Genomic DNA, 56,619 nt, shown 5'->3' with positions numbered 1-56,619 from the left:
GATGGGGGCGTCGCAGGCACTGCTGTTGGAGGTGAGTCACTGCGATACCACGGAAGCTGCAATGGAACTGATTGCAGAACACGGCTTGCAAGCGGTTTATGACCGTATTGCTGAACGCATTTGTGAACGAATGAGTGAAATGTTGCGTTTTGCGGTTAACCCGCCGCGCTGTGATGCCATCATGTTCTCCTTTGATAATCAAATACTTGGCACCAGTCGCCCATTAAATGACATTTTGGAGGCAATGCGATGATCACCGTAGTGGGAATTGGTCCCGGCGATACTGCGTATCTGATACCGCAGGCACAGCACTCTATCACTGAGGCGGAGGTATTGGTTGGTGGTAGACGCCATCTGGAAATATTTAGCGGCGTCACCCATGAAACCCGCGTACTGGATGCGGATCTTGCTGGTTTGCTTGCTTGGCTACAGAACAACAGTACACGTCGGATTGTGGTATTAGCGTCTGGTGACCCGCTGTTATATGGCATTGGCAAATTATTGTCTGAATATTTTACCGCAGATGATCTGCGTATCATTCCGGGTATCAGTTCAATTCAGTATCTGTGTGCCAAAGCTGCGCTGGATATGAACGATATCTATCTGACTAGCAGTCACGGGCGTACCCCGGATTTTGACTGGCTTCTGCAACACGACAAAGTAGGCATGGTAACGGATGGGCGCGTCGGCCCGCGGGCAATTGCGCAGGCCATTATTGAGCGTGGCCTGAGCCGTACATTGATTATTGGTGAAAACCTCTCTTTGCCTAATGAGCGTATTCACCGTCTGCGGCCGGAAGCGGTGGCGATTGACTATGACATGAATGTGGTGGTGATCCTAAATGAGAGATGATGAATTTTTACGCGGACAGAAAGTGCCGATGACTAAAGAACCTGTACGTGCATTGGCGCTGGAGCGGCTGGAACTCAATGGTGCTAGCCAATTGATTGATGTGGGAGCGGGTACGGGCAGTGTGGCATTGGAGGCGGCGTTATGTTTCCCGGCGCTGACCGTTACTGCCATTGAACGCAACCCGGCGGCACTGGCCTTGATTGAGGAGAATCGTCAACGACTCGGTTGTCATAATGTGGAGATTATTGCAGGAGAAGCTCCGTTAGCGTTGGATGTGATGGCGGATGCCGTATTTATTGGTGGCAGTGGTGGGCAATTGACTGCCTTGATCGATTGGGCACTGGATCACATGTACCCCGGTGGCCGTTTGGTACTGACTTTCATTTTGCTGAATAACCTGAATGATGCACTGGAACATTTGCGGACCTGCCAGATCAGTCAATTGGAGTGCATACAGCTACAAGCATCTACTCTGGCGACCTTGGGTACGGGTCACTATTTTAAACCGAATAATCCGACTTATCTGATTTCCTGTTACAAGGAGAAGATCGATGTCTGAATATTTTGATCCTCGAAAAGTGTGGTTTGTCGGGGCCGGACCGGGTGACAAAGAGCTAATCACCCTGAAAGGTTACCGTTTGCTGCAACAGGCGCAGGTGGTGATTTATGCCGGTTCACTGATTAATACCGAACTGCTGGATTATTGCCCGCCGGAGGCTGAGTGTCATGACAGCGCCGGCCTGACGTTGGAACAGATTGTTGCACTGATGGTTGATGGTGTACGTGCGGGTAAATTGGTGGTGCGGCTGCAAACCGGCGATCTCTCGTTGTACGGTTCCATACGCGAACAAGGCGAAGTTTTGACCGAAGCGGGTATCAGTTTTGTCTCGATACCGGGTGTCAGTGCTTTCCTTGGGGCGGCAGCGCAATTAGGGGTGGAGTACACCGTACCGGAAGTGGCGCAAAGCTTGATCATTACCCGGATTGAAGGGCGTACACCGGTGCCGCCACTCGAACAACTGGAATCCTTCGCTGCTCATCAAACGTCAATGGCGATTTATCTTTCTGTACAGAAAATGAGACATGTGGCTGCGCGTCTTCAAGCTGGTGGCTATCCGGCAACGACGCCGGTCGCGGTGATCTACAAAGCGACTTGGGATGAAAGCTTAACCGTGCGCGGTACTTTGGCGGATATCGCTGAAAAAGTACAGGCAGCGGGTATTCGTAAAACCGCTTTGATTCTGGTTGGTGCTTTTTTGGGAGAGGAGTACCACTATTCCAAGCTTTATGATGCGGGGTTTAGCCATGAATATCGCCGGGCATGAATCGATTGCGGTGTTCTGTCTGACGCCGGGAGGGGTCAGACTGGTACATCGATTGAAAACTCATCTTCCTCTGACCTGTTTTACCAGCGAAAAGTTACTGGAGCCGGGGTTTACGCCTTTTAATGGCAGCTTTGGCGACACGTTGCGTGAGGCATTTAAACACTATTCGGCGTTGGTGGTGGTGGCGGCGCTGGGCATCACGGTACGCCTGCTTGCGCCACTTATAAATGACAAGATGCATGATCCCGCTGTGGTGGTGATTGATGAAGGGGGTCAGCATGTTATTAGCCTGTTATCCGGTCATGTGGGTGGCGCTAATGCATTGACTCACCATTTGGCGGCGTTATTGGGGGCTGATCCGGTGATCACAACCGCCACCGATGTTAATGGCATGGCGGCGCTGGACACCCTTGCCACGCAATTAGATGCCGATATGCAGGATTTTCGCCACGTGGTGAAGGTGATAAATCAAATGCTGGTCAGTGGTCAAAAAGTGGGGTTGTGGTGGGATGAACCACTGCTTAGTGAACGTGAGCAGTGTGATATCCGGGGTTTTGTCTCGGTAGCGTGTCTGGAAGAATTGCCAGAACTGGATGCGCTGGTGTGTATCACATTGCGAGATGCATTGCCGGAATTGCCTCTACCGGTTTACAAACTGGTGCCGAAGCGTGTGGTGGCCGGGATCGGTTGTCGCCGGGATACGCCATTGCAAACAGTGATTGAGCTATTGCAGCAGCAGATGGCGGAAAACCATTTCGATCTGATGGCGTTACGTGCCATCGGCAGTGTTGTGATTAAAAAGGATGAACCGGCGCTAAATCAGCTAGCACAACGTTGGCGTGTACCGTTTCAGTTGTTCAGTGTTAATGAATTAAGTCTTCATGAGCAACGTTTTCCTGCATCCGATTTTGTCCGCCAGACGGTGGGGGTTGGCAGTGTTTCGCAGCCTGTCGCTTGGTTGATGAGTGAAGGAAAATTGGTTGGTCGGACCTTGCGTCAGCAGGGCGTCACTATCACTTTGGGGGTATCACAATCATGTTAACAGTAATCGGTATTGGACCAGGCAATGAATCCATGATGACGCAGGACGCGATTGCAGCGATCCAAGAAGCGGAAATTATTGTCGGCTATAAAACCTACACCCATTTAGTTAAACATCTAACGATGGATAAAGAAGTGATTAAGACCGGTATGTGCAAAGAGATTGAACGCTGCCAGAAAGCGATCGATCTGGCATTGTCCGGCCGTAAAGTCGCGTTGATCAGCAGCGGTGATGCGGGAATTTATGGCATGGCCGGCTTAGTACTGGAATTGGTTTGCCAGCAACAGTGTGATCTTGAAGTTAAATTGGTCGCCGGGATCACCGCCAGTATTGCTGCGGCGTCGTTATTAGGCGCGCCGTTGATGCACGATTTTTGTCATATCAGTTTAAGTGATCTGCTAACGCCGTGGCCGATGATTGAGAAACGTATTATTGCCGCCGCACAAGCCGATTTTGTTATCTGTTTTTATAACCCACGTAGCCGTGGCCGGGAAGGGCATCTTGCCAAAGCATTTGACCTTATGCGGCCGTGGAAAGCGGCACAGACGCCGGTTGGCGTAGTAAAAGCCGCGGGACGTAAAAAACAGGATAAATGGATTACTACGTTTGGCGAGATGGATTTCTCCCCGGTGGATATGACCAGTCTGGTGATTGTTGGCAATCAAACAACTTATTGCCGTGATGGATTGATGATCACGCCACGGGGGTATGAATTATGAGTCATCCGGCTATCCATGTTTTCGGTGGTACCAGCGATGCCCGGTTGCTCTGTCAGGCACTAGATGCAGCAGGAGCAGGTTATCGTCTCTCTGTTGCGACTGATGCAGGGAGACAACTGGCCGGTGATATTCAGGGAGAAGTGGTGGTGGGGCGAATGGATGCTGAGGCGATGGTGGATTACTTTGATCAGCATAAAGTACGTTGGGTGATTGATGCTTCTCATCCTTATGCAGATGCACTAAGCCAAAATGTGCTCACAGCATGTCGTCGTTTGTCACTGCGGCTTACTCGTTATCAGCGTCCCAGTGAGATTGACTTACTGAGCCATCCACTGTTGCACAAAGTAAATAGTATCGAGGCGGCTTGCGACGTTGCCCGGACACTAGGACAACGGATCTTGCTCACCACCGGCAGTAAACAACTGGAGCTATATCAGCGTTTACTACCGGGAAAAACATTGTTGGTACGGGTATTGCCGACCGCCGAGGTATTGATTCAGTGTGAAGCGTTAGGATTGGGGGTCGATCATATTATCGCGTTGCGTGGGCCATTTACGGCTGAATTCAATCATGCAGTGTATGAGTTTTGTCACCCTGACGTGGTGATTACAAAAGAGTCCGGGGCCGAGGGGGGATATCAACAGAAAGTGGCGCCCTGTCTGGCGCTTAATATTCCCTGTATTGTGGTGTGCCGTCCTACACAGACTTTACAGGGAGATGAAGGAGAGCAGATTAGTTCGCTGGATGAGTTTGTCCAACACCTAGCCAGTTGGCAGGAATAATGAGGGCAATAAAATGAAAAAAGCACTATTAATCATCAGCTTTGGTACCAGCTATCATCAAACCCGACAAAAGAATATTGATGTCTGTGAACAACAATTGGCCGCAGCTTACCGTGATCGCGATCTGTATCGTGCATTCACCTCAGAGATGATCATCCGTAAATTAAAAAAACGTGATGGTTTACAGGTGGATAACCCACGTCAGGCGTTGGAGCGTTTGGTCAATGAGGGGTATCAGGATGTGGCTATTCAATCCCTGCATGTCATCAACGGTGACGAATATGAAAAGATTGTCAGCGAAGTGCGTACCTTTAGTGATCATTTCCAACGTTTAGTGGTGGGTACGCCGCTGCTTAACAGTTTTGCCGATTATCAACAACTGCTTATTGCCCTGAAAAGTCAGATGCCGCCGTTAGCCGAGGATGAGCGGGTGGTGTTTATGGGACACGGTGCCAGTCATCATGCCTTTTCTGCCTACGCGTGTCTTGATCACCTGATGAATTCACATAATTTCCCGGCATTGGTTGGCGCGGTGGAGAGCTACCCGGAAATCGACCATATCATCATCCGCTTGCGGCGGCAGGCGATACGTAAAGTGCATTTAATGCCGCTAATGCTGGTGGCCGGTGATCATGCGATTAACGATATGGCATCGGACGAGCCGGATTCGTGGCGTTCTCAACTGGAAGCTGTTGGGATAAAAACCCAATCTTGGTTACAGGGGCTAGGTGAAAATCCGCTGATCCGCGAAATGTTCGTTCAACATCTGGCGGACGCATTACAGGCAGAACAACAGGAGGTGGTGTGATGAATGGAAAACTTTATGCGATAGGTGTCGGTCCGGGAGCCAGTGATTTAGTTACCGTACGTGCAGCGCGAATACTTGCTCGCCTTGATGTGCTTTATGCACCTGCTGGGCGTAAAGGGGGGGATAGTCTGGCGCTTTCCATTGTGCGTGAATACCTGTTACCCCACACGGAAATTCGTACCTGCCATTTTCCGATGAACAGTAATGGCGACGAGAAACAGGTGGTATGGGATGAAGTGGCGCAACAACTGCAAGATGAAGTAGCCAAAGGGCGGCAAGTGGGTTTTATCACCCTTGGTGATGCCATGTTATTCAGTACTTGGGTCTTTTTGCTGGCGCGAATTGGTCGGCAAGAGTGGCTGGAAATTGTCCCGGGTATCACCTCTTTTGCCGCGATTGCCGCGCGTAGCGTATTACCTCTGGCGATGGAACAGCAATCAATGGCGATAATGTCTTGTACTGCACCAGAAGCTGAGCTGGAACAGGCATTGCAAACGCATGATTGCGTGGTGCTGATGAAAGTCTATAGCCGTTTTGCCGCCGTGAGTACATTGTTGGCACGCCTGAATCTGTTTGAACATGCTTTATTGATGGCGGATGCGACATTGCCAAGTGAGCAGTGCTGGTGCCGTTTGGATCAGGTGGACGCTGATCAAAAATTACCTTATTTCTCCACCATTTTAGTGAATAAACAATGGCATACTGAGAAATAAGTGCTGGTATGGTAGCAAAAATATTCATTGGGTTGGCAATGGTGGCGAATATTGACAAATTGGATACATTGATCGCCGGGTCAACCCTTTCCATCAGGTAAGGCGTGATTGCGAACTAAGATCGCTGCTCTATAAAACTGAGGAGCAGCTTTTTGCTCTGCTACACCAATAATTGAAGGAGATAGCATGATGGGCTTGTCTTTAATGTTGCAGGGTACGGCATCTGATGTTGGAAAAAGTGTACTGGTTGCGGGATTGTGCCGTATCTTTGTTCAAGATGGTTATCGCTGCGCACCGTTTAAATCACAGAATATGGCGCTGAATTCTGGTATCACTATTAACGGTGAAGAGATGGGAAGGGCGCAGATTTTTCAAGCAGAAGCAGCGGGTATTGAACCGGATGTACGGATGAATCCAGTATTGCTTAAACCCACCAGCGAGCGTAAAGCGCAAGTGGTGTTAATGGGAAAAGTGGCTTGTAGCATGAATGCGGTGGAGTATCACCAGTATAAGCCCAGTTTACAGCAGCAAATTTGCGAAGTTTTTCACAGTCTGGCGAGTGAATATGACGTCATTGTGCTGGAAGGGGCTGGCAGTCCGGCGGAGATCAATCTGCGAGATCGAGATATTGTCAATATGGGGATGGCGGAGATGGTTGATGCCCCTGTGCTGTTGGTCGCGGATATTGATCGCGGCGGCGTATTTGCGGCCATTTATGGCACATTAGCACTGCTACGCCCGGCGGAGAAAGCGCGGGTAAAAGGGGTGATCATCAATAAATTCCGAGGTGATATCAGCCTGCTCCAGCCGGGTATTGAACAGATTGAAGCTTTAACTGGCGTGCCGGTATTGGGCGTCATGCCTTGGTTGGATATTGATCTGGAAGATGAAGACGGCGTAGCGCTACAAACGGGCAAATATGATGGCGCGACAGAAAAGGCGCTGGATATTGCCGTGATTCGTTTGCCTCATATTGCTAATTTTACTGACTTTAATGCGCTGGCGGTGCAACCGGATGTTCGCTTGCGTTATGTGACTCAACCATCCGCGTTGCAGCCGTCGGATTTGATCATCTTGCCCGGTAGCAAAAACACATTGGGAGATTTGCAATGGCTGAGACAGAACGGGTTAGCGGATGCCTTGTTAACGGCACATCAGGCTGGTGTTCCTGTTATCGGTATCTGCGGTGGTTATCAAATGCTGGGGAAACGGATCATTGATGGGGTGGAGTCGGGTATTGAACAGATGGATGGTCTCGGATTGTTGGATATGGAAACCCGCTTTGCTCATGAAAAAGTAACGACTAGGGTAAACGGTAACTGCTTGTTAGCATTACCCGGTTTGCTGTCAGAGTGCGTTGAGCAGCCTATTCGTGGTTATGAAATTCATATGGGCAGCTCATTACTGGGAGCGGATGCAACTCCGTTTATCGATATTACCGAGCGTAACGGCCAATCGGGTGGTTGGTGTGATGGCGCGGTTAATCGAGAAGGCAGTGTGATGGGCAGTTATATTCATGGCTTATTTGATAGCGCTAATTTTACCCGAGCTCTGCTTAACGCTTTGCGTCAGCGCAAAGGATTGGCGGCTTATCAAGGGGAAATACTGGATTATACCCACTACAAACAGACTCAGTTTGATCTCCTGGCGAAAGCCATGCGCGAACATCTGGATATAGAACGGATTTATCAATGTATGAAAACTCATCGACAAGGTTCGGTTCCGTGATCTTAATCACTGGCGGGGTTCGAAGTGGTAAAAGTGTGCTGGCAGAGAGACTGGTGGCACAAGCGAGTGAACAGGTGTTATATATTGCGACTGCTGTCGTGACAGACAGTGAAATGGCCGAACGTATACAACTGCACCGCGAAAATCGGCCGGCTCATTGGCGTACATGGGAAGGTTATCGCGATCTCGGTGCAGTTATCACGACGCAAACCCGACCGGGAGAAGCGATTATCTTGGAATGTATCACCACCTTAATTACCAACCTATTATTTGAGCAAGCGGGAGAGACGCCACCTGAACAAATGGACTTTGCTGTATTAGAGGTGGGGATTCAGCAACAAATTAGCGATCTGTTAGCGGCTTGTGCCCGCATGACTTCCCCGATATATCTGGTTACTAACGAATTGGGAATGGGTATTGTGCCGGAGAACCGTCTGGCTCGCCATTTCCGCGACATTGCCGGCAGGGTCAACCAGCGGCTGGCGGCGGCTGCCAGTGAAGTATTTTTGATGGTATCGGGAATTGAGGTAAAAATTAAATGAGCCTGCGTTTGTTTCTTGCCACCTTACAATTTATGACCCGCATTCCGGTACCATCGCGCTGGACACAGGGAGTGGAAATCGATCAGTACGTGCGAGGTATAGCGAGTTTCCCACTGGTTGGATTAATCGTCGGTGTGCTGGCGTCGGCGGTTTTTACTTTGCTGGCTCCCTGGAGTGGCGCGCCCTTGGCGGCACTGGGTTACGTATTAGCGCTGGCGCTGTTAACTGGGGCTCTTCATCTTGATGGTTTAGCGGATACCTGTGATGGTGTATTTTCTGCCCGTAAGCGGGAAAGAATGCTAGAGATTATGCGTGATAGCCGTTTGGGAACAAATGGTGGGTTGGCGTTGATCTTGCTTATTTTGGCGAAAGTGCTGGTGGTGAGCGAATTATCTCTGCGTGGCGCTTCTATGCTAATGGCTTTGACTGCGGCATCTGTTGCCGGCAGGAGTGCGATTATCTTATTAATGTACCGCCAGCGTTGTGCTCGTGAAGGGAGTGGCTTGGGGAATCTCTATATCGGTCGGGTTAACGGTTATCAGGCACTGTTGACATTGTTAGGTGGGGCAATATTGATTGCTCTACTGATGCGCTGGTCTGGTGTGTTGGCATTGGCGATTACGCTGTTGGTTATCGGGTTGCTGGCAATGTATCTGCACCGCCGTTTAGGCGGTCAGACCGGTGATACCCTTGGTGCATCAGTGGAAGTCGGGGAGTTGGTATTTTTACTGGCGCTATTGTGAGTCATTTCCTGGCAAAATACCCAACCCCTATTCTCGCTAAGTGCTGGCTGAAAGAATAACTGTAATAGGTGCATATTGCTTACGGGCGGAAATCTGGCGACTTTCCCAGCGATCATGCGCTGCTTGAAGGTTAATCCAAAAATCCTCATCCGTTTCAAATAAACCGGCTAATTGCGTGGCTTCTGCAACGGATAGGCGCCGGGAATTATTCACAATTTGGCCGATAACCTTGCGAGAAACACCCATCGCATTCGCCAACTGTTGTTGAGTTATTTTCAAGGGTTTCAAAAACTCTTCAGCCAACATTTCACCTACAGTGGTAGGTTCTGCTGTTCTGGTATCCATAAAGTTTCCTGTGAAATCCAAGAGGAATAATAAAACCATATTTACTTCACGTTCTCTGCCTTTCTTCTTTTTTCTTCTTTTTTGTCAGTATCAATCTTTGCTCATTGGCTTGTTGTTGGAGGTTCTGACCGTTTGATCTGTAAACTCCGCATATGCTGAAAGCGTTAGCGTTGGGTGGTATGGCAGGCAGAAAACAACAGGGCAATCGGGCATTTTTATAACAATAGGTTTAGGTCTTTTAGCTGGCATAGTTTATTCTTCCCAAGTCCTTATCTGGATTTCGTCGTACTTTAAGGTCTCCAGGTGGAGGTTTCAACATGAGGATGATCTCCTGTGGGAGTCTTGTCAAACGGTTATGCGGAAAAACTTATACCCTATGGATTTCAAGATGTATTGCGGCGGCAAGGGAGTGAGTTCCCCTTTGTTTATAAGTTAAGAAACCCATTAAACGAAAACATTTATAATAGTGATTAAATGAAAGACAAAAACAAACTTATTAAGAAGTTGGAAACAATAAATGCTGATACTTTCTTCAAGTTCTTGGACGCGAAGAAAGTAACTCGAATATGCCCGATGTGCCACAGTGTTGGTGAGCAAGTTATTGCTGAGACAAGCAAAGCTGCGGTTGCTGACTTGCTTCATGGGCAATCGGTTAGCAAAACATTTGTTACTTTTTTCAGACACGCACCAGAACAACCTACCGACAGTGATGCTAATTATTATTATAAACTCAGCTGTGATAATTGTGGCTATATTACCACTCATGAAGTCAGATCTGTGCTTCATTGGTTGAGTCAGCAAGAGAAGGGATCTCATGATGAGTAATATATCTTATATGAATAGTACTAAACGTAAAGGGGGTGATGATATGGATACTACCCGTAATGATGGCGGTGATGGCGGCAGTTTAGAGCCAAGAGTGGCGCGTCTTGAATCAGATGTCATGCAAATAAAGATAGAGTTAACCAAGCTAACAACTCGATCTGAAGAGTTTGCGACAAAAGGCGATCTACATAAAGAAATCAGTGCACGGACGAAGTGGTTAGCTGCAACCATAATTGGTACCGCTGGGTTGGCATTAGCTGTGGCTCGTTATTTGTTTGGGTGAAATTTCTGGTAGACATTTTGTGAGTGTATCCAAACTGGATAGCGGGCAGTACCTTGCTGATGTTCGCCCGTAAGGGCAAGCATATTCGTAAGTGCTTCGGCACAAAGTCCGAAGCGCAACAGTATGAACGTTGGGTAATCGCTACCCAAAACGGTATTAAATCAATGATTCCCAATCTAGCAAAAAGGCTGGCGAGACATGTACTACGACACACATTCGCAAGTCATTTTATGATGAATGGGGGTAACATGCTAAAAAACGAGTCTGAATCTACGTGTTTCTGAATTAACTGCTCTAAAAAACATCTGAGGTAGAGTAACGATAATGCGACTATTTCTGGTTCGGCACGGTCAAACAGAAGCGAATCTGAGCGGTGTTTTCTGTGGGATGACGGATGTGGAGCTGACTGAAACGGGGATAAATCAGGCTCGGCAAGTTGCCCGTTATCTATCGGCAGTGACATTTTCGCAAGCGATAAGCAGCGTGTTACGGCGGGCGCGTCATACTGCGGAGATTATTCTGGCCGGTCATTCGTTATCAGCTAATATTGATACACAACTCAATGAGATGCATTTCGGCGCATGGGAAATGCGCCATCACCGCGATTTGCAACATGAAGACGCAGAAGCTTGGGCTGCTTGGTTAGCCGATTGGCAACAGGCATCCCCGACTGGCGGTGAAACTTTCTCAGCATTTGCGGCCCGGATAGAGAACGTGGTTCAGCAACTGTTGACACCAGAAAGTCAGGATAATCTGTTGCTGGTTGCTCATCAGGGAGTATTGGGCTTGTTACTGGCGCGTCTGTTGGCTATGCCGCCTGCTGCTATGTGGCACTTTCATTTTGAACAAGGAACATACAGTGTCGTGGAAATCCAACATGGATTTACTACCTTGCGAACATTTAATAACCGGACTGACTGGCAGCTTGAGACACGGAAATAACATCATGCAAACACTTTCATCGATCATTAATGCGATTGTGCCGTTGGATAACGTTGCGATGGCGCGTACTGCTACTCGATTGAATGGGCTGGTTAAACCAACAGGTAGCTTCGGACGTCTGGAACATCTGGCGATTCAGCTAGCTGGCATGCGGGGATTATCGGGTCATCATATTGATCGTAAGCAGATTATTGTGATGGTCGCTGATCATGGGGTTTATGACGAAGGCGTGACTATATCGCCCAAATCAGCAACGGCTATTCATGCACAGAATATGATGAAAGGGATTACCGGTGTTTGCGTGTTGGCGGAAAATGCGGGTGCTGATGTAAAAGTTGTGGATGTGGGCATTGACAGTGATCCTGTGCCGGGATTAGTGAACATGAAGGTGGAGCGTGGCAGTGGCAACATTGCTCAAGGGCCGGCAATGAGCCGCCAGCAAGCCGAAGATTTGTTATTGGCAAGCGCATGTTTAACGCTGGAACAGATTACAAATGGCGTGCAACTGTTTGGTGTGGGCGAATTGGGTATGGCGAATACCACACCGGCGGCGGCTGTGGTCAGCGTCTTTACGGACAACGATCCACAGCAGATTGTCGGCATTGGGGCTAACTTCCCAAGTGAACGCCTGCATCATAAAGTGGCGGTTGTGCGACAAGCGATTGAAATCAATCGGCCTGATGCCAGAGATAGCATCGATGTATTGGCAAAGGTTGGTGGTTATGATTTGGTGGGTATGGCGGGCGTAATGCTTGGTGCTGCCTCTGTCGGGCTGCCAGTGATTCTGGATGGTTTTCCTTCTTATGCGGCGGCGCTGGCCGCTTGTCGAATTGCACCCGATGTGCGTCATTACCTGATCCCTTCGCATTTATCGGCAGAGAAAGGCTCAATTATTGCGTTGCAACACCTGCAATTAGCGCCTTATTTGCATTTGGACATGCGTTTAGGGGAGGGGAGTGGCGCTGCGTTGGCTATGCATCTGGTGGATGCGGCTTGTGCGATGTATAACAATATGGGGCTACTTGCTGAAAGTAATATTGTGTTGCCATTTTAGTTGTCAGGATAATTTGATAACCCATATTGATTGCTGGCAAATATGAAACTCTCCCGTTCTGTTGAGTGAAATCTCGTATACGGTGAATTCGTATATACCCTATGGATTTCAAGATGCATCGCGGCGGCAAGGGAGCGAATGCAGCCAACAAAGAGGCAACTTGAAGGATAACGGGTATATCGTATTTCCTTTCCTTTACTTCACTGATAAATTTCAATATTTAACTGTTCATGGAAAGTGTTAAGTTAAATTTCATAGGTAAAATCACCTGATTATATATGCCAACAAATAACAGCTATAATAAGGAAAAAATAAAATGTCATCGAAAATTATATATATAAACCCTAATCAATCTTTTGAAATCTTTAAGCACGGAAATATAATATTTCCCAATAGCTATCCTGAGGCAATTATAAAAAACAATGGCCCGGCACCCATTAGGGTGATAAATTACTGGGCTCCTCCGATTGGAGATTATAATCAATATAACTATATTGATGTTTACCCCGGTGAGACGAAAACGCTTCTCGCACCTGTTAACGCTGTTTATTTCTATAAAATTATAGTCACCAATCTTAGTCCTATTTACAACACGGAAATTGAAGTGACATCGCAGTTTTGGAATTGGTAGTTGAACTTTCATGGAGCATATTTTAAGAGTTTCACTATTTACCAAACTAAGCAGGAGGCAGGTTTTAACCTGCCATCCTCTATTTTAGTTGATACTGAATTTCGCTCTTTTTGATTTTTTATTCTTGAATAATAACTTTAAGTATTTCAGGTAAATATATCTCGTAATATTTTCTTGCCAATGACTTCCATCATACGTAGTTGTTTTGGGTTTCAAGGTTGATTTAAGTAGAATATTTACAGTGTTTAAATGTTATTTCTAACACTAAAGGATTAACGAAATTTTCCTTGTCATGAGTTTTATCACATTCTTTGGAAATGAAGCCAATGTTTATATTATATTTCTTATCAATATAATATATATTCATGCTTTGAATATTACTGAAAAATGGCTTTCTATGGCGAATATAATCTATTTGGAAATTAAGGGTGATAAGCAAGGTTTGATATCACAAGGATGTTCAACGGTTGATTCTATTGGTAACACATGTCAGCTTGGTCATGAAGACCATATATTTGTTTATGAATTGACTTCCAATATAACCAGAGGTCAACATGTTAACCATCAGCCGGTTGAGATAAGAAAGCCAATAGATAAATCTTCTCCTCTGCTGGGATTGGCTATAACGAATAAAGAATCGCTACAATGTATTTTTTATTTTTATAGAACATCCACTAAAGGTGGTTTAGAGCTCTATTATAAAATAAAACTCACTGGTGCATATATCTGTGCATTGAATGGATTTTATCCAAATTCATCTACGCATAATGAATGTCAGCCACAGGAGAGTTTATCTTTGATGTATAAATCAATAACGTGGGAACATATTATGTCCGGCACCAGTGCATATAGCATATGGGAAGACAACATTTACTGAGGATTTTATGAAAGGGATATCTCATCTTTCTTATGATTTAAATAATTACGCTTCGTCATTGAAGCGTAAAGCACACTTGGCTGCTAGCTTTTTTATAGAAGATAGCCAATTGAGAATGTCATATTTAAAAGAAGTTGATGACTTTGTTAATATAAAAACACGTGAATTTAAAAATACATTTGATGTAAATGAAAAAAAGAGATTGATTTATGCAGTAAAAGATGAATATGAAATAACGGAAAAAGAATATCAGGCTTTAAGGCGTAAGGATTATACCAAATATATTGTAACCGATATATTTGAAGATCAGGGCGTAGTTAAATACGCAAAAATAGGCGGTGGGGTTGTTGCTGGTATTGCTCAAACAGCTGCTGGTATTGCTGTAATTAATTCAGGGAGAATTGTAAGATCTAAAAGGGTTCAATTAATGGGTGCTGTGCTAGTTGCTCATGGAGGTAGTAATTTTTATGAGGCTATTAGTCCGATCCTTTATGAGAATCAAAAAATAGGTTTGGTTAGGAAAGGTTATCGATATGCCTCTCATGCTTTAGGTTATGGTGATGATGTAGCTGATGTTGCTTATAGTTCAGTTGATCTCGTAGCAAGTTTATATGGGACTTATGGAGTGCTCAAGCTTAAACCGGTTAAATCCAAGAATAATATATCAGGAGGCTATTCTGTCAAGCCGGGGACAGGGAAATTGTTCAGATATATTAATTCGGATCTTGCCAGAAAATGGCAGCTAACACCAAAGCCTATGTTAACCATTCAAGTATTAAGTAGTGGATATAAAGTCAAACTTTTGATAGATGACATAAATAAACTTCATGACGATTGAAATTTATTTTTTATTTTAAAACGAATATAGAAAATTAACAATTTTGAACCTGTAATTAAATTACAGCTAACGGAGAAGCTGTAATAAATAAAAGCAGAGATCGCAAAGAATAAGTAAATTGAAAACATTAATGGCACTCCATATGCCATATCACTGAAAAACATACCTAATATCATAAATAAATAAATTGTGGTTAAATATATTAAAGGTATGGCTATTTCGTCAGCTATAAGTAATAGATACTGACAAAAACAATCTGTTTTGCTCTGGTATTTATCATAAATATCAGGTTCGTCTTTATATAAGATAATAAAGTTTCGCTTTATCTTAAGTAATTCTTTTAAGCTGAATCCACTATTTAATATTAATTTTCTTAAGTCAATTAGGTTCATTTATTCATGCTCGATTTTATTTGGTTTTATAATTAGTTGTTTTTATCATGTTTTATTGGTTAACTCAAGGATTTAATTTGTTTTTTTATTTTAAAACGAATATAGAAAATTAACAATTTTGAACCTGTGATTAAATTACAGCTAACGGAGAAGCTATAGTAAATAAAAGCAGAAATGGCAAAGAATAAGTAAATTGAAAACATTAATGGCACTCCATATGCCATATCACTGAAAAACATACCTAATATCATAAATAAATTGTGGTTAAATATAGTAATGGTATGGCGATTTCTTCAGCTATAAATAGTAGATAATGACAAAAACAATCTGTTTTGCTTTGATATTTATTATAAATGTGTGGGGCATCTTTATGCAGGACAAGAAAGCTTCTCTTTATCTTAAGTAATTCTTTTAAGGTGAATCCACTATTTAATATTAGCTTTCTTAAGTCAATTAGGTTCATTTATTCATACTCGATTTTATTTGATTTTATAATTAGTTATTTTTATCATGTTTTATTGGTTAATTCAACGATTTAATTTGTTTTTTATTTTAAAACGAATATAGAATATTGCTAATTTTAATCCTGTGACAGGATTACAGCTAACGGAAAGACTATAATAAATCGAGAACGAGCTAAAAAAGAGTAAGTAAATAAATGACATTAATGGAATGCTATATTCCTTTTCACTGAAAAGCATACCTGATATTATAAATAAACAAACTGAGGTTAACATTATTAATGGTGCAGCAACTTCTTCAGCTATAAATAGTAGATAATGACAAAAACAATCTGTTTTGCTTTGATATTTATCATAAATATCAGGGTCATCCTTGTGTAGAATAATAAAGTTTCTCTTTATCCTAAGCAATTCTTTTAAGGTAAATCCGCTATTTAATATTAATTTTCTTAAGTCAATTAAATCCATTTTTTTAAACTCGTTTTTCTAACTCTATAAATTGCTTACTGTAAAATACTTATTCTTTATAACTGTTTGAAGTTTTCTTTTATTTTGAGACGAATATAGAAAATAACTAATTTTATGCATGTGAAAAAATTATAACGATAGCGGTGATAAAAAGATTTATAGCATATGCATATTATTGTTAAAATGATATAAATGATCGATATTAATGATAAATAGGATATTGAATTTTCGTCATAGAGGAAAATCTCCATTATTATGCAACCTACATACATGAGAGAAAAAAACAACACGGGATCGCCGGCATCTTCAGCAAGCACTATTATAACGTTGTAAATGTTATCGCTTTTTGTATAATACTTTATTACATATCTTCTTTCATCATCGTCAAGATTTTTAAAGGTTCTTTGCAGCATAAGAAGTTCTTTAAATGTGAATCCACTACTGAGGGTTAATTTTCTTAATTTTTCCAAATCCATCTATTCAATCTCATAATATTTTGTTGATATAATGAATTAGTATAACATAATTATTATCTTATTATACCCGTCATCTTTCAAGTTGCCTCTTTGTTGGCTGCACTCACTCACCCCGGTCACATAGTTCTCTATGCTCCCGGGGATTCGTTCCCTTGCCGTCGCGATGCATCTTGAAATCCATAGGGTATATACCTAATAAATGCTTTCTTTAGATCTGTTTTTAGAAAATTTGTTGTACTCAGTAGTATGGTACTGCCATTGTAATAGAAATGAGAGAAAAAAATGTTATCAGAATAGATAATAAGGAAAAAACAGTATCTGATTTTGGCTATTACATGATTGAATGAAAAATTATATACGATAAATTTGTTTATCGTATTCCTTTTACTTCACTGACAAATTTCAATATTTAACTGTTCGTGGGAAGTGTTAAGTTAAATTTTACAGGTAAAACTACCTATTATATATATTACTAAACAACAGAAATAATAAGGAAAAAAATAATGTCATTGAAAAAAACTATCTCTATAGCTCCTCTTGGAACCGTTGAGATTTATAGTAATAGCGATATTGTAATACCAAGTGTTGCCCCAACGGCAATTATAAAAAACAAGAGTATGGTACCAATTAGGGCTATCAATTACTGGGCTGGTTTGATTGGAGATTATCAGCAGTATAGTCATGTTGATATTTATCCTAGCGAACTTAAAATATTCGTAGGACCAAGTGACCTTTTTTACCGCTATAAAGTTGTAGTCTCCAATCTTAGCAATACCGAAAATGCAGAAATTGAATTTGTAATGGACTCTTTGTGGAAAAAATATGGAATGCCAACAAAAATGGTATATATGAATTCTAACGAGCCATTTGAATTTTATAGTAAGGGTAATGCAATATTCCCCACTGATTTCTCTGACGCAATTATAAAAAACAATAGCGTGGCATATATTAGGGCTGTAAATTTTTGGGCTGGTCCACTAGGGAATTATAATATGTATAGCTATGTTGATATTTCCCCCGGTAAGACTGAAATACTTGCATCACCTCCTAATATTGTTAATTACTATAAAATTGTATTCACCAACATGAGTAACTATGTTCAAAATGTAGAACTTGAAGTTATATCGCATTTATTGTCGGGCTATGATTAATAAATCAGGGGGCAGGTTCTGGCCTGCCATCCTATTTTTTATCTTTATATTGATGATTTTCTTAACGAGGTAAAAGGGGTATATACCCTTCCATCAACGACTAAGAGCAATGCCGGAAGCTTGCTGTTCCAGCATATTTTTAGCTAAATCGACAATAATTGCCGCGGCTTCGATTGGGGGCGTGCCGCCACGATGAATATTAGAAATACAAGTGCGGTCAGCTTCAACCGTTTTTTCTACAGTTGGTTGGTAAACAGCATAGCAGGAAAGACTTTCCGATTGCCCTAATCCGGGGCGTTCTCCAATCAATAAGACAACTACCTTAGCTTTGAGTAACTCGCCAATTTGATCTTCGATTTTAACGCGACCATAGCGTACAAAAAACGGCGTACCGATGCACATTCCTGCTTGTTCCAACCCTTTTAACAGAGGTGGCACAAGATCTTCGTAGTTGGTGGTAATGGCATCAGTAGACAGGCCATCGGAGATAACAACTTGTACATCGGGCGCTGTTTTACACTGTGTCAGTAAAGTTTCTACCGCATTCGCACTGAGTTTTCGCCCTAAATCCGGGCGAGTCAGATAGAGGTTTTTGTCGCTGACTTGAGATTGCACTTCTAGCAATCCTTGTTTCTCTATCCATTCAGTCGGGACCTCTTTTAACACCGTATCTTTAGAACGGGAGTGATCAGCCTGAAAACGCAGTAATGCCTGAGTACGTGGGCGTGGACCGCTGCGGCCGGTACCGACTCTCGCCACCGTGCTGCGGCGTAATTCCTGTAAGACTTCTATCCGGTTCGGGTTTTGGACACCGATCCACTGTTTGGCTTCTAAGGAGCCTAAATCCGGCATACAGCTTTCAATTTCGTTAGTGATTTCAGGGGATGCATGGGGTTTCAGATTAGATACCCGCTCGCTTACATTCTTTTCAATTGTTTTTTGGTTCATGATGATTTATCTCAGCAAAGAATCAGAAAAAGAACGATGCATCGCCCGCCCGTGATGTTAAGCGGCCATTTGCCATCAGCCCCATCTGTTCCAGCCAGCGTTCAAACTCGGGTGATGGGCGCAGATTGAGCAGATGGCGGATAGTGGCGGTATCATGGAAAGCCGATGTCTGGTAGTTGAGCATAATGTCATCACCGAGCGGCATGCCCATGATGAAATTACATCCTGCGGTTGCCAGCAGGATCATCAGGTTTTCATTCTGGTTTTGATCGGAATCTGCGTGGTTGGTATAGCAGCAGTCACATCCCATTGAGACACCGCTGAGTTTTCCCATAAAGTGATCTTCTAATCCGGCACGGATAATCTGGCGATCATTGTAGAGGTATTCCGGCCCGATGAAACCGACAACGGTATTGACCAGAAATGGGTCATAGTGGCGTGCTAAACCGTAGTTTCGTGCCTCCATTGTCACTTGATCAGCGCCAAAGTGAGCACCGGCGGAGAGAGCAGAGCCTTGTCCGGTTTCAAGATAGAGGCAGTTATCGCCAGCAAGACGGCAATATTCCGCGCCAACGGCACGTGCTTCATCTAACATAGCCAATTCTACGCCAAACTCTTTTAGCCCTTTTTCACTACCGCAAATACTTTGGAAAATCAAACCGCCCGGTGCACCACGCTTAATGGCTTCTATCTGGGTCGTGACATGAGCTAAGACACAGCCCTGTGTTGGGATGGAAAATTTGTCGATTACCTCATAGAGGGTATCTAGTACACGGGTGAGGTTTTCTACATCGTCGGTTACCGGGTTGACGCCGATGACTGCATCACCCACGCCAAACGATAGTCCTTCGTAAATTTGGGCCAAAATGCTTTGTACATCGTCGCGGGTATCGTTAGGTTGCAGCCGGGCACTGAATGTTCCCGGCGTCCCAATGGTGGTGTTGGCTTTTTTGATCACCGGCATTTTTTTCGCGCCATAGATCAGATCCGCATTGGAGCTGATTTTTGCCACGGCGGCAACGACTTCGGAACTGATTCCTTTACGCAGAAAGGCGATATCATCCACGAGGGTATCATCGCTGAGTATGTATTCGCGTAGTTCACCAATGCTCCAGTTTTTTATACCGGCGTAGGCAATTTCGTTAATGTCATCCTGAATAATGCGAGTCACGCAATCCTCTTCATAAGGAATGATCGGATTCATGCGAATATCCGCAATCGTCATTTCCGAGAGGACATGTTTAGCCGCTACGCGTTGTTGGGAACTTTCGGCCGCTACCCCGGCTAGCACATCCCCGGAACGCAATTCGTTCGCCATTGCCAGCACCTGTTTGACATCTTTAAACTGATAGGTCTTACCAAAAAGCTGCGTTTTCAATTTCATGTTTACGCTCTCTCAGGAAGGAAAGGCCAGTGATTTGATAGTGACGGGAACCACAGTGCCATTAAATAGTGGCGTGCCAATGTCGATATAATCCCCGGTGCGGGTGATCACTTCATCAATAACCGCCAGCGGCCGTTCTCCCATCAGAGGATGTAACAGCATACCCAATGCCTTACCAAAGTCTTGGCCTGCAACGATGAGCAGCGGGTGAGAAGAGGGATAGCGTGCGGCAAAGTTCTGTAAAGCGGTAATGCATGTCTGCACGGCGGCATAATTCACTGGCAGGGCATCGGGCAGGGCCAATGCATATAGATCCTGCTCAGCATGCAGGTCCATTTGTGTCAGTGCTTGTTGCCAGGCTTCTGCCAGTGATTCAGTGGCTTCTGTGTCGGGATGGACGACGGGAATATTGCGCAGGGGTAGCGATAGTGCATCAAGCCAGATAGTGCTGCCGGATAACGATAATGTATGAGCGCCGGCACCAATGACGGTAGCGCGCACGGTTTGTTTTGGCATTTGCAGCGGCAGTTTGGCGAAATCATTATCACGATGGATAGCTTGTGCCAGCAATGGCCCTAAATCGTGAAAACGGAATAGGTCATGCTCCGATGCTTCACGATAACATTCTCCTACCCCGCCGGAGAGGGTGACTGCGTAGAGTTCATCACAATTTAGTTCATCACAGCTTGGCAGCGGCTCGGTCATCAATAATTGTTGCGCCAGTGGCGTAAGTTGTCCGGTAACGACTTCCCAGAGCAATTGCGACATCCGCATAGCAATTTGCTGTAATTGCGTGGCTGTCAGATGTTGAATATCGGTATTTTCGCCAAACAGTGAATCAACGATGCGTACTCCGGGCGGATGTGCGCGTAAAACGTTCCCTTGAGGATCGGTTTGCAATAAGCGGCCGCCGACATTTAAGCAAGCAGAGGCGATAAGTCGCCCGGCATCGAATAGCGCGTAGTTGGCTGTGCCGCCGCCGATGTCAATGTTGAGCACTCTGGCCATTTTCTGCTGTGAAAGAGCTTGAGCGCCGGAGCCTAAACCAGCAATCATTGATTCCAGATGTGGCCCTGCTGTTGCGACAACAAAATCCCCTAATTTTTGTGCCAGCGTCATAATCGCAGGGCGTGCATTGCATGTTTTCGCGGTTTCGCCGGTAATGATAACCGCGCCGGAATCGACACTTTCCGGCGCGATGTTTGCGGCCTGATATTGTGCCTGGATCAGACTGAACAGTTCGTCTTCACGCAATTGTCCGGCGAAGTCTACGGGGGTAAATAACACTGGGCTTTGCCAGATGATCTCGCGGCGAACAAACTCGTAGCGTGGCACTTGTGATACCGCTGCACGGTTCACCAGTGACAGACGCGAAAAGATCACTTGTGTGGTGGTGGTGCCGATGTCAATACCGACACTGAATAACTCCTTGGCTTCCATCGCTACGCCTCTTGTCTGCAATAAGGCGTATGTTGGCATTTTTTTTTATCAATCAGTATTAAATATCGGCAATTTGGTTGGAAAATCAACTGTGGTCACAAAAATATTAGGGGTCATAATAAAAATGGCGTATATACCCGTTATCCTTCAAGTTGCCTCTTTGTTGGCTGCACTCCCTTGCCGCCGCGATGTATCTTGAAATCCATAGGGTGTAGATACAAGATGCAGGGCGAAGTTGCTAAGAGAAACAAGCAGATAAAGTAACAATGCGTCAGAACCGAGGGTTATCGTCAATACATTAATAAAAATGAAGAATTATTGATCTTACACCAGATCGTGTTGCTGGCTATCGGTTATATATCTTCCAACAGACTTTCGTTACAGGGTGAAAAATATGATGAATAGCGGAAAAGTTTGGTTGGTCGGTGCCGGTCCCGGCGATGCGGCGCTAATTACTGTCAGAGGATTACACTGTATCCGTCAGGCTGAGGCGCTGGTGTATGATCGATTAGTCAGCCCGGACCTGTTATCCGAAGCACCTGATGATTGCAAAATGATTAATGTCGGCAAAACGCCGAACTATCACCCAGTGCCGCAACAGCAAATTAATCAGATCTTGGTAGAGTGTGCGCAACAAGGGTTAAATGTCGTCCGGCTAAAAGGAGGCGATCCTTATGTGTTTGGGCGTGGTGGTGAAGAAGCGGAAGCTTTGGCACTGGCGAAGATCCCTTTTGAAGTGGTGCCGGGCATCAGTTCATCCATTGGTGGTCTGGCTTGTGCCGGGATCCCGGTCACCCATCGTGATTATGCCTCAGGTTTTCATGTTGTTACCGGCCATCTGCGTCAGGAAAATGAATCGCAGGATTGGGCGACGCTGGCAAAGTTGGAAGGTACGTTAGTGATCTTGATGGGAATGACTCAACTGGCGAGCATCTGTGAGCAACTGATCGCAGGCGGTAAAGCGCCGACAACGCCGGCGGCGGTTGTGATGTATGCTAGCCATCAGCAACAGCAGGTTGCCAGCGCAACCCTGCTAACGTTGGCTCAGCAGGTAGCCGCTCAGGGATTGAGTGCACCAGCATTGATTGTGATTGGTGATGTGGTGCGTTTGCGGGAAACACTGGCTTTTAGTCGGGATCATCTATTGTTGTCTTCTGTTCCATCACTGATGGCACTCTGATTCTTTGTTTAACATTTGGGGATGATATTTGATGAGCGAACATGGCGGTAATGTGCTGGAAATGGCGCTGAAAATCGGTGTTACAGTCGAAGAGATGATTGATTTCAGCGCAAATATCAATCCGTTAGGAATGCCGGAATCCTTGAAAACGGCCATTATCGACCAATTGCAATGTGCCGAGTATTATCCTGATACAGAATATCGCCGGTTACATGCAGCGTTAGCGCAGGCTCATCATTGCCCTGTCGAAAACCTGATGGCGGGTAATGGTGCGACTGAATTGATTTATGCGGTGGTGAATTATCTTAAGCCGCGCCGAGCCATGTTGTTGATACCGGGATTTGCTGAATATCGGCGCGCCTTGCAGCGCGTGGATTGCCAGATTGATGAGTATGTGATGAGTGAAGCGGATAGCTATCAACCTGATGAACGCTTGTTGATGGCATTAGAACGCCATCGGCCTGACTGTTTGTTTCTTGCGACACCGAACAATCCGACGGGGTTGATGCCAGATGCTGTGCTATTGCAGGCAATATTTGAACGTTGCCGTCAGCATAATATTGCGTTGATTGTTGATGAGGCGTTTATCGATTTTCTCCCGGATATTGCTGGATTTATTCCTCAGATAGCGCATTTTCCTCGTCTTTATATTCTACGTTCACTGACGAAATTTTTTGCTATTCCGGGGTTGCGCCTTGGTTATCTGGTCAGCAGTGATGTAATGGGGATTCGGGCGATGAAGCGCTGGCGGGAGCCGTGGACCATTAACGCTTTCGCGGCGTTGGCGGGTGAAATGGTGCTTAATGATAACGTTTATATTCAAGCAACACACCGCTGGTTAGCTGAGCAACAACGTTGGCTTTATCAGGCATTGGCTGCATTACCGGCATTACGTGTTTGGCCTCCCTCGGCAAATTATATCTTCCTGCGTTGCCTGCGCCCAGAAATCGATCTTCAACACGCATTGCTGAAACAGAGAATATTGATTCGCCATTGTGCTAATTATCCGGGCTTGGATACGGCTCATTATCGGGTCGCCATTAAAGGCGAGCATGATAATCGCCGTCTGGTATCGGCGTTACGTCAGGTATTCGGTTATGGCTGAAGCGCGTTGTCCTGCATCGTGTGGTGAACTTATCCAAGGGTGGATTCTTGGTGGTGAAAAATTGATCTCTTGTCCGGTGAATTGGTTCAGTGAAGTGTCTGTTACAGATGGCGTGCCGGGAAAAGATGAACGTCCCCGTATGCGCCAAGTGATGAAAACTGTTCTGGCGTATTTTGGTTTGTCGGTGGAGATGGCGCGAGGTTTACGGATCGCCTTGACTTCTACGATCCCGATGGCAAAAGGGCTGGCAAGTAGTACCGCTGATATTGCCGCTACAGCGCTGGCGACGGCGCGTTATTTGGGGAAAACACTTGATGAAACGACACTGGCTAGCTTTTGCGTACAGCTTGAGCCTACGGATAGCACGTTGTTCAGTCGGCTTACCTTGTTCGATCATCAAACAGGTACCACGCAAATTGCTTGTGACTGGCAGCCATCTATAGACATTTTGTTATTGGAAAGCCCGGAAATCGTGATCACGGCTGATTATCACCGTTTAGATCGCCATCCAGCATTACTGGAAAATGCCTCCGTGCTAGAGCGTGCTTGGAAACTATTTTGTCAGGCTGTGACTACTCGGAATTACTGGCGGTTGGGCGAAGCCACGACGCTCAGTGCGCAGGCCAGCCAAAAGTTGTTGGTCAAACCGGCGTTTGACAGTTTGTTGGAATTGGTAGAACGGAGTGGGATCTACGGGTTGAATGTTGCTCATAGTGGCAGTGTCGTCGGATTATTGTGCGATCGTCACCATCATGATGTTGAGTACCTATGCTGGTGGCTGAAACAGAGGGGCATAGTTCGTTTTTATCCCCGTCAGCACTTGCTGACCATGATTCCGGGTGGTGTGCGTTAACGGTAGGAGGAGATTTATGTTGGATTATTTGCCGATGTTTTGTCAGATCCGGGATAAAACCTGTCTGCTAGTTGGAGGAGGTCAGGTAGCCGAGCGTAAAGCGCGTCTGTTATTAGATGCTGGCGCACATCTATTAGTTAACGCACGGGAATTTACCCCGCAATTTAAACTATGGGGGGATAACGGCCAAGTGACCCTCATTCGCGGTGAGTTTGAGCCTCACTGGCTTGAGCATTGTTGGCTGGTGATTGCTGCTACTAATGATGCGGCGGTGAATAGCTATGTGTGTGATTGTGCGACGGAGCGCCGCATTTTTTGTAATGTGGTAGATGAGCCACAGCAAGCCAGTTTTATCACACCGTCAGTGATTGATCGCTCACCCTTGGTGATTGCTATCTCCTCCGGGGGAAACGCGCCGGTATTGGTTAGATTATGGCGTGAAAAACTCGAACGGCTGCTGCCGATGCATCTTGGTCGTCTGGCCGCTTACGGTGGGACACTTCGCCAGCGGGTAAAACGACATTTTCATCATTTGGCGGCACGTCGTCACTTTTGGGAGCGGTTTTTCACTAATGAGCGATTAATGCAATCGTTGGTCAGTCAAGATCATCAACAAGTTGATCGGGTGGTAGAAACATTATTCTCTGAGTCATCTCAAGCGAATACAAACAAAACAAACAGTTGACTAATATATTGGAGCTGGACAAATGAGTGAGGAGCGATATAAACAGAGAAAACAGCGGCAAAAAGAGAGATTTATGGCACAAGTTGCAGCCGCTCAAGAAAACCGGGGGATTATCATTATCTATACCGGTAATGGCAGAGGGAAAACCCCCGCGGCAATGGGAACGGTTACACGAGCGTTGGGTCATGGATTAAAGGCTGGCGTTATCCAATTTATTCGCGATGAATGGTCAGCCGGTGAGCGTGTTTTGTTACAGCAGCATGGAGTAGAATTTCAGCTAATATCAATGAACTTGACTGGAGAAATGCAAAATCGTGCTAAGGATATTGCTGCTTGCTCTGAGGTTTGGCACCACGCGCTGCGCATGATGCGTGATCCTGAATTATCATTGGTCGTGCTGAGTGAATTGGTTTGCGTGATAAATAACGGTTATCTATTGCTAGACGAAATTATCAAGGCATTAAGCGAACGGCCAATTAATCAGACGGTAATCATTACCGGACAAGATTACCCTACTGAATTAATTGAACTGGCTGATACGGTTAGTGAAATGCGTCCGGTAAAATATGTTTTCACTTAATTATGCGTTTTCCGGTCACCACATCAGATGAAGAGTGATTCATGTTTTTATCTTGTTTAACCAATGCATTAATTTCTCTCATGGTGATATTTGATACTGTGCCAGATTGATGAAAACGCTCAGCCATTTTCTGCATTTTGATGAGTCGATTATTATTCATTACATGTTACCTCGATTAATAAATCAGATGATATACCTGTTATCTTTCAAGTTGCCTCTTTGTTGGCTGCACTCTCTCATCCCGGTCACATAGTTATCTATGCTCCCGGGGATTCGCTCCCTTGCCGTCGCGATCCATCTTGAAATCCATTGGGTATAAGTTGTCTTCAAGATTACTATTATTGATATTAACAAATTTTTTGGCTAATAGATTATAAACTTTCAACAGTTTATTGGGAATGTCTTGAGTTAGTGAATTGTTGTCCATGAAATCTGCGAAATCATCAGTGGTAAAAATTTTCATTGAGAGTATTTATTATTAAAATTATAATTAGCCAAATGTGATTATATTTTTTGGGTGTTAAAAGTATACTGGATAATTATTTTTCAAATAATTTAAGGTTAATAATAAAGTTTTCTCCTATGTTTACTTGGATTAAGTATATAAAAACCAATTAATATTGAGGTGATTAATTAATTGGTTATGATGAACTTTATTGGATATATATTCCATAAAGCTTGATAATACATGAAATAAATTCCATACAATATATTCCACTATCCAATAATTTTAATTTATTTACAAGTTGGGATTTATATCTAATATTGTCGACGGAATAGATATAACGTTAATTTAAGTTTTGATATGTGAAACGAGTTCACGTAATCCATATCATATTTTGTCGCACACTGTATTAAGTTTCAAACAACGCATGGTTATTTAATTTATAAATTAAGAGGTTTAATATGTCTATTGAAAATACCGATATAGCTGAACAAACAACTGGTAAAGATTCAGTTGTACTTGGACATGCAGAAGCGCCGGCAATACATTCTATCGCAATTGGTGCTTCACCCCGAAATTCTAAAACCATCAGTGAAGCGGCTATTGCGATTGGGCAAAATCAAATTGCGGGTAAACAAGGTGATACGAAAGTCATTTGGCCTATTGCGATTGGGGCTGATTCTGTATCCAATGGCTTGGCTTCTATCGCTTTGGGACAAAAGGTGACGGCGAGTGCGGCTCAGGCCGTGGCGATTGGTCAACACGCTTCTGCAACAGAAAAAGGGAGCATTGCATTAGGTGCAGATTCTATTGCTAATAAACCGAATGTTGTTTCTGTAGGAAAAACCGGCCATGAACGTAAGATTATACATGTTGCGGCTGGGGAGATTTCAAATCACAGTACTGAGGCGGTTAATGGTCAGCAGTTACATGCTGAATCGGCAAGGATTGATATATTATTAGATGCAAAGAATAAGGAATTGGAAGAGAAGGTTCAATCTCTGGAAAGTGATATAGCTAATCTTACTCAGCTGGTTCAAAATAGTGTGGATGATGTTGCATCATTGAAGAAACGACTTCTTGATGCGTTGAATTATTAATATCTGTTGGTTGTTATTTCATATATTCTTGGCTATTAGGCTGAGAATATATGATAAATGATTTAGTAGCAGAGTTTTTATTTATCGATTGCTTATTTACCTCCAATATTGAATCTCTTAGGCTAATAAAAGCCAGCTTGGAAACTGGCCTTTCACGCATCGGTTAAAAAGCAGACTTACAGAAAGCAAGGTGTTGACAAGTAGACAACGACACTATGAACACTTGATATGAAAGATGTAACAGATTTCATGATGAATTCTCTTTATTGGTAAAGTGTGATTTGTTTCACGAAAATCTAAATTGTGGCTGAGATTTTAATCAGAAAAACTTCAGAGTCAAGCAGTTTTTAAAAATTATTTTAAATATTAAAATAATTTTGTGTCTGGCGTTTTTAGGTGATGAAGTGAGCGTATCTTGCGGGGAGAGGATACCAAGCGATATGACTGACAATTGCTTTTAAGATTACAAATGCAGTTGGCAGTTGTTACATGAGAGGATAACGGAACATGATAGCTAAGCAGTGGTTATCGGTTTGGCATCAATCTAGTGAGACAAAACCGTATTGAAAGGGTTTAAAGATACTCCTCTCATTTTTGATGTTAATTAGTTTAAGCCACCAAAGTAGAAATAAATTTATATGATTTTGACATATTATTGAGAAGGCGCAGTCTATTTAGACTGCACTTTGATCCAATAAAAAATCGTGTGAAAAATAGAAAATGTGTTTACAACAATGTTAAAAGTACCTCTGTACTATAATAAATTTATTTTCATCCATTTTAATTGATGAGTTGTAATAAAAATACTTGTGATTATTGTTTTTATATTATTTATTTAATAAATCTGAAAAAGAGGCAACTTGAAAGATAGCGGGTATATACCGTGGTTTTATTTGTGCTGGAGTTATAATGCTAAAAAATTTAATTTGGAATATGAAATATAAAATAAGTAATGACAAAGTGAAATAATTTTAGATGTTGAATATGAATGCCATGAATATATTTACAGTTGAAATTTGTTGGTTTTTTTCTTGCCGTCAATGATATAAAAATAATTATTCTTCTAAGTTAGAAGAACATTTTATTATTATTTTTATGAATTAAACTATGGCTGCTGTAAATTATGAGTGATTACTTTAATAATAATTCAATATATTAATTATAATATTTAATCTAAGGGGTGTATATGAGTACTAAAAGTGATTTTAAGGCTTTTTCTATTAGTAACAATGCTAATGTAGTGAGTCAAGAGAAGTATGAAAAAGATCAGAGTTTGCAGGCGGGGTTTCCACCAGATAATATTACGAGTAATCTGCTAAACAAAGTATTACGTCAATCGTCAACAATCGCATCTGTCGTGGCTAATTTTATTGCGACACAATCTGGCGGTGATGTTCTGGATGATGGAGATGTAGCTAAACTTACCGAGCAATTAAGTAAGGCTTTAAAACAAAAAATCACAACAGAAGTTCCTAATGCTTCATTAACACAAAAAGGCATTGTTCAGCTTACTAATGTACTGGGCGATAGTGACACATTAGCGGTTACGCAAAAGCTTGCTCAGGAAATAGTAAACTCATTGCGTGAAAGTATTAATGCTAAGGTATCCAATACCCGAAAAATTAATGGAAAATTACTGTCTGAAGATATCACCATTACTTCTCAGGATATTTTGGGTGGGCAGGCGATTAGTTTAGGTGATAAGGCAGATTTAAATAGCTACAAAATACCGGGAATTTATCATCAAGAATATGATGCTCATGCCAAAAATGGCCTTAATTATCCTGAATTTCTTGCCGGCTCTCTTGTTGTATTGAAATCGGCTGGGACGGTTCAACGCTATTTTGTCTATAATAGTAGTCGAGTATATACACGTAGTCAGTTTCATGATAATCCGTGGACACCTTGGACGAGAGAGTATAATACGCTGAATAAACCGACGGCTGATGAGATTGGCGCATATACAAAAATAGAATCTGATTCTCGATATATTGCGGGAATTCGCAGGGTGAATGGAAAATCTTTAGCTACGGATGTCACTATTACTTCTCAGGATATTTTGAATGGGCAGGCAATTAGTTTAGGTGATAATGTAAATTTGGATCACTGTAAAACACCAGGGATTTATTATCAGGATTATAATGCTCATGCTAAAAATGGCGTCAATTACCCTGAACCGCTTTCGGGTTCGCTTATTGTGTTGAAAGCGGCTGGAATTATTCAACGTTATTTTGTCTATAATAGTAGTCGTGTATATACACGTAGCCAATTCCATGATAATGCTTGGACACCTTGGGCTCAAGAATATAACACATTGAATAAACCTGCTGACAGGGTTATTAGCGGGTATACAAAAGCAGAAGTCGATAACCTCGTTAATGCTAAAGGAAATAAAAATACAGCGTTGAAATCAGTGAATGGTTGGTGGAAGTGTGGGGATACAGGGGTAATTTATCAGTGGGGGATTGTAAATTGGGCTGCACATGATACACCAGTTAATTTTCCTATTCAGTTTCCTAATGCTTGTGTAAATGTTTCGTTAACATTAAGTGATAAATCTAACCTGGAATCATCATATAATGTTGTTGCAAGACAATTGTCTGTAACAGGATTTAGTTATTGGGCATACGAGACTGAAAGCTCTGCATTCTGGTTTGCAATAGGATATTGATATGTAATTTGCAATGCAAAAATAGATGTTTTTATTTTTGAATTTCCTCTCAAAATAATATGATTCAATTTGAGGATTGTATATGAGTGCCAAAAATGATTTTAAGGCTTTTTCTATTAGTGATAACGCTAATGTAGTAAGCCAAGTAAAGTATGAAGAAAACCAGAGCTTACAGATTGGATTTCCACCAGATAATATTCCGGTTAATCTGTTAAATAAGGTATTACGTCAATCGTCAACAATATCATCTGTGGTAGCTAATTTTATCGCGACACAATCTGGTAATGATATTTTGGATGATGGTAATATAGCTAAACTTACCGATCAACTAAATAGGGCCTTAGAGCAAAAAATTGCAGCAGAAGTTCCAAATGCCTCATTAACACGAAAAGGTATTGTTCAGCTTACCGATGTAGTGGGTAATAGTGATACATTAGCGGTTACGCAAAAGTTGGTTCAGGAAATAATAAATTCATTACGTGAAAGTATTAATACCAGAATACCAAATACCCGAAAAGTTAATGGGAAAGTATTAACTGAGGATATTAATATTACTTCTCAGGATATCCTTGCTGGACAGGCGCATAGTTTAGGTGACAATGCCAATTTGGATAATTATAAAATACCGGGGATTTATCACCAAGAGTATAATGCTCATGCCAAAAATGGTAATAATTACCCTGAGTCGTTCGCTGGTTCGTTGGTTGTATTGAAAGCGGCCGGGGTTATTCAACGTTATTTTGTCTATAACAGCAGTCGGGTATATACACGTAGTCAATTTCATGAAAGCCCGTGGACGCCTTGGACGCAAGAATATAACACACTGAATAGACCTACTGCTGGAGAAGTGGGAGCATATGCAAAAGCAGAATCTGATGCTCGATATATCACAGGACTCCGAAAAATTAATGGAAAAGCGTTAGCTGCGGATATCAATATTACTTCTCAAGATATTTTTGCCGGGCAGTCGATTAATTTAGGTGATAACGCGGATTTAAATAGTTATAAAATACCTGGGATTTATTATCAAGAGTATAATGCTCATGCCAAAAATGGCGCGAATTACCCTGAGCCGTTTGCGGGTTCGCTTATTGTGTTGAAAGCAGCAGGCGTTATTCAACGTTATTTTGTTTATAACAGCAGTCGGGTATATACGCGTAGCCAATTCCACGATAGTCCGTGGACGCCTTGGGCGCAAGAATATAACTCATTGAATAAACCTTCTGACAAGGCTGTTGGGGAGAATATGGAAGCAGAATCTGATAGTATTTATGCTGCAACCAAAGAGGAATTAATACAGCAAGCAGAACATGAGAAATCTCAGTTATTGACTAAAATTAATAATCTTGTTGCTCCACTACAAGATGCTGTTGATTTAGGCGTTGCTTCCGAAGCAGAAAAAGCCGCTCTACTGGAATGGAAGAAATATAGGATAATATTGAGCAAAGTTGATATTTCATTGGCTCCTGATGTTGAGTGGCCGGAGCAGCCGAAATAATGAAAAAATGGTCTGAATAAACAAGTCATTCAGGATTATAGAATGATGGGCTTATTGTTCGTGCCAGCGGATTATTTATTATTTAAAATTATATAAAAATAGTTTCTCGTTTTAGTTATAAAAATATTTCATTATTATTTTTATAAACTAGACTATTATCGATGTGAATTGTGAGAAATCATCTTTAGTGATAATTCAATCTGTTTATTATGAAATCATGTTATTTAATTTAAGGAGATGTATATGAGTGCCAAAAATGATTTTAAAGCTTTTGCTATTGTTAGTAATTCTAATGTAATAGATCAGCAAAGATATGAAGGGAGTACAGAGTTGAAAAATGGGTTTTCACCATTTTCTATGGACCCTCACATCTTAAATAAGGCATTACGTCAAGCATCAACCATATCATCTGCTATAGCTGATTTTATTGCAACAGAATCTGGCACTGATGTTTTGGATGATGGCAATGTAACTAAAATCACCGAACAATTCAAAAGCGTATTAGACAAAAAAATTGCCAAGTGTTGTAACCTTAATGTGAATACGGCTAATAAGGTTGTGAACGGTTGGTGGAAATGCGGTGATACTGGAATAATTATTCAATGGGGCCAGGCAAATGGCTGTGGGGCGATAAATGATTACAGATACTTCCCGATTTCATTCCCTAATGCTTGTTTCCAGATCGTTGCAACATATTCTGAGTTTGATAATTTTGGCGCTGGAGTTGCTGCTTTACCTGTTTCCGCAAGTCAATTTATTGTGACATGCAGAAATTCTGCATACGAGTTAGCAAGTAATTTTGTGAGATATGTGGCGATAGGATATTAATTATGTATTTTTATAGTGCAAAGACAAATTCATTCTATCCTATGGAATTGGAACAGAATTATATTGCTTCTGGTTCATTGCCTGATGATATCATTGAGGTTGGCATTGATATTTATCAAGAATACGCTGCGAATAATGTACCGGAAGGAAAATATCGTATAGCAGGTCAAAATGGTTTACCGGAATGGGCCGATACTCCACCACCAACAAAAGAAGAGTTGCAGCAGTATGTTGAAAGTAAAAAACAACAATTTATTGTAGAGGCTAGCCAGCAAATAGCACCATTACAAGATGCTGTTGATTTAGGGATTGCGACTCAAGAAGAGGAGGCGGCTCTGTTGGTATGGAAGAAGTATAGAGTAATGCTGAATAGAATTGATATTTCACAGGCTCCTGATATTGAATGGCCGGAGCAACCAAAATAATGACAGTTGCCTGAATAAACAGGCCATTCTTATAATGGTTTTGTTAACATGGGTTAACAAATTTGACTTGAAATCAGCATATATTTGATGTTTTAAATCAATCTACTATTAAAGTCTGAGTTCTGTATTTAACAGAACTCGGATTTTTTAATATCAATATCAAATTAGCGATGTTTGAAGAGCTCATCCGATTCCGCCGTGAGGGGATAAATAGATGTGCTCAGATTATTCACAGTCGTGTAGGATCGAGCGGAACACTTCCTGATAACTTCGAGGAAATCAAGAGTTGAAAACATAATTAGTCTCCAGAGGAGATAATTGTAAGTTAGAAAAAATTCAGGTTGTGATTTTATCTTTAATGTATTTAAAATAATGCTGAAAAATCACCAATAGGAGTAGTGTATGAAAACACTAATAGGTTTTTTGGCATTAGTACTGTGTAGTGTGTCATTCCTATCATTTGGCGCGAGCTTTGATTGCGCAAAAGCCACCAGTAAGGCTGAAAAGTTGATTTGCTCGACCCCGGCATTATCCCAAGCTGACGACAACCTATATATAAATTACCTTCAGGCCAAATTGGCTACAGGCAACAATGCAGACTTTAAGGCGCTGGTAAAACAGAATTGGGAACTTCGCGAGAAATGCGCGGTAGTTGAATGCCTTCAAGATTGGTATAAACGGTCATCTGAAATGTACAAAAAAATTGCTGCGATTAAAACAACAGAGAACTGCTATAAAGAAAGACAAAAAATTACGCTTGATGGCACCTTATTAAGGATCACCTATCCCGGCCCGCCAAATTATGAAAGCGTGGAAAACGGGGATAGCCCTGAGACTTATTGGGTGTTGCAACCGGATAAGACGATAAAATGCGCTAAAGGTGCACCAGAATGGGGGGATCGTAGTCTGATGCAACTGGTGGTTCAGGATGAATTTTATACAGTGTATCGAAGCCTTATCGGACACCGCGTGAAAGTAACCGGAACCATTATGTACGCGGTTACTGGACATCACCACACACCGATAATGCTTGAAACTCAACGAATTGAAGCTGCTAAATAGTTTGGAAGTAATAGCAGTGGATAATTGGTGAAGTATTGCTGGTAATTCGTAAGACGGGAAGCTATTACAATTCGATGATGTCTGGCTTGTTATTTGGCGAGTCCTAATGATATTCGAAAATGGAACCGTAGTCAGTCAAAAGATATTAGATTCTAAGGTATCAAGGATGACCTTAGTGAATCAGAAAAGAAAGTCTTGAGAGCACTAAATGAGGGGGAGGGGGGAACAATGAATAGTAAATTATTTTCCAGGCTAACTGAAAGCATGACACAGATGAACGAAATTATTAATGGCGAATGTGTTGCCTCTCGTGAAACTCACGTTGAAGCAGTAAAAGTAAAGAATATTCGTCAGGCAACCGGTTTAAGTCAGACTGGTTTTGTAAGTTAATTTCCGTTAATGTTGGAACCCAGCGGAACTGGGAGCAAGGAAGGCGTGAACCGCAAAAGCCTTGTTGGAGGCAATAGAGAAAGATCCGGTTCATGTTTTAAAGGTGTTATCTATGTAAATAGAGCGCATAGAAATTCCTCAGCCTCGTTTCAGCGAGGCTTTTTTACTTAAAATCCACCATGCTGCCGCTTAGTGCTGGCTTTTTTGTATTTGAGGTCAGTATATCTGATATAGCAACTATTTTTCTGAACTAGACTTTAATTGGTGTGAGTTGCAAGGGGTTTATTTTTGCAATAATTTAATATATTGATTATAAAAGAATGTTATTTAATTTAAGGAGAAAGTACATGAGTCAGAAGAATGATTTTAAAGCTTTTTCTATTAGTAATAATGCTAATGTAGTCAGTCAAGAAAAATATGAAATAAATCAGAGTTTGCAGACTGGATTTTCACCAGATAATGTTCCCACGCACTTGTTAAATAAGGTATTACGTCAAGTGTCAACGGTATCATCTGCCGTGACTGATTTTATCGCGGCACGATCTGACAATGATGTTCTGGATGATGGGAACATAGCCAAACTAACCGCACAATTAAATAAAGCATTAGAACAAAAAATTGCAACAGACATTCCTAGCGCCTCATTAACACAAAAAGGTGTTGTCCAGCTTACAAATGTGATTGGCAATAGCGATACATTAGTGGTTACACAGAAGCTTGTTCAGGAAGTAATAAATTCATTACGTGAGTATACTCGCGAAGAGATAAATAACCGGATTAAAACAGCCAATGAAATTCCTGTTGGTTCACCTATTCCATGGCCGCTGCCTTATCCACCTATCGGCTATCTCTCTTGTAATGGTGCATTTTTCAATAAATTACAGTACCCGAAGTTGGCGGAAGTTTATCCTGACGGTAGATTACCCGATCTAAGGGGAGAATTTATCCGAGGTTGGGATGATGGAAGAGGAGTAGATCCATCTCGTTCATTATTATCATGGCAAGAAGGATCTTATTTGGTACAGGAAGTTTATGCTCCTGGTGATAATATTCTTGCCTTCTCACTCAATGATCGTGAAAAATTGAAGTGGGATGTTCCCGAAAGTAGCAATATTTCGACAAGAGTTAAATGGATTGAAAAGACCCATCTCGGGGAAGCGAGTAAGGGGTATATAGGAGTGTCAAGACCTCGTAATATCGCATTTAACTACGTCGTAAAGGCGGGAATAATAGTGACACAGGAATATATCTTAGATTCGGAAACAGCCATATTAGGTGAAGACGGATTAGCAACTCAGGCTGGCTGGATCAAAGTTTATCATGTTAATCCTTATTCGAGAGAATTTGCTGGAACTAATTTTGAGTATGTTGCAGAAGGTGTAGGTTTATCAGCGCGTTCTTACCCTGATGCGCCAGATTTTTCCGATTCTGATGATATGGCTATTTGTCGCAGTGAAGACGGTAAGTGTTGGGAAATTGTCCCTGACCACCGAGGGAAAATAGCTTACAACACGCAAACTCGTGCACAACAAGAAATTATTGAATTGGGGGAGTTATCAGAAACATTGACATTCAAAAAACCTGATACCGATTACGATAAATGGGATGGGAAAGAGTGGATGGTTGATAAAGAGCTTCTCAAATCCCACCAGATTGAGGAAGCAAAACGGAAGAAAGCAGAACTGTTACGACAGGCAAATGAAACACTCTCATTTTTACAAGATGCTGTTGATATAGGTATGGCAACAGAAGCAGAAAAATCAGCGCTACTCGAATGGAAAAAATACCGGGTATTGCTCATTCGTGTAGATGTGTTACAAGCGCCTGATATTGAGTGGCCGGAAGTGCCTAAGTGATGAAAATGGCCTGTTTATTCAGGCCATTCAGACAGTGATTTTGTTGATAATGTAATTACAGCACTAAAATATCATTCTGAGATATGAAATATAAAAATATTTCAGTAAGCAATAAAATGGCAAAATGATTTCGGATGTTAAATATAAATAGATTTAGTGTGGTGTCTTTGGTTGAGAAATATTAGGTTTTTTACTCTTTTAATTATATAAAAATAATCAGCTTTCTGAGTTATAAGGGTGTTTTATTATTATTTTATTGAAATAGACTGAATTGTGATAAGTCGTCTATAAAATAATATTATTTAACTTAAGGAGTATATATGAGTCAGAAGAATGATTTTAAAGCTTTTTCTATTAGTAATAATGCAAATGTCGTGAGTCAGAGATTATATGAAGAAAGTAAGGATTTACTGACTGGATTTCCACCAAATGATGTTCCCACTCACTTATTAAATAAGGCATTACGTCAATCATCAACCATATCATCTGTCTTGGCTGATTTCATCTCGACACAATCTGGCGAGGATGTTCTCGATGATGGGGATATAGCTAAACTCACTGCACAATTAAATAGAGCTTTGGAACAAAAAACCACAACAAAAATTCCCGATGCCTCATTAACACAAAAAGGTGTTGTTCAGCTTACAAATGTGATTGGCGATAGTGATACATTGGCGGTTACACAAAAGCTTGCTCAGGAAATAATAAATTTATTGCGTGAAGATATTAATAATAGAGTACCTAATACTCGGAAGGTGAATGGAAAAGCGTTAAGTACAGATATTAGTCTGAGTGCAATGGATGTAGGGGCATTGCCTTCCAATGGCGCTGCTATAGCAGCTAATAAATTGGCTACAGCCAGAACGATTGCCGGAGTTGCCTTTGATGGTACGGACAATATTAATATCCCAGCGGGTAATGTAGGTGCATATACCAAGGCAGAAGTGAATAATTTGATTAATACAGTCAATAATATTCCTGTAGGTGTTCCTATGCCTTGGCCGACTGCCATACCACCAGCTGGATGGCTGCAATGTAATGGTGCGGCTTTTGACAAGTCTAAATTCCCAAAATTAGCCGAAGTTTATCCTGACGGTAGATTACCTGATTTAAGAGGGGAGTTTATTCGTGGTTGGGATGATGGGCGTGGTATTGATCCAAACCGTTCATTATTGAAATGGCAAGAAGGGTCTTATTTATTACAGGAAGGTGGTCAAGGTGATTATGTTCTTAATTTCTCACTTAATAAGCTAGGGGTATTACAGTGGGATGCCCCCGAAAATAAAACTCTTTCATTAAGAGCTAGGGTTGCTAGTCCAATTTCTACTTGGAATAATATGAAAGCTTCTTATATAGGGGTATCAAGACCTCGCAATATCGCATTTAACTACATAGTGAGAGCAGCATAATGATCCCCATGTGTGTGGGTTCTTGATGTTGAGTGGCCGGAAGTGCCGAAGTGAGAACAGTAATAATTAGGTAATTTTATGTTTTGGGGTGAGAGGAACTGGTTTGTTAATGGCTATGAATGCCAGGTTTGAAGTCGGGGTTTTACACCCATTTTACACCAGCCAAATCCCAGCCATAAAAAAACCAACCCTAACAGGTTGGTTTTTCTGGGGAAATTTGGTCGGCATGAGAGGATTTGAACCTCCGACCCCCGACACCCCATGACGGTGCGCTACCAAGCTGCGCTACATGCCGATAATTCGTATTATACTACTGATTTTTTATCTAAAAGCAAGTACTGAATTTTGTGACCGATTGATTTTTAAGCATTTAGTTGGCTATAAAATGTTTAACCTCGGTTAGTATCTGTAACAGTTGTGCTAGATTGGGTTTAGCATCTTTGATTTCGTTGCCTTCCAGGTCATATAGGTGATAGTTGCCATTTTTATCCAAGAACAGGGTATTTTCGCTGGTTGTAATGATCAGGGAACCATCATCACCGGTAATCACCCACGGATTATCACGTTGTGCCGCGAATAGATCTTGGCCTTGAGAATAATCAGCAGGAGTATTGCTGACGTGCAACAAACGTTGCATTAATGTTGTCATGACGTCCTGATGACTTGTCAGTTTACTAATTGTCTGTGATGGTGTTCCTGGCCAATGAATTAGCAGCGGAACATGCATCTGAGCACGATTAAATTTGCCATTGTTTATCCATCTAGGGGGATGTGTCGTGGCGGTTTCACTATGTTCAGCGGTAATGACAATGACAGTATTGTTCAATGCATTTTTGTTTTTTAGTGTCTCTAGTACGGTATTAATCGGACCATCCAGAGCCGCAGCATTACCTACTGAATCTGCTTTATCTAAGCCACTTAGCCTCAAGAAGGAGAACCACGGAGCGTTAGTATTGGGTAAATTTAGCCATTGCTGCCATTGTTCTACCGTGAGTTGGTTGCTTTGGTTGACTTCAGTGGGCAGTGAGTAGTCGGAAAGTAATGCATGACGATAAAGCGGAGTACCAAACCCTACAGAAGAGAATAGGCCAAATTGATATCCCTGATGGGTCAGAGCATTAATCAAGGCTGATGATTTACGTCCAGCCAATATTCCATCCAGATAACCAGAAGAAATACCATAAAATAGCCCGAATAGGGCGGTATCATTTTGAATGCCAGTGCTGAAATGCTGATTGAACTGAATATTGGTTTCTCTGAAATGAGAGAGCGCAGGCATATTCTCGGTAATATCTCTATTATCCAGTTTATCAACGACTAGTATTAACAGGTTGTATCCGTTTCCTTTGTCATGATAGGTCAGATCATTAAGTGGATATTCCACTGTTAGTGCCGCAGGATCACCTTGTTGCATAAGTCGGCGCTGATATTCTTGTTGATCCAGCAGACCATGTTTTTCAAGAAATTTACGTGCTGTCATTGGATAGGAGAGCGGCAGGTTAGAACGTTGCATGGTAATCGGGCGATAAAAATTAGCATCAGCCCAGATATACATCAAATGGGAAGCTAAAAAAGCCGAAATAAGGACAGCAGCCAGCGGCTTACCAAACCGTTGCCGATTCAGGCTGCGTAGTTTCTGCCAACTCCAGGTACCAAATAACATCTGTATCAGAAAAATGACTGGAATACAGATGAACATGAGTTGCCATTCTCGCGCCAGTTCCCCTTGATCAGGATTGATGACTAAATCCCAAACTAAAGGTGTAAGGTGAAGGTGGAAACGGTTGTATATGGCAATATCGAATATTAACAGCGTCAGCCCGGCTGTGGCGAAAATGGCTGAAAGAAACCTGAGTAGGCGCTGCGACATGGCAATAAATGTCAGTGGAAACAGAACCAGCAAATAAGCGGCAAAAACAATAAAACTAAAGTGCCCAAGCCAACTGGACAAAGCATAGACTCGGCCGAACAGGGAGCTCGGCCAGTCAGAAACAAACAGGTAACGGCTACCTAATCCAAGACTAAGCAGAATATTAAATAGGGCAAACCAATGCCCCCAGCTAATCATTTGGGAAACTTTTTCACGATAACGCTGACGGCTAGTCACCATATTTTGTTTACGTTGTAGTCTTAGTTAAAGAATTAATGGGCTTTATCTTCGTTTACCGAAGATTTAAGCGCGTGTGCAAACGAGTCAGCAATATGTCTGCGCTGTGCAGGCGATATACTCGTATTGATTAAATTTGTCACCATATTGCCCAGTACCATTAGAGAAAGGTCTGTCGGGGTACGGTTTCTTTCCAGAACACTGACGAGTTCTGTTAATAAACGTTCAACGTGTTCGTCACTGTAACGAGATGACTGTGGCATAGATTTAAACTTCCTGAACTAACAAAGCACATTATCTTACCGTATAGATGCGTGATTTTCTGCTCTTTTGTGGCAAATTAATTCACGGTTAAGATTATGTTGCAGTAATAGCCTATTTTTGGCAATTTTTTGATATCTGTCAGCAAATTATAGTTGATGGCAGATGATGAAACGTTATTTTCTTTTGGGGTTTTTTTATTGCAGTCGTTTGTTATCGGTGTTTGAATGCGTGTTTAAAAATGCGTGAAGTCAGCCGAAAGGAGTAGAAAGAATGAGTCTGCAAATAGACCAGATTGCCTTGCATCAATTAATCAAGCGTGATGAACAGACATTAGATGTCGTGTTGCGTGATTCTTTGCTCGCCACCGATCAAGTGGTGGAAGATATGATGGCTGAATTACACCGAGTATACAGCGCAAAAAGTAAAGCTTACGGCTTATTTAATGAAGAGAGTGAATTGGCAGAAGCACTCAGACATCAGCGTAAAGGTGATGAAGATTTTCTTGGGTTCAGTCGGGCAGCAACGGCACGTCTGAGGGATGAACTGGCGAAATATCCGTTTGCTGAGGGAGGGACGGTCCTGTTTTGTCAGTATCGCTATCTGGCGGTAGAGTATTTATTGATTGCTGTGCTTAATAGCTGTAACAGTATGTCTGTTAACGATAATCTGGATTTAAATACTACGCATTATCTGGATATTCCTCATGCAGATATTGTTGCTCGTATAGATTTGACGGAGTGGGAAACTCATCCTGAATCAAGCCGTTATTTAACATTCCTGAAAGGGCGAGTAGGGCGTAAAGTTTCAGATTTCTTTATGGATTTTCTCGCTGCTAGTGAAGGTATGAATGCTAAAGTTCAGAATAAAGGCTTGCTACAAGCCGTTGATGATTATTGTGAATCTGGTGAGCTTAATAAGGATGAGCGTCAAGCGTATCGCCAGCAAGTATATAACTATTGTAATGAACAATTGCAGGCAGGAGAGGAAATTGAAATTAAGGCGTTGTCTCAGGCATTACCTACATTTGGAGAGCAGAATTTTCAGCAGTTTTCTCAAGAGCAGGAATATGAACTGGAAGAGAGTTTCCCGGCGGATCGCAGTACGTTGCGTCAACTGACTAAATTTGCCGGCAGTGGCGGCGGATTAACAATCAATTTTGATGCGATGTTATTTGGTGAAAGAATTTTCTGGGATCCGGCAACGGATACTTTAACCATTAAAGGCACGCCACCAAATTTACGTGACCAGTTACAGCGCCGTAGCAGTGGTCATTGAGGCTAAAAAATAAATAACGCCGCAAATGCGGCGTTATTTACTCGGCGTCCCGAAAAGCTCGGCTGTGGCTAATTAAGCACGCAGGAAGTCAATGTGTGCCAGTTTTGGTTTAAACGGATGGCGCTGTACAGCCTGCACTTTAACTTTAGTCTCTTTACCGTCGATAACCAGGGTCAGAACATCGCTATAAAATTCAGCTTTTTGTTCCATGTTGATAACCTGATCGTGATCCAGTTCAATAGAAACTGGCTCTTGGTTGCCACCGTATACGATAGCTGGAAACTTGTTAGCTCTACGCAGGCGGCGGCTCGCACCTTTGCCCTGCTCTTTACGTACTTCTGCATTAATAGTAAACATTATTTTTTCTCTTTAAGAAGAAAATAAATCCTGCTACAGGCGACCCAGCAGCAGGTTCGAGATTTGGCTTAACATTTAACATAGAGCTAGTGTCAAGCGGGCGGCATTCTAGCGAAAAATGGCGGTTACAGCAAATGGAATAGGCCAATCTGAATCTATTAGTACAATTCGTCTGCTCGTCGGAAACGTCCTTGGTAATCAAAGATTTTTTCACGAATCTGCCAGAATCGACCTTTTTTACGGGCGACAACAAAATCTGGATGGCGTAATAAAGGTTGCTGGTGAACGATATCTGAGGCGGTTTTCCAGTTAAAAGGTATCGCTGGGGCACGTTGATGCTGACGAAGAAATTGGTGCTCAAAGGCTAGCCGCTGGGCCGGTGTTGTAAGCCGAAAGCGTTCCGAAACATCAGCGCCATCTTCATCGTAATAGATAATTTTCAGCCATTCGCCTTTACTGTCAGTTTCAGGGATGAGTTGCATGCCACCACAACGCAGTACCAGTGCATCTTTGAGCTTCAATGCGGCTTTCAACATATCGTCGGGATCGACCAGCACCTCTTGGCAACTGTGGCAACGCCGCGCTGCAATATCATTTTCTGCATTGCAATGAGGGCAGAGTTTAAAACGAAAGCGGAACTCACATTGACGGCGTTTGCCATATTGATCGTTTTCCCAACCCTGACAGCGGCGGCCAAAGTGCTCAATAATTTCACCGTCGGAGGTGCATTTTCCCCAAAATATATTAGCGAAGTTACAGATAGGGCAGAATACTTGAACCGGTTGGCTCTGTTTATCCGGTTTATTGCTGCCAACTTCTGGTGTGTAGAGATCGTGAGGATTTCCTGCATAATCGAGAATCAGGCAATCTTTTTTGCCGGGAAATAATCGTAAACCACGACCGATAATTTGCTGATATAAACTAACGGATTCAGTAGGACGCAGAATGGCTATCAGATCAACATGGGGGGCATCAAATCCAGTTGTCAATACGGCGACGTTAACCATATAGCGCAATCGCTGAGTTTTAAAGGCTTCGATAAACCGATCACGATCCGCAGTTGATGTATCAGCACTGACTAATGCGGCTTGGCCGGGAGGGAGTAATTGAAAAATCTCTTTGGCATGTTCGACAGTTGCAGCAAAAAGCATAACCCCTTTGCGGTCAGCGGAATATTCAATGATTTGTCTGATAATGTGAGGTGTGATGCGTTTTTGTCGTTTGATTTCGTGGTTTAAATCAGTGTCATTGAAGATGCTTTGCTGACTGGAGCGAACTTGGCTGAAATCATATTGCATAACGGGCATATCTAGCCGTTTTGGCGGGATCAGGAAACCGTGTTTAATCATATAACGCAGGGGCAATTCATAGATGCAATCACGGAAAAAACAGCTTTCATCACCACGGGTCATGCCGTGATAGTGATAGTGATATATCCAGCCGATAGCCAGTCTGTAAGGTGTTGCTGTTAAGCCAAGAATACGTAGTTGTGGGTTATTTTGCCGAAGGTGATGAATAATTTGCTGGTACTGGCTGTTTTCATCATCACTGATACGGTGGCATTCATCAATTATCAGCAAAGAGAATTGATTATCAAAATGTTCAAGATTACGGGCGACAGATTGCACGCTACCAAAAACGACTTTTCCTGCACTTTGTTTTTGCTGTAATCCTGCGGAAAAAATATCTGCTGGTAAACCGTATGCGCAGTATTTGCTGTAATTCTGTGCAACTAATTCTTTTACATGAGCCAATACTAATACTTTCCCACGAGCTAATTTTGCCAGTTCAGCAATAACCAGGCTTTTACCTGCTCCAGTTGGTAATACAATGACTGCGGGTTCATGATGGTGCCGGAAATGATTAACGGTGGCATCCACGGCTTCTTGCTGATAGGGACGTAAAGTAAAAGTCATAATCGTTTCGTAACCGAAAAATATTCGCAAAAGAGTAACATTTTTCTTATCAATTTTCTGTGGACGGAGGTCAAAGTCAGATAATTATCTGATTGAGTGAAACTATGACTGGTTATAATAAATAGATAATTGTTGTTTATAGTAAACATAGTTATGATTAGCTTTGAAATCTTTTGGACTCATTTCATATCTTCTTTTTTGGTGGCTCTGTGTTGTAGTGCCGAGGTAGTGCCAAAATAGTAGTGGATCACGTTCACTTTTAAATTAATTAATACAGGTGTCTTCATCCATGCGATTGGATAAATTTTTGTCACAACAGCTTGGTATCAGCCGGAATGACGTAGGGCGCGAGTTGCGTGCGGGACGCATCACTGTTGATGATGAGATTGTAAAAACCGGAGCTTATAAATTAACTCCAGAGCAACAGGTCATGTTTGATGGTTCATTATTGGAACAGCAACAAGGGCCTCGTTATTTTATGCTAAATAAACCACAGGGGTATGTTTGTTCCACCGATGATCCGATAAATCCAACGGTGCTCTATTTTATTGATGAGCCGGCAGCGCATAAATTGCATACGGCGGGTAGGTTGGATATGGATACCACTGGTCTGGTTTTGCTAACCGATGATGGTCAATGGTCTCATCGTATTACTTCCCCAAAACATCATTGTAAAAAAACCTATCTAGTCACACTTGAATGTCCAGTTGCAGCAGAGACGGCAGATAAATTTCTTGCAGGTGTGCAACTTAATGGTGAAAAAACAGTGACAAAACCCGCCCAGCTAGAAATTCTGGAGCCGCAAATAGCCCGTCTGACGATTAGTGAAGGGCGTTACCATCAGGTAAAACGCATGTTTGCAGCGGTAGGTAATCGGGTAACCGCGCTTCATCGTGAGCGAATCGGTGAAATCATCTTAGCTCCTGAATTGGAGCCAGGCGAGTACCGATCATTAACCGAGCAAGAAATTGCCAGTGTCACTTTTCTTTAATTTTGGTTTTAGTTAATTATTTTAAATTATTGGAGCAATATACGTGCAACAACAACGATCATCCTATTTGGGACTGATTCTAATCCTTGGGCTACTTTCTATGTTAATGCCCCTTGCCATTGATATGTATTTGCCGAGTTTGCCGACTGTTGCCGAGGATTTCGGTGTAGATAGCGGACAGGTTCAGATGACGCTGAGCAGTTATATTCTCGGTTTTGCTATCGGTCAGATGGTATATGGCCCAATGGCTGACAGTTTGGGGCGTAAGCCGGTTATTCTAGGTGGGGTTACTGTATTTGCCTTGGCTTCAGCTGCGTGTGCAATGGTTCAGAATATCGATGATTTTATTTATATGCGCTTTTTGCATGGATTCTCCGCCGCCGCAGCGGGTGTTGTCATTAATGCGCTAATGCGAGATCTGTTCACCAAAGATGAATTCTCGCGTAGCATGTCTTTTGTGATATTGGTAATGACCATTGCCCCATTAATTGCTCCAATTCTTGGTGGCATGATAATGATTTGGTTCACATGGCATGCGATTTTCTGGAGTATTGCGGTGACGTCTGTTATTACTGTATTCCTTGTCGCTTTCTTTATAAGAGAAACTTTACCAAAAGAAAAAAGACAAAAATTTCATCTTCGTACAACCGTAAGCCAGTTTATTATGTTATTTCGCCAGCGTCGTGTATTTTGCTACATGCTTGCCAGCGGTTTTTCATTTGCGGGAATGTTCTCTTTTCTCAGTGCAGGGCCATTTGTTTATATTGAGTTAAATGGTGTTTCGCCTCAGCACTTTGGTTATTACTTTGCGCTTAACATCGTATTTCTGTTTGTGATGACGACAATCAATAGTCGCTATGTCCGGCGCTTTGGTGCGTTGAAGATGATGTATTTTGGTTTGAGTGTGCAGTTTATGATGGGGATCTGGTTGTTACTGTCTACCGCCCTCAATTTTGGCTTTACTGCTCTGGTCATCGGTGTTGCAGCTTATGTATGTGGTATTGCAATGATTACATCCAATGTTATGGCCGTGGTTTTAGATGATTATCCACATATGGCCGGAACGGTGTCTTCATTGGCAGGTACCGTTCGTTTTGGTATTAGTGCTTTGGTTGGTATATTACTTGCCATGTTACCTGCACGTAATGCCTGGCCAATGGTTGGTTCTATGGTTTTATCTGTTATTTTGGCTGTGTTGCTTATTATATACGCAAAAAAGAGGCGATAAGTAAAAACAGAAGGCTGTTTTCATGTGCAGCCTTTTCCTTAAAGAGAAAATTAGGGTAAGCGAAAAATATTTTTGATGATGTTGTCTGGTTATAATTTTATATGAGATTGTTGAGGAGTTTTTTTATTCTAAAATATATATCTACTTTCGTTGATATATTCTTGATTGACAGAGGTAAGATTTAATATTATTTATTAAAGATAACCCATTAGAACAGAAAATTGTGCTATTTTTTGTTATTCTAAGATTCGCCATTAAGTAACGAGGTTGTGGTATTAGCTGCATTTTTTGTATTACTAACATTATCATTAAAAACGATAATGTTAGTAAAGAGAATATTTTCCCTGAATGTTCAGGGAAATTGAATAATGGGTTATGCATAATAGCTATACCCTATGGATTTCAAGATGCTTCGCGACGGCAAGGGAGTGAATCCCCGGGAGCATAGATAACGATGTGACCGGGGTGAGCGAGTGCAGCCAACAAAGAGGCAACTTGAAAGATAACGGGTATATATGATGGTGATATTGATCTATTTATGGCAAGGTGAAACTGTTGTTGCTTCATTATTTTTTTATTATTACTGTTGCGTATTTGTTGATTTTTATTTTCTTGTTGAGCTGAGAAGCTAACTTTCTACTATAAGGAAATTCCGAAATGTTTTTCAATGTGAATGAGTTGTTATTGATGCATTGATAGTGATTATAAGTAATTGTTGTATTTTTGTTAAATTAAAAAATATTAAATGGCGTTATCATTAGGTTGTTATTAATTATACCTTATAAAACACATTGTTATCTATTTGTTTTTACAGTTCTTATTTGATTTTTATGTTAAAGTGTTGAGTTGAAAAAATAAAATATGTAAACAATCATTAAACATAAAGTTGGGTTTTTGCATAAAAATTAGTTGAGTTTTCTTTAAAAAAAGTATAAATATATGAGAAATGAGAGATTGATCTCACTTTTTCTAAGGTGAAATTTGGAATTAATGTAATACTATAAACACAAATTTAACTTTTCGTTTACTTTTTTTGGGGGTTAGTTATTCGGTTTTGGCGAGTAGAACACCTGAAGATAGCCGCTAACTTTAACTTTTGTATCTATGTTCTTTCAGGTAGGAATGATTCGTGAATAATATTCAGCTTTCGGTAGTACATCGGCTGCCGCAAAGTTACAAGTGGTCACCCGGTTTTGTGGGTATCAAAGTTGAGCCGCTTCCGGTTGATGAAGTGAATGCAGAAAGCAGCCTGATGGGGTTGAAGTTACTCAGCCACGAAGACGGGGCTGCGTGGAATGTTATGCAAAAATTACAGCAATCGCTTGCTGATATGCAAATTGGAAGCACTGTGATTGAGTTGGAAGGTCAGCCGTGCTTATTTATTAATAGTGAAGATGAAAGTGCGGTTATGTGTCGTTTGAAGACACTTGGCGCTGCCATTGCTGAAAAGATAACTGCGCTTTATCCATTTTGATATATCCCCTATGGATTTCAAGTTGCTTCGCGACGGCAAGGGAACGAATCCCCGGGAGCATAGATAACTATGTGACCGGGGTGAGTGAGTGCCGCCAACAAAGAGGCAGCTTGAAAGATGACGGGTATAAACGCGAAAAGCGCTTCCTTTGATGGAGGCGCTTTTTTGTGGGCAAGGGAAAAATTTTCAGCTTTTAGCCGTTAGGCATTTTTTAGCCATTAGGCACAATGCTATTACTGATGACTCGGCGACCGCTGTAATAACGTTTGCTCCAGTATGTGCTGCTTAATCTGGAAACGATTACACCATTGCTAGTAGAGGCGTGAACAAATTGGTCATTACCAACATAGATGCCAATATGCCTGGTACGGGCACCTGTCTTAAATAAAACTAAATCGCCAGGGCGTAATCTTGAACGGTCAATTTTTTTGCCAATATTTTGTTGTTCAAATGTTGAACGCGGCAGTTCCATACCAAACTGGTCACGGAAAGTACGTTGAACAAAGCCAGAACAATCTATACCGCGTTTAGTAACGCCACCGAGTCGATAGGCAACCCCTTTCCAGCCATTGTATTGGCTAAGAATTTTAGATTTTATGTCCAGATTGCGAACGAGTGCTTCGAATTCATCCTGAGACGCTTGAAGTAAGAAGCCGTTCTTACCGTTTACTGCATGCGTATCAGTTTGTGTGTTACGAAACCTTGATGAATCTGGTGAGCTGCACGCGGATAAGGTGATCGCTACGAACAGCGCGGGTATCAGCCGCGTAATGTATCTCAGTGCCGGTTGAGACTTGACCATTATTTTTGTTTTCCCTTGCTATCCTTACCTTAGTTGGTCGCTATTATTGAAAAATATCAAACACTTCAAAGCCTGGTGTTAGAAAAAACAATGAGTAAACAACGCGCTTAGTGAAAAAACGCGTCTGATGCCACGTTTTATAACGATATTTACAATAAATGTTATTCAGCTTGAGAGTACAGAAACAATCAGGAAAAGGCGAGTATTTAATGACATAATTTACAAAAAATTAGATTTCTAAGTAGGAGAGAGCAGGTGTGTTGCTAATTTATGTGGGTTTTATGAACTATTGGGAAGGTTAAATACCTTCCCGATATGATTCAGTAAAAAGAGTTTATGGAAAAGATCTTAAATTGGGCGACCAATTTGCGGCAGATTCTTATCCAGCCAGTTAATCATTATGTCACTTAATGGTGTTAATAGTAGCCAACTTGTTCCGATGAGTACCAGAGATAAAGAACCGACTGCAATATCAGTAAACCAGTGAGCGCCTGCCATTATGCGAGGTAACGCAAATATTACCATAATGAGTAATGCAATACAGAATGCTCTGCCTGAGATATATCGAAGAATAAAGCAGCTGAAAATCAGGAGCATTAATCCGTGATCACCTGGAAAGCTATCGCTTGATGCATCTTTTGTTACCAGATTGGTCATTTCGCTAATACGATTGATATGATCGAAGGTTAATGTTGGGCTTGGACGGACAACAGGGAGTAGGTGACCGATTTGGTTAAGTATAACTGCGCTTATTATCATGACCAAACCAATCATGAATAATCTGCGTTTGCCATCGTAATTCTGTTTACGAAAAGCGTTGTAATACAGCAATCCCATACATAAAAGTGAAATGACATCGAAGGCCCTGATATTCACAAATGCTACAAATTCTGTGAATGTTGAGCCTGATGTTAATTTCTCATTAAAGAAGTAGAAGATTGCAGAGTCGATCTTGAGCCAGAAACCATGATGCTCTGGTAAATACCAGGAGAGAAATAAAGTGATCCCTAACAGGTTCAGTATAAATATGGCAAATGGGTGACTGCGTGTCATGGGAGACCTATTTGTTAAAAATAAGATAAGTGGTAACTAAACTTACAATTATGTAGGTTAATATAACAAATATTGAGTAATAATGTCACCGCTCTTAATCATAAGTTAATTTGTTGTTTTTTTTATCTACTTTTTTGTGCTTTTCCTGCATTTTTTTATTTACTTTGGTAACTATTCCTGCCCAATTCTATGGATTTTATTGAGTGATATTGGGGTGTTTAAGGTTGTAAATTCTTAATTTATTGAGAATTACTTCTGATAATTCTAATATTATAAGATATAAATATCTTAATCAGTTTTAATCGCTAAAAATCATAAATAAACAATGAAAATAGCCGTTACCAATATATAGACTCATAAATTTTTCCGATTTCTAGATTGATTTCATTTTTGGAAATTGCAGCGAATGATGCTGTTTTATGGTGGAGGCTGTATGTCTATGTTTCGGGTTATAATGGGTTGTTTTTTTCTGATGATTTCTGGTCTTGTCAATAGTGAGCCAGAAACAGCATCAAATACAGGGGTTATTCGCTTTTCTGGTGCGATCGTTGAATCACCGTGTCGTTTTGATTGGCGTGATAACTGGGCTGACACCACGTGTTGGCGAAAAGGACATAAGATTATCCAACGACGAAAGCTCGATTTGCAAAATGATATTTATTTTTATTTACCACACCAAATCGGTGTAACCGAGATTAAATGGATAAAAGGAAAAGAGAAAATTGGCGTTGTTACAATTTTCTATAATTGATGTTAAGAAAAATTTTATAGGTTATTTATTCAATGTTTAATTGAAGAAGCATCGGGGTTTTATCTGTCATTGCTAAAATGAATGAGTGACAGAGTTATATTTTATTTGGGAGTTTAAATTATGCCCAAATGCTAATAGAAAGTAGCTGATTGATTTAATGAATGGAATAGGTGAAAAGTGAGTTACCCTGTTTTATACCCGTCATCTTTCAAGTTGCCTCTTTGTTGGCTGCACTCACTCACCCCGGTCACATCGTTATCTATGCTCCCGGGGATTCGCTCCCTTGCCGTCGCGATGCATCTTGAAATCCATAAGGTATATACCGGGCAACTCAGAATTAGCTAATATTGTTAATCGCAACGTCCCATATAGCGGCGTTCTGCAATATGAATACGGATTCTTTCCCCGCTACTGATATATTCAGGTACTTGCACGGTGAGTCCGGTGCTCATTTTGGCCGGTTTTGTTCGTGCACTGGCTGAAGCGCCTTTAATTCCAGGGGCTGTTTCTTCAATAACCATATCGACTGTTTGTGGTAGTTCAAGGGCAATGACTTGTCCCTCTATTGTCAGAACTTGCATACCAGGCAGGCCACCTTCAGGAATAAATAATAACTCTTCTTCGATTTGTTCCTTTTTAAAGTGATAAGGTGTGAAATCTTCATCATCCATGAAAACATATTCATCACCATCAATGTAGGAAAAGTTAACGCTACGACGAGTTAGGCTGATCGTATCAAGGATATCATCGCCTTTGAAGCGTTCTTCCACTTTCTGACCGGTGCGGATATCAGTAAAGCGCATTTTATATAATGTGCTAGCTCCCCGGGCGCTTGGTGCTTGAATATCAATATCTTTAACCAGCAGTAACTTACCATTATAACTGACGGCGCTACCGCGTTTAATTTCGTTGGCTTTAGCCATATGTAACCTTCCATAAAACCATAAGAGAATAATCGGCGACAAAATTACTCGCAGTCAAGACATTAGGCAAGTAGGGATTAAAAAACCCCACTGTTTTTTTACATTGGGGTTGTAGTAAGAATGTTTTATATGTCAATGATACACAGGTAATAAATCAAGAGAGGACAAAATATGGGCTATAGCATTTATCAAACCAAACAGAATGACGAACCCAATGAGGAATTTCCCTCCTGGTGCTCGGTAACTGGCTTCAGGGAAGCGCTGGCGACTTGCCCTAGCCATCAGTGCTGGAATAATGACAGCCCAGATGGTTGCAGCGAATCCAGCAAAGCCAATGGCATATAGAAAACCATTGGGGAACAGTAAAGCTAGCGCTGTTGGCGGAATAAATGTCACTAATGCAGATGTTAACCGGCCGGTGTTGTTATCTTTAAAACCGAAGAAATCGGCTATGTAATCAAATAGCCCTAAAGAGACACCAAGAAATGAACTTGCTAATGCCATATAAGAGAAGGCATTTAGAAGCTGGTGAACGGTTTTGCTGTTTGTTGTATTATCCATGTGTTTTAATAAATCACCGATATTCCCGCCATCAGCAATAATCTGTTTGAATGCTTCGCGGGGAATATTTCCCTGAATGACATATTGCCATAGGATATAAATAGTTAATGCGATTAATGTACCTAATAACAGGCTGCGAATAACGGCTTTTCTATCTTTATGATAATATTTTACTAAACTTGGGATGTTACCGTGATATCCGAATGAAACGAGTAAATAGGGTAGAGCGGTTAAAGCGTAAGATATATAACTTGTTGCCGTGTCGTTTGATGTAGTATCCGTCTGATTAAACAAAATGACATATTTAACTTCGGTAAACATGCCGCCAACGGACATAAAAAAAGTAATAACCATACCGCCGATCAAAATTGTGCTCAAACGATCGACAGCTTGAGTCGATAACCAGACAATAAATGCAACGATAAAAGCGAAAATAAAGCCAGCATTTGCCTGTGATATCGAAATAATATTTTTAAAATTGTGGGCAATAATTGAGCCACCCGCTGAAATATAGGCGTAGGTTAATATATAAAGCACGAATGCAATAGAGATACCATTGATTGCATTCCATCCTTTACCGAGTAAATCTTTAGTCATGGTATGGAAGCTTGCACCTGATGGGTAGTTCAGGTTGGTTTCTAGTATCATCAAGCCGGAGAAATACATACACACCCATGTGTAAACCAGCAGAATAATTGAGCCAGTAAACCAGACACCGGAAGTTGCCACAGGAGTAGAGAACATTCCTGCACCGACAGCAGTTCCGGCAATGATCATTGCACCACCCAGTATGGGAGGGCGCTTTAAACTCTGGGGTGTCTCAGTGGACATATTAACTCCTACTGGTATATTGTTTCTTTGTACTAGCTTAAAGATACATTCTTGTCTATAGAGTGTAAATAGATGCCATAAAGGATTATTTGAAATTGAACTAACATAAGTTAGTTCATTCAGTAAGATAAAATTTATTTTCTTGCCACATTTTTATTGCATTCCGGCTAGCTTCAAAATGAGGTTCAGGAAGATTATTGGGATCGCACCACATAAATTGTTCACATTTTTCTGGTTCCATCAATTTTGGTTCACCACCTGGATGTTTTGCCAGTAAACATACTGAAATAGTATGTTTTCCTTCCTGTTGGTAAGTTTGAAGATTATTACAAATACCGTAGACCTTTGGTGATTGAATCGTCAGACCCGTTTCTTCTGCAATTTCACGGATTGCACATTGCTCAAAAGTTTCTCCGGCATCAACATGACCACCAAAGATTGACCAGTATGGAGCATGTTTACTGCTACGTTTTCCGAGTAATACTTGACCACATTCGTTCACAATAACCACACCAACACCCACAATGACAGACATTTTGTTTATTCCTTTCATTTAAATTTCAATAAATTAGCAATCTTTTTGAGAAAAATTCAATGCTATTCTTATCCGGAAACCAATTTAAGACAACGATCAATAAAGTACGGAATTTAACTGAAACGATTCAATTTTAGTGATATAAATAGAACTGAAAATTCATAGTAATGATGATGATTATCTATTTAGGAGACATCGGGCGAAATGAGCCGTAGAGTTGCCACTATCACCCTAAACCCTGCTTATGATTTGGTAGGATTGTGCCCGGAAATCGTCAAGGGAGCGATCAACCGAGTGCAAGCCGCTGGACTGCATGCTGCTGGTAAAGGCAATAATGTTGCTAAAGTTTTGCGTGACTTAGGTATTGATGTCACGGTGAGTGGTTTTTTGGGTAAGGAAAATCAGGAAGGATTTCAACAGTTCTTCAATGAAAATGGTATGGTAAATCGTTTTCATTTAGTACCAGGCAGAACACGGATTAATGTCAAATTGACAGAAGAAAGCGGAGAAGTGACAGACTTTAACTTCACTGGTTTTTATGTCGGTGAAGCTGAATGGTCGGGATTTGTTAATGATTCGCTTTCATGGCTTGGACAGTTTGATATGGTTGTTGTTAGTGGTAGTTTACCGGCTGGTGTCTCTGCTGAATCGTTTACTGACTGGATGACCTGTCTACGTCAGCTTTGTCCTTGCATTATTTTTGATAGCAGCCGTGAAGCATTGGTTGCAGGGTTAAAAGCATCCCCTTGGTTAGTGAAGCCGAATCGCCATGAGCTTGAAGTATGGGCGGGACGTCTGTTACCTGAGTTGTCCGATATCATCATAGCAGCACATCAACTTAGGGATCAGGGAATTGCTCATGTTGTCATATCCTTGGGTGAGCAGGGGGCATTATGGGTTAATGCGTCTGGAGCATGGTTGGCGAAACCACCACATTGTAAAGTCGTCAGCACTGTTGGGGCTGGTGATTCAATGGTTGGGGGCTTGGTTTATGGTTTGCTGATGCGGGAATCCAGTGAACATACGTTGCGATTGGCGACCGCTGTATCTGCACTTGCCGTTAGCCAGCCTAATGTGGGTATCAGCAATCGTCCTGAATTAGCTGCCATGATGGCCAAAGTTGAACTGATACCCGTTAGATAATGCGTTAATTAAAGAATCATTAATTTTGTTGTAATTTCAGCCAGGCAATTTCTTGCGGCCAAATATCTGGGTTTATTGTTTCAAGGATGAGTGGAATACCATCAAAACGAGCATCTTTCATAATATAACTGAAAGGTGTTTTACCAATATTTCCTTCTCCAAGGCTATGATGTCGGTCAACACGGCTGGCGAATTCACTTTTGGCATCATTTAAATGCATTCCGCATAAATATTGAAAGCCAACAATTTTTTCAAACTGTTGAAAAGTTTGTTCACAAACATCGTTTGTACGTAAATCGTAGCCAGCAGCAAAGGCGTGGCAGGTATCAATACAGACACCCACTCGGTTTTTATCTTCAACTCCATCAATAATTGCTGCCAGATGTTCAAATTTAAAACCCAGATTAGTGCCTTGGCCTGCCGTATTTTCGATGACAGCAGTGACTCCCTGGGTTTTATTGAGAGCAATATTGATAGATTCCGCAATACGCGCCAGGCATTTATCCACATCTACTTTATTGAGATGGCTGCCAGGATGGAAGTTCAATAAATCGATCCCTAATTGTTCGCAACGTTGCATCTCATCAATAAAAGCCAGTCGGGATTTTTCCAGAGCTTCACTTTCTGGATGGCCGAGATTAATCAGATAACTATCGTGAGGGAGAATTTGTCGGCTACCATATCCATAACGTTCACAGTTTTCTTTAAATTTATCGATAACGTCAGCGGCTAAATGTGGAGCATGCCACTGGCGCTGATTTTTTGTAAATAGGGCAAAGGCGGTAGCTTTTAGTTCGTGCGCCCGGATAACCGCTTGATCAACTCCGCCAGCCGCGCTGACATGTGCTCCAACAAATTTCATATTTTTCTCCTTCTTGCTTTCTTTACGTCATTATGGATTATGGCATTGTTCAATCGCTCAATGAATCTTAAGAACGGAAAGGTTATACCCGTTCCATAGGGTATATACCCGTCATCTTTCAAGTTGCTTCTTTGTTGGCTGCACTCACTCACCCCGGTCACATAGTTCTCTATGCTCCCGGGGATTCGCTCCCTTGCCCTGTCTCTTGATCAGATCTCCAAATCAACTGATTTAGCCAGCAAATAGCCGTCTATCAGGGTTTGCAGCCGAAACCAGCCTTCCCAAAGTCGTTCCCATCCGACTCGACCCGTGCGTTTGGAATCGTACCAGCCGGCCAGTTTTCCCAGATTGATGAAGGCCCAATGCAAACTCGGGGCTTTTTTCGGCACACGGCGTTTTTCTTGTTTTGACCACAGTAATTTCCACGCCAGGGGGCTTAATACTGTCTCACAGCTCTCTTTCTCTGCCTCTTCTTTGTTCAGACCCATAAAACGCAGCTGGTGTATTCGTACCGCAATAAAGGCCAGCAGCACTATCATGCGCTCCAGATTATCTTTGCTTTGCATACGCAGCGCTTCTACCTGCGTGCCGCCCGTTTTCCACGCTTTGTGAAATTCTTCTATCAGCCAGCGGCGCTCGTAATAACTGAATATTTTATGGGCGTCTTCCTGACTGTTGACGGGTTCGGAGGTCAGAAGATGCCAGCAAAGCCCATCCTCCGGACCTTTTTCGTAGCAACCGACATAAAATATCCGCACCGCCTCACCGCTTTTTCCTTCGGGGATTTTCAACGTCACTTCGGCATAACTGATATCACAATGCGCGACACGCGCCTGACGCCCGCCTTTCTGTCTGACCTGAACTAATCGTTCTCCAGCACTCTGTAACCGGCTGATAAAATCATAAAGTTTATCCTGACTTTCCTCTATACGCCGGTTTTGCATCGAACGGATGACGAAACGTTGTTTTTGGCTCGTTTTATAACGCAGATATTCGATGATATCGGCTTCACGGTCACAGACAGAAATCACGTTGGCCATCTGCTCCCCTAACCGGCTGTCGACGGCTTGTGAGGCCCGTTCCCACTTATAACTCTCTTTCCCTTCATAAGGGCGTGTATCGCGTTGTCGGCTTTTGCCATAATCACTGACATCTCGACACCAGCGCTGTTGCTCTATCAACCCCACGACCTGTTGTTCTTCAGGCGCAAATAACAACACCGAGTGTGCCTGCATGCCCCGGGATTTTTCCTTTGAGGTGGTATAGCCGAGTTCATCGGCGACCGACGCATGGGAAAATGACAGGGTTGTCGTGTCTTCCAGCGCTAACAGGCAATGATAACGTTGAGCGTGAGCGACGGTGGCGGTAAATCCGGCTTCGGCGATGGCCTGAGGCGCAATGGCGGAATTTCGGGTCAGTCGGTAGGCCGCTTCAACATCGGCAGGAGAGTCAAGAGATTGCACGAGCGATTGTCCTATATGGTTAGCCAACGAACAGGCCACTTTCACCAGGCGGTTGGTACGGCGTTTATCACCTAATTCCGCATGTTGAAACGTGTCATTTGCCCATTGTTCGGCGCAGGTTGAAAACATAAAGATTACCTCAAGTCGTGTTTTTTATTGAGATCAATCTATGAGGGAAAAGTTCAATAACGCGGGGGCGGGTTAAAATATTTGTGTAGGAAAGACAG

The 56,619-nt window shown here is 42.1% G+C and carries 60 protein-coding genes, 1 tRNA gene and 3 pseudogenes (1 of these 64 only partly in view); 43 read left to right on the top strand and 21 right to left on the bottom strand.

Features of this window, described 5'->3' with window-relative positions:
• The 12 genes from cbiD to cobS all read left to right on the top strand — a co-directional run.
• Positions 1–253: the final stretch of a cobalt-precorrin-5B (C(1))-methyltransferase CbiD gene (cbiD, locus tag AACQ38_RS09130; protein ID WP_165577946.1), read on the top strand. 884 nt of this gene lie to the left of the window's left edge; the window shows 253 of its 1,137 coding nt (coding positions 885–1,137); its start codon lies beyond the left edge, outside the window; it ends in the stop codon at positions 251–253.
• Positions 250–852 (top strand): cobalt-precorrin-7 (C(5))-methyltransferase, encoded by a 603-nt coding sequence (locus tag AACQ38_RS09125; protein ID WP_165577945.1) that lies wholly within the window; start codon positions 250–252, stop codon positions 850–852. Before cbiD ends, AACQ38_RS09125 begins: the two co-directional genes overlap by 4 nt.
• Positions 842–1,411 (top strand): decarboxylating cobalt-precorrin-6B (C(15))-methyltransferase, encoded by a 570-nt coding sequence (locus tag AACQ38_RS09120; protein WP_011147213.1) that lies wholly within the window; start codon positions 842–844, stop codon positions 1,409–1,411. Before AACQ38_RS09125 ends, AACQ38_RS09120 begins: the two co-directional genes overlap by 11 nt.
• Entirely contained in the window at positions 1,404–2,177 is a 774-nt protein-coding gene (locus AACQ38_RS09115) for a cobalt-precorrin-4 methyltransferase (RefSeq protein ID WP_165577944.1), read from the top strand. The genes AACQ38_RS09120 and AACQ38_RS09115 overlap by 8 nt, the downstream gene beginning before the upstream one ends.
• Positions 2,158–3,219 carry a cobalt-precorrin 5A hydrolase gene (cbiG, locus tag AACQ38_RS09110; RefSeq protein WP_011147211.1) on the top strand — a complete coding sequence of 354 codons (1,062 nt, stop codon included), beginning with the start codon at positions 2,158–2,160 and terminating at the stop codon, positions 3,217–3,219. The genes AACQ38_RS09115 and cbiG overlap by 20 nt, the downstream gene beginning before the upstream one ends.
• Positions 3,213–3,938 (top strand): precorrin-3B C(17)-methyltransferase, encoded by a 726-nt coding sequence (locus AACQ38_RS09105; RefSeq protein WP_011147210.1) that lies wholly within the window; start codon positions 3,213–3,215, stop codon positions 3,936–3,938. Before cbiG ends, AACQ38_RS09105 begins: the two co-directional genes overlap by 7 nt.
• Positions 3,935–4,720, top strand: coding sequence for a cobalt-precorrin-6A reductase (locus tag AACQ38_RS09100; protein WP_011147209.1), 786 nt, complete (start codon positions 3,935–3,937; stop codon positions 4,718–4,720). Before AACQ38_RS09105 ends, AACQ38_RS09100 begins: the two co-directional genes overlap by 4 nt.
• A gap of 13 nt (positions 4,721–4,733) precedes the next feature.
• On the top strand, positions 4,734–5,528 hold the full coding sequence (gene cbiK, locus AACQ38_RS09095) for a sirohydrochlorin cobaltochelatase (protein WP_011147208.1): 795 nt from the start codon (positions 4,734–4,736) through the stop codon (positions 5,526–5,528).
• A complete protein-coding gene (locus AACQ38_RS09090; RefSeq protein ID WP_011147207.1) occupies positions 5,528–6,241 on the top strand; it encodes a cobalt-factor II C(20)-methyltransferase in 714 nt (237 codons plus the stop codon). Before cbiK ends, AACQ38_RS09090 begins: the two co-directional genes overlap by 1 nt.
• 189 nt (positions 6,242–6,430) lie before the next feature.
• Entirely contained in the window at positions 6,431–7,969 is a 1,539-nt protein-coding gene (locus tag AACQ38_RS09085; protein WP_165578003.1) for a cobyric acid synthase, read from the top strand.
• Positions 7,966–8,511 (top strand): bifunctional adenosylcobinamide kinase/adenosylcobinamide-phosphate guanylyltransferase, encoded by a 546-nt coding sequence (gene cobU, locus AACQ38_RS09080; protein WP_011147205.1) that lies wholly within the window; start codon positions 7,966–7,968, stop codon positions 8,509–8,511. The genes AACQ38_RS09085 and cobU overlap by 4 nt, the downstream gene beginning before the upstream one ends.
• On the top strand, positions 8,508–9,254 hold the full coding sequence (gene cobS, locus AACQ38_RS09075; protein WP_165577943.1) for an adenosylcobinamide-GDP ribazoletransferase: 747 nt from the start codon (positions 8,508–8,510) through the stop codon (positions 9,252–9,254). Before cobU ends, cobS begins: the two co-directional genes overlap by 4 nt.
• Before the next feature lie 36 nt (positions 9,255–9,290).
• Here cobS and AACQ38_RS09070 read toward each other — a convergent pair whose 3' ends face one another.
• The gene (locus tag AACQ38_RS09070) at positions 9,291–9,599 is read right to left on the bottom strand and encodes a HigA family addiction module antitoxin (RefSeq protein ID WP_011147203.1); all 309 of its coding nucleotides are present in this window, start codon (positions 9,597–9,599) and stop codon (positions 9,291–9,293) included.
• Between the two features lie 474 nt (positions 9,600–10,073).
• Here AACQ38_RS09070 and AACQ38_RS09065 point away from each other — a divergent pair, with 474 nt between their 5' ends.
• The 8 genes from AACQ38_RS09065 (at position 10,074) to AACQ38_RS09030 (ending at position 15,049) form a co-directional block, all read left to right on the top strand.
• Positions 10,074–10,424, top strand: a complete 351-nt coding sequence (locus AACQ38_RS09065; RefSeq protein WP_036814493.1) for a hypothetical protein — start codon at positions 10,074–10,076, stop codon at positions 10,422–10,424.
• Positions 10,417–10,707, top strand: coding sequence for a hemolysin XhlA (locus tag AACQ38_RS09060; RefSeq protein WP_242685550.1), 291 nt, complete (start codon positions 10,417–10,419; stop codon positions 10,705–10,707). The genes AACQ38_RS09065 and AACQ38_RS09060 overlap by 8 nt, the downstream gene beginning before the upstream one ends.
• A 324-nt stretch (positions 10,708–11,031) precedes the next feature.
• On the top strand, positions 11,032–11,649 hold the full coding sequence (locus tag AACQ38_RS09055) for an adenosylcobalamin/alpha-ribazole phosphatase (RefSeq protein ID WP_165577942.1): 618 nt from the start codon (positions 11,032–11,034) through the stop codon (positions 11,647–11,649).
• A 4-nt stretch (positions 11,650–11,653) separates the two neighbouring features.
• Complete coding sequence (gene cobT, locus AACQ38_RS09050; RefSeq protein WP_011147199.1) at positions 11,654–12,703, top strand: nicotinate-nucleotide--dimethylbenzimidazole phosphoribosyltransferase; 1,050 nt, start codon at positions 11,654–11,656, stop codon at positions 12,701–12,703.
• An 82-nt stretch (positions 12,704–12,785) separates the two neighbouring features.
• A complete protein-coding gene (locus AACQ38_RS09045; protein ID WP_207631818.1) occupies positions 12,786–12,947 on the top strand; it encodes a hypothetical protein in 162 nt (53 codons plus the stop codon).
• 72 nt (positions 12,948–13,019) lie between these two features.
• Positions 13,020–13,334, top strand: a complete 315-nt coding sequence (locus AACQ38_RS09040) for a hypothetical protein (RefSeq protein ID WP_113041953.1) — start codon at positions 13,020–13,022, stop codon at positions 13,332–13,334.
• Between the two features lie 397 nt (positions 13,335–13,731).
• On the top strand, positions 13,732–14,211 hold the full coding sequence (locus AACQ38_RS09035) for an Hcp family type VI secretion system effector (protein ID WP_165578001.1): 480 nt from the start codon (positions 13,732–13,734) through the stop codon (positions 14,209–14,211).
• A 7-nt stretch (positions 14,212–14,218) separates the two neighbouring features.
• On the top strand, positions 14,219–15,049 hold the full coding sequence (locus tag AACQ38_RS09030) for a DUF4225 domain-containing protein (RefSeq protein ID WP_011147196.1): 831 nt from the start codon (positions 14,219–14,221) through the stop codon (positions 15,047–15,049).
• Here the strand turns inward: AACQ38_RS09030 and AACQ38_RS24035 are convergent.
• Positions 15,037–15,441, bottom strand: a complete 405-nt coding sequence (locus tag AACQ38_RS24035; RefSeq protein ID WP_011147195.1) for a hypothetical protein — start codon at positions 15,439–15,441, stop codon at positions 15,037–15,039. The genes AACQ38_RS09030 and AACQ38_RS24035 overlap by 13 nt on opposite strands.
• Before the next feature lie 527 nt (positions 15,442–15,968).
• On the bottom strand, positions 15,969–16,370 hold the full coding sequence (locus AACQ38_RS09020; protein WP_165577940.1) for a hypothetical protein: 402 nt from the start codon (positions 16,368–16,370) through the stop codon (positions 15,969–15,971).
• A 979-nt stretch (positions 16,371–17,349) separates the two neighbouring features.
• Here AACQ38_RS09020 and AACQ38_RS09015 point away from each other — a divergent pair.
• Positions 17,350–17,997: a hypothetical protein gene (locus tag AACQ38_RS09015; RefSeq protein WP_165577939.1), complete on the top strand. Its 648-nt coding sequence runs from the start codon at positions 17,350–17,352 to the stop codon at positions 17,995–17,997.
• A gap of 93 nt (positions 17,998–18,090) precedes the next feature.
• On the opposite strand, the gene eutC is transcribed toward AACQ38_RS09015, so the two are convergent.
• The 3 genes from eutC to eutA all read right to left on the bottom strand — a co-directional run bounded on the left by eutC (position 18,091) and on the right by eutA (position 21,769).
• Entirely contained in the window at positions 18,091–18,849 is a 759-nt protein-coding gene (gene eutC, locus AACQ38_RS09010; RefSeq protein ID WP_369931607.1) for an ethanolamine ammonia-lyase subunit EutC, read from the bottom strand.
• A 118-nt stretch (positions 18,850–18,967) separates the two neighbouring features.
• Positions 18,968–20,329, bottom strand: a complete 1,362-nt coding sequence (locus tag AACQ38_RS09005; protein ID WP_165577938.1) for an ethanolamine ammonia-lyase subunit EutB — start codon at positions 20,327–20,329, stop codon at positions 18,968–18,970.
• 12 nt (positions 20,330–20,341) lie between these two features.
• Entirely contained in the window at positions 20,342–21,769 is a 1,428-nt protein-coding gene (eutA, locus tag AACQ38_RS09000) for an ethanolamine ammonia-lyase reactivating factor EutA (protein ID WP_165578000.1), read from the bottom strand.
• Between the two features lie 397 nt (positions 21,770–22,166).
• On the opposite strand from eutA, the gene cobA reads away from it, so the two are divergent.
• From cobA to cobO, 5 genes and pseudogenes are all read left to right on the top strand, one after another.
• Positions 22,167–22,949: a uroporphyrinogen-III C-methyltransferase gene (gene cobA / locus AACQ38_RS08995; protein ID WP_041380961.1), complete on the top strand. Its 783-nt coding sequence runs from the start codon at positions 22,167–22,169 to the stop codon at positions 22,947–22,949.
• A 31-nt stretch (positions 22,950–22,980) separates the two neighbouring features.
• Positions 22,981–24,054, top strand: a complete 1,074-nt coding sequence (gene cobD, locus AACQ38_RS08990; RefSeq protein ID WP_165577999.1) for a threonine-phosphate decarboxylase CobD — start codon at positions 22,981–22,983, stop codon at positions 24,052–24,054.
• A complete protein-coding gene (locus AACQ38_RS08985) occupies positions 24,047–24,907 on the top strand; it encodes a GHMP family kinase ATP-binding protein (RefSeq protein ID WP_165577937.1) in 861 nt (286 codons plus the stop codon). Before cobD ends, AACQ38_RS08985 begins: the two co-directional genes overlap by 8 nt.
• Positions 24,908–24,926: 19 nt before the next feature.
• Positions 24,927–25,556: pseudogene (locus AACQ38_RS08980) on the top strand (NAD(P)-dependent oxidoreductase); the annotation flags it as partial.
• 58 nt (positions 25,557–25,614) lie between these two features.
• Positions 25,615–26,172, top strand: coding sequence for a cob(I)yrinic acid a,c-diamide adenosyltransferase (gene cobO / locus AACQ38_RS08975; protein ID WP_165577936.1), 558 nt, complete (start codon positions 25,615–25,617; stop codon positions 26,170–26,172).
• On the opposite strand, the gene AACQ38_RS08970 is transcribed toward cobO, so the two are convergent.
• Both AACQ38_RS08970 and AACQ38_RS08965 read right to left on the bottom strand, forming a co-directional pair.
• Complete coding sequence (locus AACQ38_RS08970) at positions 26,165–26,332, bottom strand: hypothetical protein (protein ID WP_207631817.1); 168 nt, start codon at positions 26,330–26,332, stop codon at positions 26,165–26,167. The two genes, cobO and AACQ38_RS08970, sit on opposite strands and share 8 nt — an antisense overlap.
• Before the next feature lie 23 nt (positions 26,333–26,355).
• A complete protein-coding gene (locus tag AACQ38_RS08965; RefSeq protein ID WP_165577935.1) occupies positions 26,356–26,502 on the bottom strand; it encodes a hypothetical protein in 147 nt (48 codons plus the stop codon).
• 576 nt (positions 26,503–27,078) lie between these two features.
• On the opposite strand from AACQ38_RS08965, the gene AACQ38_RS08960 reads away from it, so the two are divergent.
• The 10 genes and pseudogenes from AACQ38_RS08960 to AACQ38_RS08915 all read left to right on the top strand — a co-directional run bounded on the left by AACQ38_RS08960 (position 27,079) and on the right by AACQ38_RS08915 (position 37,856).
• Entirely contained in the window at positions 27,079–27,717 is a 639-nt protein-coding gene (locus AACQ38_RS08960) for a hypothetical protein (RefSeq protein WP_109791665.1), read from the top strand.
• 1,186 nt (positions 27,718–28,903) lie between these two features.
• The gene (locus AACQ38_RS08955) at positions 28,904–30,388 is read left to right on the top strand and encodes a pyocin knob domain-containing protein (protein ID WP_165577934.1); all 1,485 of its coding nucleotides are present in this window, start codon (positions 28,904–28,906) and stop codon (positions 30,386–30,388) included.
• An 82-nt stretch (positions 30,389–30,470) separates the two neighbouring features.
• Positions 30,471–31,886: a tail fiber assembly protein gene (locus AACQ38_RS08950; protein ID WP_165577933.1), complete on the top strand. Its 1,416-nt coding sequence runs from the start codon at positions 30,471–30,473 to the stop codon at positions 31,884–31,886.
• A 243-nt stretch (positions 31,887–32,129) separates the two neighbouring features.
• The gene (locus AACQ38_RS08945) at positions 32,130–32,714 is read left to right on the top strand and encodes a gp53-like domain-containing protein (protein ID WP_165577932.1); all 585 of its coding nucleotides are present in this window, start codon (positions 32,130–32,132) and stop codon (positions 32,712–32,714) included.
• Positions 32,715–32,716: 2 nt separating this feature from the next.
• Entirely contained in the window at positions 32,717–33,139 is a 423-nt protein-coding gene (locus AACQ38_RS08940) for a tail fiber assembly protein (RefSeq protein WP_165577931.1), read from the top strand.
• 402 nt (positions 33,140–33,541) lie between these two features.
• Positions 33,542–34,201 (top strand): DUF4431 domain-containing protein, encoded by a 660-nt coding sequence (locus AACQ38_RS08935; RefSeq protein ID WP_165577930.1) that lies wholly within the window; start codon positions 33,542–33,544, stop codon positions 34,199–34,201.
• A 228-nt stretch (positions 34,202–34,429) separates the two neighbouring features.
• Positions 34,430–34,709, top strand: a pseudogene (locus AACQ38_RS08930) (helix-turn-helix domain-containing protein).
• 229 nt (positions 34,710–34,938) lie between these two features.
• Positions 34,939–35,596 (top strand): annotated as a pseudogene (locus AACQ38_RS08925) (tail fiber protein); the annotation flags it as partial.
• A gap of 227 nt (positions 35,597–35,823) precedes the next feature.
• Positions 35,824–36,447, top strand: a complete 624-nt coding sequence (locus AACQ38_RS08920; protein ID WP_445260619.1) for a tail fiber assembly protein — start codon at positions 35,824–35,826, stop codon at positions 36,445–36,447.
• Between the two features lie 320 nt (positions 36,448–36,767).
• Positions 36,768–37,856 (top strand): tail fiber protein, encoded by a 1,089-nt coding sequence (locus AACQ38_RS08915; protein WP_165577929.1) that lies wholly within the window; start codon positions 36,768–36,770, stop codon positions 37,854–37,856.
• 218 nt (positions 37,857–38,074) lie between these two features.
• Here AACQ38_RS08915 and AACQ38_RS08910 read toward each other — a convergent pair.
• The 3 genes from AACQ38_RS08910 to AACQ38_RS08900 all read right to left on the bottom strand — a co-directional run bounded on the left by AACQ38_RS08910 (position 38,075) and on the right by AACQ38_RS08900 (position 40,226).
• Positions 38,075–38,151: transfer RNA gene (locus tag AACQ38_RS08910), tRNA-Pro, on the bottom strand.
• 75 nt (positions 38,152–38,226) lie between these two features.
• Positions 38,227–39,966 carry an LPS biosynthesis-modulating metalloenzyme YejM gene (gene yejM, locus AACQ38_RS08905; protein WP_165577928.1) on the bottom strand — a complete coding sequence of 580 codons (1,740 nt, stop codon included), beginning with the start codon at positions 39,964–39,966 and terminating at the stop codon, positions 38,227–38,229.
• Between the two features lie 32 nt (positions 39,967–39,998).
• The gene (locus AACQ38_RS08900; protein ID WP_011147091.1) at positions 39,999–40,226 is read right to left on the bottom strand and encodes a YejL family protein; all 228 of its coding nucleotides are present in this window, start codon (positions 40,224–40,226) and stop codon (positions 39,999–40,001) included.
• Between the two features lie 271 nt (positions 40,227–40,497).
• On the opposite strand from AACQ38_RS08900, the gene yejK reads away from it, so the two are divergent.
• Positions 40,498–41,502 carry a nucleoid-associated protein YejK gene (gene yejK / locus AACQ38_RS08895; protein WP_109791653.1) on the top strand — a complete coding sequence of 335 codons (1,005 nt, stop codon included), beginning with the start codon at positions 40,498–40,500 and terminating at the stop codon, positions 41,500–41,502.
• Between the two features lie 72 nt (positions 41,503–41,574).
• On the opposite strand, the gene rplY is transcribed toward yejK, so the two are convergent.
• Together rplY and AACQ38_RS08885 are read right to left on the bottom strand one after the other, a co-directional pair.
• Entirely contained in the window at positions 41,575–41,859 is a 285-nt protein-coding gene (gene rplY / locus AACQ38_RS08890) for a 50S ribosomal protein L25 (RefSeq protein WP_058589756.1), read from the bottom strand.
• 158 nt (positions 41,860–42,017) lie between these two features.
• Positions 42,018–43,775, bottom strand: coding sequence for a DEAD/DEAH box helicase (locus AACQ38_RS08885; protein WP_109791652.1), 1,758 nt, complete (start codon positions 43,773–43,775; stop codon positions 42,018–42,020).
• Positions 43,776–44,064: 289 nt separating this feature from the next.
• Between AACQ38_RS08885 and rsuA the strand changes: the two genes are divergently transcribed.
• The 4 genes from rsuA to AACQ38_RS08865 all read left to right on the top strand — a co-directional run bounded on the left by rsuA (position 44,065) and on the right by AACQ38_RS08865 (position 47,620).
• A complete protein-coding gene (rsuA, locus tag AACQ38_RS08880) occupies positions 44,065–44,766 on the top strand; it encodes a 16S rRNA pseudouridine(516) synthase RsuA (RefSeq protein ID WP_011147087.1) in 702 nt (233 codons plus the stop codon).
• A 43-nt stretch (positions 44,767–44,809) separates the two neighbouring features.
• Positions 44,810–45,994, top strand: a complete 1,185-nt coding sequence (locus tag AACQ38_RS08875) for a Bcr/CflA family multidrug efflux MFS transporter (RefSeq protein ID WP_109791651.1) — start codon at positions 44,810–44,812, stop codon at positions 45,992–45,994.
• 1,129 nt (positions 45,995–47,123) lie between these two features.
• On the top strand, positions 47,124–47,468 hold the full coding sequence (locus AACQ38_RS08870; RefSeq protein WP_011147085.1) for a YejG family protein: 345 nt from the start codon (positions 47,124–47,126) through the stop codon (positions 47,466–47,468).
• Positions 47,465–47,620, top strand: coding sequence for a hypothetical protein (locus AACQ38_RS08865; protein ID WP_158538089.1), 156 nt, complete (start codon positions 47,465–47,467; stop codon positions 47,618–47,620). Before AACQ38_RS08870 ends, AACQ38_RS08865 begins: the two co-directional genes overlap by 4 nt.
• Positions 47,621–47,679: 59 nt before the next feature.
• On the opposite strand, the gene mepS is transcribed toward AACQ38_RS08865, so the two are convergent.
• Together mepS and AACQ38_RS08855 are read right to left on the bottom strand one after the other, a co-directional pair.
• Positions 47,680–48,270 (bottom strand): bifunctional murein DD-endopeptidase/murein LD-carboxypeptidase, encoded by a 591-nt coding sequence (mepS, locus tag AACQ38_RS08860; RefSeq protein WP_011147084.1) that lies wholly within the window; start codon positions 48,268–48,270, stop codon positions 47,680–47,682.
• Positions 48,271–48,618: 348 nt separating this feature from the next.
• Positions 48,619–49,323: a phosphatase PAP2 family protein gene (locus tag AACQ38_RS08855; RefSeq protein ID WP_165577926.1), complete on the bottom strand. Its 705-nt coding sequence runs from the start codon at positions 49,321–49,323 to the stop codon at positions 48,619–48,621.
• A 433-nt stretch (positions 49,324–49,756) separates the two neighbouring features.
• On the opposite strand from AACQ38_RS08855, the gene AACQ38_RS08850 reads away from it, so the two are divergent.
• Entirely contained in the window at positions 49,757–50,074 is a 318-nt protein-coding gene (locus AACQ38_RS08850) for a hypothetical protein (RefSeq protein ID WP_228956931.1), read from the top strand.
• 350 nt (positions 50,075–50,424) lie between these two features.
• Here the strand turns inward: AACQ38_RS08850 and yeiP are convergent, their stop codons facing one another.
• From yeiP to AACQ38_RS08835, 3 genes are all read right to left on the bottom strand, one after another.
• A complete protein-coding gene (yeiP, locus tag AACQ38_RS08845; RefSeq protein ID WP_011147081.1) occupies positions 50,425–50,997 on the bottom strand; it encodes an elongation factor P-like protein YeiP in 573 nt (190 codons plus the stop codon).
• 132 nt (positions 50,998–51,129) lie between these two features.
• Positions 51,130–52,389 (bottom strand): tryptophan permease, encoded by a 1,260-nt coding sequence (gene mtr / locus AACQ38_RS08840; protein WP_011147080.1) that lies wholly within the window; start codon positions 52,387–52,389, stop codon positions 51,130–51,132.
• Between the two features lie 115 nt (positions 52,390–52,504).
• Positions 52,505–52,924: a nucleotide triphosphate diphosphatase NUDT15 gene (locus tag AACQ38_RS08835; protein WP_011147079.1), complete on the bottom strand. Its 420-nt coding sequence runs from the start codon at positions 52,922–52,924 to the stop codon at positions 52,505–52,507.
• 204 nt (positions 52,925–53,128) lie between these two features.
• On the opposite strand from AACQ38_RS08835, the gene fruK reads away from it, so the two are divergent.
• Positions 53,129–54,067: a 1-phosphofructokinase gene (fruK, locus tag AACQ38_RS08830; protein WP_011147078.1), complete on the top strand. Its 939-nt coding sequence runs from the start codon at positions 53,129–53,131 to the stop codon at positions 54,065–54,067.
• 19 nt (positions 54,068–54,086) lie between these two features.
• Here fruK and nfo read toward each other — a convergent pair whose 3' ends face one another.
• The 3 genes from nfo to AACQ38_RS08815 are packed head-to-tail and all read right to left on the bottom strand — an operon-like array spanning position 54,087 to position 56,521.
• Entirely contained in the window at positions 54,087–54,929 is an 843-nt protein-coding gene (gene nfo, locus AACQ38_RS08825; RefSeq protein ID WP_058589753.1) for a deoxyribonuclease IV, read from the bottom strand.
• Positions 54,926–55,090 (bottom strand): hypothetical protein, encoded by a 165-nt coding sequence (locus AACQ38_RS08820; RefSeq protein ID WP_158538090.1) that lies wholly within the window; start codon positions 55,088–55,090, stop codon positions 54,926–54,928. Before AACQ38_RS08820 ends, nfo begins: the two co-directional genes overlap by 4 nt.
• A 48-nt stretch (positions 55,091–55,138) precedes the next feature.
• The gene (locus tag AACQ38_RS08815; protein ID WP_165577925.1) at positions 55,139–56,521 is read right to left on the bottom strand and encodes an IS4-like element ISPlu9 family transposase; all 1,383 of its coding nucleotides are present in this window, start codon (positions 56,519–56,521) and stop codon (positions 55,139–55,141) included.
• Positions 56,522–56,619: the final 98 nt, after the last annotated feature.

The sequence above is a fragment of the Photorhabdus sp. RW14-46 genome, from assembly GCF_963887965.1.
Lineage (GTDB): Bacteria > Pseudomonadota > Gammaproteobacteria > Enterobacterales > Enterobacteriaceae > Photorhabdus > Photorhabdus laumondii.
This window is presented reverse-complemented; position numbering and strand designations above follow the sequence as displayed.

What these genes read in the sequence shown, in the direction of transcription:
- AACQ38_RS09125 (WP_165577945.1), top strand. Translation starts at nt 250, where the DNA reads ATGATCACCGTAGTGGGAATTGGTCCCGGCGATACTGCGTATCTGATA.
- AACQ38_RS09120 (WP_011147213.1), top strand. Translation starts at nt 842, where the DNA reads ATGAGAGATGATGAATTTTTACGCGGACAGAAAGTGCCGATGACTAAA.
- AACQ38_RS09115 (WP_165577944.1), top strand. Translation starts at nt 1,404, where the DNA reads ATGTCTGAATATTTTGATCCTCGAAAAGTGTGGTTTGTCGGGGCCGGA.
- cbiG (WP_011147211.1), top strand. Translation starts at nt 2,158, where the DNA reads ATGAATATCGCCGGGCATGAATCGATTGCGGTGTTCTGTCTGACGCCG.
- AACQ38_RS09105 (WP_011147210.1), top strand. Translation starts at nt 3,213, where the DNA reads ATGTTAACAGTAATCGGTATTGGACCAGGCAATGAATCCATGATGACG.
- AACQ38_RS09100 (WP_011147209.1), top strand. Translation starts at nt 3,935, where the DNA reads ATGAGTCATCCGGCTATCCATGTTTTCGGTGGTACCAGCGATGCCCGG.
- cbiK (WP_011147208.1), top strand. Translation starts at nt 4,734, where the DNA reads ATGAAAAAAGCACTATTAATCATCAGCTTTGGTACCAGCTATCATCAA.
- AACQ38_RS09090 (WP_011147207.1), top strand. Translation starts at nt 5,528, where the DNA reads ATGAATGGAAAACTTTATGCGATAGGTGTCGGTCCGGGAGCCAGTGAT.
- AACQ38_RS09085 (WP_165578003.1), top strand. Translation starts at nt 6,431, where the DNA reads ATGGGCTTGTCTTTAATGTTGCAGGGTACGGCATCTGATGTTGGAAAA.
- cobS (WP_165577943.1), top strand. Translation starts at nt 8,508, where the DNA reads ATGAGCCTGCGTTTGTTTCTTGCCACCTTACAATTTATGACCCGCATT.
- AACQ38_RS09070 (WP_011147203.1), bottom strand. Translation starts at nt 9,599, where the DNA reads ATGGATACCAGAACAGCAGAACCTACCACTGTAGGTGAAATGTTGGCT.
- AACQ38_RS09065 (WP_036814493.1), top strand. Translation starts at nt 10,074, where the DNA reads ATGAAAGACAAAAACAAACTTATTAAGAAGTTGGAAACAATAAATGCT.
- AACQ38_RS09060 (WP_242685550.1), top strand. Translation starts at nt 10,417, where the DNA reads ATGAGTAATATATCTTATATGAATAGTACTAAACGTAAAGGGGGTGAT.
- AACQ38_RS09055 (WP_165577942.1), top strand. Translation starts at nt 11,032, where the DNA reads ATGCGACTATTTCTGGTTCGGCACGGTCAAACAGAAGCGAATCTGAGC.
- cobT (WP_011147199.1), top strand. Translation starts at nt 11,654, where the DNA reads ATGCAAACACTTTCATCGATCATTAATGCGATTGTGCCGTTGGATAAC.
- AACQ38_RS09040 (WP_113041953.1), top strand. Translation starts at nt 13,020, where the DNA reads ATGTCATCGAAAATTATATATATAAACCCTAATCAATCTTTTGAAATC.
- AACQ38_RS09035 (WP_165578001.1), top strand. Translation starts at nt 13,732, where the DNA reads ATGGCGAATATAATCTATTTGGAAATTAAGGGTGATAAGCAAGGTTTG.
- AACQ38_RS09030 (WP_011147196.1), top strand. Translation starts at nt 14,219, where the DNA reads ATGAAAGGGATATCTCATCTTTCTTATGATTTAAATAATTACGCTTCG.
- AACQ38_RS24035 (WP_011147195.1), bottom strand. Translation starts at nt 15,441, where the DNA reads ATGAACCTAATTGACTTAAGAAAATTAATATTAAATAGTGGATTCAGC.
- AACQ38_RS09020 (WP_165577940.1), bottom strand. Translation starts at nt 16,370, where the DNA reads ATGGATTTAATTGACTTAAGAAAATTAATATTAAATAGCGGATTTACC.
- AACQ38_RS09015 (WP_165577939.1), top strand. Translation starts at nt 17,350, where the DNA reads ATGTCATTGAAAAAAACTATCTCTATAGCTCCTCTTGGAACCGTTGAG.
- eutC (WP_369931607.1), bottom strand. Translation starts at nt 18,849, where the DNA reads ATGCCGGATTTAGGCTCCTTAGAAGCCAAACAGTGGATCGGTGTCCAA.
- AACQ38_RS09005 (WP_165577938.1), bottom strand. Translation starts at nt 20,329, where the DNA reads ATGAAATTGAAAACGCAGCTTTTTGGTAAGACCTATCAGTTTAAAGAT.
- eutA (WP_165578000.1), bottom strand. Translation starts at nt 21,769, where the DNA reads ATGGAAGCCAAGGAGTTATTCAGTGTCGGTATTGACATCGGCACCACC.
- cobA (WP_041380961.1), top strand. Translation starts at nt 22,167, where the DNA reads ATGAATAGCGGAAAAGTTTGGTTGGTCGGTGCCGGTCCCGGCGATGCG.
- cobD (WP_165577999.1), top strand. Translation starts at nt 22,981, where the DNA reads ATGAGCGAACATGGCGGTAATGTGCTGGAAATGGCGCTGAAAATCGGT.
- AACQ38_RS08985 (WP_165577937.1), top strand. Translation starts at nt 24,047, where the DNA reads ATGGCTGAAGCGCGTTGTCCTGCATCGTGTGGTGAACTTATCCAAGGG.
- cobO (WP_165577936.1), top strand. Translation starts at nt 25,615, where the DNA reads ATGAGTGAGGAGCGATATAAACAGAGAAAACAGCGGCAAAAAGAGAGA.
- AACQ38_RS08970 (WP_207631817.1), bottom strand. Translation starts at nt 26,332, where the DNA reads ATGAATAATAATCGACTCATCAAAATGCAGAAAATGGCTGAGCGTTTT.
- AACQ38_RS08960 (WP_109791665.1), top strand. Translation starts at nt 27,079, where the DNA reads ATGTCTATTGAAAATACCGATATAGCTGAACAAACAACTGGTAAAGAT.
- AACQ38_RS08955 (WP_165577934.1), top strand. Translation starts at nt 28,904, where the DNA reads ATGAGTACTAAAAGTGATTTTAAGGCTTTTTCTATTAGTAACAATGCT.
- AACQ38_RS08950 (WP_165577933.1), top strand. Translation starts at nt 30,471, where the DNA reads ATGAGTGCCAAAAATGATTTTAAGGCTTTTTCTATTAGTGATAACGCT.
- AACQ38_RS08945 (WP_165577932.1), top strand. Translation starts at nt 32,130, where the DNA reads ATGAGTGCCAAAAATGATTTTAAAGCTTTTGCTATTGTTAGTAATTCT.
- AACQ38_RS08940 (WP_165577931.1), top strand. Translation starts at nt 32,717, where the DNA reads ATGTATTTTTATAGTGCAAAGACAAATTCATTCTATCCTATGGAATTG.
- AACQ38_RS08935 (WP_165577930.1), top strand. Translation starts at nt 33,542, where the DNA reads ATGAAAACACTAATAGGTTTTTTGGCATTAGTACTGTGTAGTGTGTCA.
- AACQ38_RS08915 (WP_165577929.1), top strand. Translation starts at nt 36,768, where the DNA reads ATGAGTCAGAAGAATGATTTTAAAGCTTTTTCTATTAGTAATAATGCA.
- yejM (WP_165577928.1), bottom strand. Translation starts at nt 39,966, where the DNA reads ATGGTGACTAGCCGTCAGCGTTATCGTGAAAAAGTTTCCCAAATGATT.
- AACQ38_RS08900 (WP_011147091.1), bottom strand. Translation starts at nt 40,226, where the DNA reads ATGCCACAGTCATCTCGTTACAGTGACGAACACGTTGAACGTTTATTA.
- yejK (WP_109791653.1), top strand. Translation starts at nt 40,498, where the DNA reads ATGAGTCTGCAAATAGACCAGATTGCCTTGCATCAATTAATCAAGCGT.
- rplY (WP_058589756.1), bottom strand. Translation starts at nt 41,859, where the DNA reads ATGTTTACTATTAATGCAGAAGTACGTAAAGAGCAGGGCAAAGGTGCG.
- AACQ38_RS08885 (WP_109791652.1), bottom strand. Translation starts at nt 43,775, where the DNA reads ATGACTTTTACTTTACGTCCCTATCAGCAAGAAGCCGTGGATGCCACC.
- rsuA (WP_011147087.1), top strand. Translation starts at nt 44,065, where the DNA reads ATGCGATTGGATAAATTTTTGTCACAACAGCTTGGTATCAGCCGGAAT.
- mepS (WP_011147084.1), bottom strand. Translation starts at nt 48,270, where the DNA reads ATGGTCAAGTCTCAACCGGCACTGAGATACATTACGCGGCTGATACCC.
- AACQ38_RS08855 (WP_165577926.1), bottom strand. Translation starts at nt 49,323, where the DNA reads ATGACACGCAGTCACCCATTTGCCATATTTATACTGAACCTGTTAGGG.
- AACQ38_RS08850 (WP_228956931.1), top strand. Translation starts at nt 49,757, where the DNA reads ATGTCTATGTTTCGGGTTATAATGGGTTGTTTTTTTCTGATGATTTCT.
- yeiP (WP_011147081.1), bottom strand. Translation starts at nt 50,997, where the DNA reads ATGGCTAAAGCCAACGAAATTAAACGCGGTAGCGCCGTCAGTTATAAT.
- mtr (WP_011147080.1), bottom strand. Translation starts at nt 52,389, where the DNA reads ATGTCCACTGAGACACCCCAGAGTTTAAAGCGCCCTCCCATACTGGGT.
- AACQ38_RS08835 (WP_011147079.1), bottom strand. Translation starts at nt 52,924, where the DNA reads ATGTCTGTCATTGTGGGTGTTGGTGTGGTTATTGTGAACGAATGTGGT.
- fruK (WP_011147078.1), top strand. Translation starts at nt 53,129, where the DNA reads ATGAGCCGTAGAGTTGCCACTATCACCCTAAACCCTGCTTATGATTTG.
- nfo (WP_058589753.1), bottom strand. Translation starts at nt 54,929, where the DNA reads ATGAAATTTGTTGGAGCACATGTCAGCGCGGCTGGCGGAGTTGATCAA.
- AACQ38_RS08815 (WP_165577925.1), bottom strand. Translation starts at nt 56,521, where the DNA reads ATGTTTTCAACCTGCGCCGAACAATGGGCAAATGACACGTTTCAACAT.